Here is a 55,790-nt window from a genome sequence, read left to right on the forward strand (position 1 = left end):
AGGTGACCGAGGACGACCTGCTGGGCATGATCATCCTGGGCAAGCAACCCGAGAAGGCCGCCTGATGTATCTGGGTCTGGACCTCGGCACCTCCGGGCTGAAGGGCCTGTTGATCGACGATGACCAGAGCATCGTCGGCGAGGCCAGCGCGCCCCTCACGGTCAGCCGCCCCCACGGCGGCTGGTCGGAACAGACCCCCGCCGACTGGATCGGCGCGGCCGAGGCCGTGATGGACGCGCTCGCCGCGAAACACGACCTGTCGGCGGTGAGGGGCATCGGCCTGTCGGGGCACATGCACGGCGCGACCCTGCTCGATGCCGCCGACGACGTGCTGCGCCCGTGCATCCTGTGGAACGACACCCGCAGCCATGCCGAGGCCGCCGAGATGGACGCCGACCCGCAGTGGCGCGAGATCACCGGCAACATCGTCTTTCCCGGCTTCACCGCACCCAAGGTCGAATGGGTCCGCCGGAACGAGCCCAAGCTTTACGACAAGATCGCCAAGGTGCTTCTGCCCAAGGACTATCTGCGGCTGTGGCTGACGGGCGAGCACGTGGCCGAGATGTCGGACGCGGCCGGGACAAGCTGGCTCGACACCGGCAAGCGGGACTGGTCCGACGCGCTGCTCAAGGCCAGCGGCCTGACGCGGGACAACATGCCCCGGCTGGTCGAGGGCTCCGAGGTCTCGGGCATCCTGCGGGGCGAACTGGCGCGGCGTTGGAGGCTGTCCGACGGCGTCGTCGTCGCGGGCGGCGGCGGCGACAACGCGGCCTCGGCCATCGGCGCGGGGGCGGTGCATGACGGGCAGGCCTTCCTGTCGCTGGGCACCTCGGGCGTGCTGTTCGCCGCCAACGACGGCTACCGCCCTGACCCGGCGACCGCGGTGCACACGTTCTGCCACGCCCTGCCCGGCACCTGGCACCAGATGGGCGTGATCCTGGCGGCGACCGACACCCTGAACTGGCTGGGCCGCTTCACCGGACAACAGCCAGCCGAGTTGACGAACGCGCTCGGCAAGTTGCAGGCGCCCCGCCGCACGCTGTTCCTGCCCTATCTCGGCGGAGAGCGGACGCCCCACAACGACGCCTCGGTGCGGGGCGCCTTCGTCGCGCTCGACCACTCCACGGATACCGAGGCCGGCACGCGCGCCGTTCTGGAGGGCGTCGCCTTCGCCTTCCGCGACTGCCGCGACGCGCTGGCGGCGACCGGGACGAAGATCGACCGCGCGCTGGCGTTGGGCGGCGGTTCCCGCTCGGACTACTGGCTGGCCTGCCTGGCGACCGCGCTCGACACGCCGCTCGACGTTCCGGCCGCAGGCGACTTCGGCGCGGCCTTCGGCGCCGCCCGGCTGGGCCTGATGGCAGCCACCGGAGCGGGCGCCGAGGCGGCGACACAGCCGCCCGTGGCCCGCACGATCGAGCCCGACACCTCTCTCACGGCGGCCTTCGACGAGGGCCACGCCCGCTACCGCGCCGCCTACCAAGCACTCAAGGAATTCTGACGATGACCGACTTCTTCGAGGGGATCGCCCCCGTCCGCTTTGAGGGACCCGAAACCGAAACCGACCTGGCCTTCCGCCACTACGACCCCGACGAGGTGGTGATGGGCAAGCGGCTGGAAGATCACCTGCGCTTCTCGGTCGCCTGGTGGCACTCCTTCGCGTGGCCCGGCGGCGACCCGTTCGGCGGCCAGACCTTCCAGCGCCCCTGGTTCGGCGACACGATGGAACTGGCGAAGATGAAGGCCGACGCGGCCTTCGAACTGTTCGAGATCCTCGGCCAGCCCTTCTTCTGCTTCCACGACGTGGACATCCGCCCCGAGGGTGACAGCTTCGCCGAGAGCGAGCGGAACCTGCAGGAGGTCGTCGATTACATCGGCACCAAGATGGAGACGGCCAAGACCAGGCTGCTGTGGGGCACCGCCAACCTCTTCACCCACCGCCGCTTCATGTCCGGCGCGGCCACCAACCCCGATCCGGACGTCTTCGCCTATGCTGCCGCCACGGTGAAGTCCTGCATGGACGCCACCAAGAAGCTCGGCGGGCAGAACTATGTCCTGTGGGGCGGGCGCGAGGGCTACGAGACGCTTCTGAACACCGATCTCACCCGCGAGGCCGAGCAGATGGGCGCGTTCCTGTCCAAGGTCGTGGACTACAAGCACAAGATCGGCTTCGAAGGCGCGATCCTGATCGAGCCCAAGCCGCAGGAGCCCACCAAGCACCAGTACGACTACGACGTCGCCACGGTCTACGGCTTCCTCAAGCGCTTCGGGCTGGAAAACGAGGTGAAGGTCAACATCGAGCAGGGCCATGCCATCCTGGCCGGCCACTCGTTTGAGCACGAACTGGCCATGGCCGCGTCGCTGGGCATCCTCGGCTCCATCGACATGAACCGCAACGACTACCAGTCGGGCTGGGACACCGACCAGTTCCCCGACAACCCGCGCGAGGTCACGCTGGCCTATTACGAGGTTCTGAAGGCCGGCGGCTTCACCAGCGGCGGCACGAACTTCGACGCGAAACTGCGCCGCCAGTCGCTGGACCCGGTGGACCTGGTCGCGGCGCATGTCGGCGGCATGGACGTCTGCGCGCGGGGCCTGAAGGCGGCCGCGAAGATGCTGTCGGACGGCTTGCTGGAATCGGCCCGCGCGGCCCGCTACGCCGACTGGGACGCTTCGGACGCGCAGGAAATGCTGGCCAAACAGGGGCTGGACGCGATCCACGACACCGTCGTGAAGGCCGACCTGCGGCCCGAGCCGCGCTCCGGCCGGCAGGAGATCCTGGAAAACGTCGTGTCGCGCTACGTCTGACGGCGGGCGACATTCGGCAGGCGGGAAACGGTCGCTTCGGCGGCCGTTTTTCTTGGGCGGCGGGCGTCGGAGTGGGGGCTCTGCCCCCACTCCCCCGGGATATTTGAAGACCGAAGATGGACAGGGGCACATCCTCAGGTTGACCATATGCACAAATGTTTCGCGCGCGAAACATTAGGCGTTTTGCATGCGTGCCTTGAAGGCGCGGCCGCCGATACATATTGATTACTGCATGTTTCAAGCGGGCGCCGCCCGCCCTCCAGCCGGAGACGTTCATGCCCCGCCTTTCCCGTTACCTTCCCGTGCTCGACTGGGGCCGCCGCTATGACCGGCGCAAGCTGGGCGACGACGCCATGGCCGCGGCCATCGTCACCATCATGCTCATCCCGCAATCGCTGGCCTATGCCCTGCTGGCGGGCCTGCCGCCCGAGGCGGGGCTTTACGCCTCGATCGTGCCGATCCTGCTGTACGCGGTCTTCGGCACCTCCTCGGCGCTGGCGGTGGGGCCGGTTGCGGTGGTGTCGCTGATGACGGCGGCCACGCTGGGGCAGGTGACGGCCGAGCTGGACGTGGGCTATGGCCTGGCGGCGCTGACGCTGGCGGCGCTGTCGGGCGCGATGCTGCTGGCGATGGGGCTCTTGCGGCTTGGGTTCCTGGCCAACTTCCTGTCGCACCCGGTGATCGCGGGGTTCATCACCGCGTCGGGGCTTCTGATCGCGGCCAGCCAGCTCAAGCACGTTCTGGGGATCGAGGCCGAGGGCCACACGCTGGTCGAGCTGGTCCGTTCGCTGGGCGCACACCTGGGCGAGACCAAGCCGGTCACGCTGCTGATCGGGGCCTTCGCGCTGGCCTTCCTGTTCTGGGTCCGCTCGGGGCTCAAGCCGCTCTTGCTGCGCGTGGGGCTGCCGGAGAAGGCCGCGGGCACGCTGACCAAGGCCGGGCCGGTGGTGGCGGTGGCACTGACCACGCTGGCCGCCTGGGGCTTCGCGCTGGACGAATCGGGGCTGGCCGTGGTGGGCGAGGTGCCGCAGAGCCTGCCGCCGCTGACCCTGCCTGCCTTCGCGCCCGATCTGGTGGCGCGGCTGGCGCTGCCGGCGCTGCTGATCTCGATCATCGGGTTCGTCGAGTCGATCTCGGTCGCGCAGACGCTCGCCGCGAAGGCGCGCCAACGGGTCGAGCCGGACCAGGAGCTGATCGGCCTGGGCGCGGCGAATATCGGCGCGGCCTTCACCGGCGGCTTCCCGGTGACCGGAGGCTTCTCGCGCTCGGTCGTGAACTACGACGCGGGCGCGGCGACGCCGGCGGCGGGGGCGTTCACCGCGATCGGCCTGGCGGTCGCGGCACTGGTGCTGACGCCGCTCATCGCCTACCTGCCCAAGGCGACGCTAGCCGCCACGATCATCGTGGCCGTGCTGTCGCTGGTCGACTTCTCGATCCTCAAGCGCAGCTGGCAGTATTCGCGCGCCGACTTCGCCGCGGTCACAGCCACCATCCTCGTCACGCTGGGTTTCGGGGTCGAGGCGGGCGTGTCCACCGGCGTGCTGCTGTCGATCCTCATTCACCTCTACCGCACGGCGAAGCCGCACATGGCAGTCGTGGGACAGGTGCCGGGGACCGAGCATTACCGCAACGTGCTGCGCCACGAGGTCGTCACCGACCCCGCCGTGCTGACCGTGCGGGTGGACGAAAGCCTGTACTTCGCCAACGCGCGGTACCTCGAGGACAAGATCTTCGAGCATGTCGCGAAACGGCCCGAACTGCGCCACGTGGTGCTGATGTGCCCGGCGGTGAACGAGATCGACCTGTCGGCGCTGGAGTCGCTCGAGGCGATCAACACACGGCTGTCGGACGCGGGCGTGACGTTTCACCTGAGCGAGGTGAAGGGCCCGGTGATGGACCGGCTGAAGCGGAGCCACTTTCTGGACGAGCTGACGGGCGAGGTGTTCCTGAGCCAGCACCAGGCGGCGCAGGCGCTGCGCGACGGCCCGGTGTCAGCGGCGGCGCAATAGACCCCAGAGCGTCGTCGCCGCGAAAAGCCCGACGGCGACACAGACGATGCTGGGCCCCGCCGGCGCGTCGAGCACCCAGGCCAACCGCAGCCCGCCCAGCGCCGAGGTCATGCCTAGCGCGACGGCGATGGCCGCCATCGCCTCGGGCGTGCGGGCCAGCGGGCGGGCGGCGGCGGCGGGGATGATCAGCAGCGCCGTGATCAGAAGCGCGCCCACGACCTTGATCGCGACGGCCACCACCACGGCCAGCGCCATCGTCAGGACCAGGCTTTCGCGGTGCGGGTTCACCCCGCTCGACTGCGCGAGGTCGGGGTTGAGCGTCGCAGTCAGCAGACGCGACCAGCGCCACAGGATCAGCCCCGTCACCAGCGCCACGCCCGCCCAGATCAGCCCGAGATCGGTGCGCCCAACGGCGAGGATGTCGCCGAAGAGGTAGGTTTCGGGGTTCATGGCGCGGCCCGGCAGCAGCGAAACCGCGAGCAGGCCCACGCCGAGCGAGCCGTGCGCCATCACGCCGAGCGTGGAGTCGTAGCTGGCACCGCGGCGCGCGAGGCCGGAGACAACGAGCGCCACGACGACGGCGACGAAGAGCACCCCGGTGAAGACCGAGACCTGGGCGAAGAGCGACAGCGCCACGCCCAGCAGCGCGGCGTGGGCGGTGGCGTCGCCGAAATAGGCCATGCGGCGCCAGACGACGAAGCAGCCGAGGATGCCGGCGGCGAGCGCCACGCCGAGGCTCGCCAGGGCGGCCCGCACCAGGAAATCGTCGAGCATCAGGCGGGGTCCGGATGGCTGTGGTCGTGGGAATGGTCGTGCGTGTGGTCGTGTTCGTGGCGGTAGATCGCCATGACGTCCGCGCCCTCTCCGAACAGCGCGCGGTACTCGGGGGCGGCGCTGACGGCCTCGGGCGCGCCCTCGCAGCAGACGTGGCCGTTCAGGCAGATCACCCGGTCCGAGGCACGCATCACCACGTGCAGCTCGTGGCTGACCATGAGGACGGCGCAGCCGACTTCGTCACGGACCTCCTCGATCCGGCGGTAGAAGGCGGCCGAGCCCGGCGGGTCGAGGCCCTGCGTCGCCTCGTCGAGGATCAGGAGGTCGGGCTTCAGGAGCAGCGCGCGCGCCAGCAGCACGCGCTGGAACTGCCCGCCCGAAAGCGATGACATCTGCCGCGCGCCAAGGTCCCCCGCCCCGGCGCTGTCGAGCGCGGCCTGCGCGGCGGCGTTCCCGGCGCGCTTGGGCAGGTCGAGGAAACGGCGCACGGTCATCGGCAGGGAGTGGTCGACGTGCAGCTTCTGCGGCACGTAGCCGATTACCAGCCCCGGCGCGCGCTCGATCCGCCCCGACGTCGGCTTGACCGCGCCCAAAAGCGCCTTGAGCAGCGTCGTCTTGCCCGAGCCGTTGGGGCCGACGACGGTGACGATCTCGCCCTTATCGATCGACAGGTCCACGTCGCGCAGGACGGGGAGGCCTTCGTGCGCGACGCTCAGGTGTTTCGCGGCGATCAGGCTCATGTTGCGTGGGTCTGGCAGGCGGGGCAGAGGCCCTCGGCCTCCATCACGGTGGCGGCGATGCGGAAGCCGCCGGTATCGGCCGTGCGCTCGAACGCGCCCTCGGCCTCGGCCACGGCGCCGCAATCGGTGCAGATCAGGAAGGCCGGGTCGTGGGAGGCACCGGGGCGGGCGCAGGCGACATAGGCGTTCAGCCGCTCGATCCGGTGGGCAAAGCCATGTTCCACGAGAAACGACAGCGCGCGGTAGGCCACGGGCGGCTGCGCGCCCCGCCCTTCCTGCGCAAGCCGGTCGAGCACGTCGTAGGCGCCGAGCGCGGCGTGCGACTCGAGCAGGATTTCCAGCACGCGGCGGCGGATCGGCGTGAACTTGAGCCGGTGGTCGCGGCACGTCGCGTCGGCTGCCGCAAGGGCGGCGGCGACGCAGGCGGCGTGGTCGTGGGCGTCGAAGCCGAGAACGGGGTGGTCGTGGGCCATGGGCGGGACGTAACCGATCGGAAAGCCGCTTGCAATGTTATAACATCACGAATAAGTGGTCGCCGACCGCAACCAAAGGAGCCGCCCATGCGCCGCCTCGCCGTTCTGTTCCTCGCCCTGCCCGCCCCCGCCCTTGCCGCGCCGCCGCAGGTGGTGACGGACATTCCGCCGGTGGCGAGCCTTGCCGGCATGGTGCTGGGCGAGCTGGGCGAGCCGGTCACCCTGATCGGCGCGGGGGCCGAACCGCACGGCCACAACCTGCGCCCGTCCGAGGCGCGGGCCCTGCAGGACGCGGGGCTGGTGGTCTGGACCGGCGAGGCCCTGACCCCGTGGCTGGGCGAGGCGCTGGAGTCGCTCGCGCCGGACGCCGCACGGCTGGAGCTTCTGGACATCGCGCCGGTGGTGCACCCGGCGCGGCAGGACGGTGCGCACGGGGACGGGGATGAGGAGCATGACGGGGAGCACGATCATACGGAGGAGGCGCATGGCGCGGACGGGCATGAGCACGGGCATGAGGAGGACGCGCCCGGCGCGGACGATCGCTCCGACCATGCCCACGAGATGGGCCAGGACGCGCACGATCACGGCGACACGGACCCGCATGCCTGGCTCGACCCGGTGAATGCCGCCGCGTGGCTGGAGGCCATTGCGGAGGACCTCGCGCGGCTCGACCCCGAGAACGCCGCCACCTACCGCGCCAACGCCGAGACAGGCGCGGCGCGGCTGGAGGCGCTGACGGCCGAGCTGACGGAACGGTTGGAGCCGGTGCAGGGCCGCCCCTTCATGACCTACCACGACAGCTTCCAGTATTTCGGCCAGCGCTTCGGGCTCGACTTTGCCGGGGCCATCGCCGGCAGCGACGCCGACCAGCCGGGCCCGGCCCGCGTGGCGGCGCTCCAGGACGAGGCGACCGAACACGGCGTCGTCTGCCTGTTCACGGAGCCGCAGTTCGAACCGCGCCTGGCGCGGCTGGTGACCAAGGGGACGGACATCGCGGTGGCCGAGATCGACCCGCTGGGCACGACGCTGGAGCCGGGCCCAGGGCTCTACCCGGCGCTGCTGGAAGGCGTGGCGGACGCGATGATCGGCTGCCTGGGCGCGTGACGCGCGCCGGACCGGGGGCGCTGCCCCCGGACCCCCGGGATATTTCCGGACCGAAGATGGCACGGGCCCGGTTTCACGCGTCAGTGCGGGCGCTGGTGGTGTCGGCGGCGCCGACGACGGCCCTAAGGCGTGGTGTTAATGGTCCATGTCGCCGTGGATGGCGAACTGATCGAGGCCGGCGGCCTCGGGCTTGATGGATCGGAAGCTTTCGCGCACGCCGACGTCGCTCAGTTCGCGCTGCACCGTCAAGAGCGTGTTCGGGTCGAAGTCGCCGCAGAGTTCGGCCATGTGGTCGAGTTCGTCGCGCGCAACGCCCATCGCGGCCTCGACCGAGGGCGCGCCGTAGATGTCGACGAAGTGCTGCGCGAGATGGCGGGCGAGCGCCTCGACCTCGTGGGGCTCGATCTTGGTGATCGCGACGAAGGTCACTCGGCCGAAGGTCTCGACCCCCAGCCAGCCGTTCGAGAAGGCCTGCCGGGCCTTGCCGGTCAGGTCGGCCTCGGACCAGTTCGAGAACTCGAACCCGCCCGAGATGCACCACTCGCCCGTGCGCGCCGGGCTGTGGAAGACGTTCATGTCGCTCTCGTCGAAGTGGATCGCGCGGGCGAGGTTCATTGCGTGCCCTCCAGGAGCGTGGTCAGGGGAATGAGATGGGTGCCGGCGGCGTTCTTGAGCAGGAGGCCGAAAGCTTCGTCGGCGCCGAGCGCTTCGCCGGTGCGGCCGGCGACGGTGACGGTCTTGCCGGTGTCGTGCAGAAGGCCGGTCCACTCGGCATGGACGGGGCGGTTGCCCTCGTCGGTCCAGCGGTTGATCCAGACCAGCGTATGGCGCGCCCAGGCCTCGAGCAGGTGGACGGGGTCGAGGTCGCCGCAGCCTTCCTCGTATAGCGCGGTCTCGTCCGGCGTTTCGCCCGGGGCCTCGGCCTCGCGCGAGAAGACGAGGTCCCAGCCGACGACGAGCCAGCCGGGGATTTCGTCCGGGTCGCTCGTGTCGGCGGCCATGCGCACGCCGCCGCAGCGCGCGCCGTTGACGCGGACGGGGCCCGACCAGTCGAGGTGGACGCCCACCTCGGGCGGGGCGAGCGCGCCGAGGGCGTTCTGCAGCCCCACCGCGCAGACCGGCAGCATCGCCACCGCCTGCGCCAGCGGCACGTCGGGGGCGAAGACGATGGCGGCGCGCAGCCGCTCGGCGGTTACGTTGTGCAGGATCAGGCCGCCGTCGCAGCCCTCCGCCGCCGCCTTGCGGGCCGCGGCGAAGGGGTCGGCGCCGAGCGTGGCGCGGCCCGACATCAGCGGCGGGAACGACGGCTCGGCCAGAGCGGTGCTCACGCCTTGCCCTCCTCCACCAGCCGGCGGGCGACCTGGCGGAAGGCCTGTGCCTGCGGGCTGTCGGGCTTGGACACCACGATGGGCGCGCCCCCGTCCGAGGCCAGCCGGATGTCGAGGTGCAGCGGGATCTCGGCCAGGAGCGGCACGCCCAGCTTCTCGGCCTCGGTCGCGACGCCGCCATGGCCGAAGACGTGCTCTTCGTGACCGCACTTGGAACAGATGTGGGTGCTCATGTTCTCGATCATGCCGAGGATCGGCACCTTGAGCTGGTTGAACATGTCCACGCCCTTGCGCGCGTCGATGAGCGCCACGTCCTGCGGCGTGCTGACGATGATGGCGCCCGAGACCTCGGCCTTCTGCGACAGCGTCATCTGCACGTCGCCGGTGCCGGGCGGCAGGTCGACGAGCAGAACGTCGAGCGCGCCCCACTGCACCTGGTTCATCATCTGCTGCAGCGCGCCCATCAGCATCGGCCCGCGCCAGACCACCGCCTGGCCCTCGTTCGTCATCAGGCCGATGGACATCATGGTGACGCCGTGGTTGCGCATCGGCAGGATGGTCTTGCCGTCGGGGCTGGCCGGGCGGCCGCTGACGCCCAGCATCCGGGGCTGGGACGGGCCGTAGACGTCGGCGTCGAGCAGGCCGACGCGGCGGCCCTCGGCCGCGAGCGCGCAGGCGAGGTTGGCCGAGACGGTGGACTTGCCAACGCCGCCCTTGCCGCTGGCGATGGCGACGATGCGGTCGATGCCGGGGAGCTTCTGCGGGCCCTGCGGCTCGGCCTTGCGCTGGGGCTTGAGCTCAGGCGGGGCCTTGGCGCTGTGGGCGGTCATCACCGCCGACACGCTCGACACGCCGGGCACGGCCTTGGCCTTGGCCTCGGCTTCGGCGCGGACGGGCTCCATCCGCTCGGCGGCCTGCGGGTTGACCTCGAGCACGAAGCGCACGGCGCCGTCGTTCACCGTCAGCGCGCGGACCATGCCCGCCGAGACGATGTCGGTGCCGCTGATCGGGTCCGCCACGCCCTTGAGCGCGGCCAGGATGTCTTCACGGGTGGCGGTCACGTCAGGAGCGCCCCTCGATCATGCCCTCGACCACGTGCTCGACGTCGAGCCCCTCGACCGTCAGCACCATGCGGGCCCTGTAGGTCTTGCCGGCGGTCTCGGACTCGCCCTTTTCGCGCATGGCCTCCTCGATCTTCTGCTGCGAGGTCACGCCGACCTGCTTGAGGAACTTCCTCATGCTCATGTTGAATTCGTCGCTCATCCTCATCCCTCCTGTGGGTCGTGCCGAATTGACGCGGCGCGTGCCCCTCTCCTACCCTGCCCAAAGGCTTCGGGACAGGGAGGACCGCGCATGCTTCTTCGCGCCGCCGCGACATGCGCCGCATTGTGGCTGCCGCTGGGTGCGGCGGCCGAGTCGTTCACCCTGTCGGCGCCCGCGGCGCTCGACGACAAGGGATTCCTCCAGTATCTCCTGCCGCGCTTCACGCTCAAGACCGGCAACCGTATCGAACGGGCCGACGAGGGCGCGGAGCTTGCGCTGGTGGCCGAGCCGCCGGGCACGCGGGTGTTCCGCGACGGCGAAAGGGTCTGGCGCCTGCGCGGCGACGGCGACGCGGACGGCGCGGCGGCGGACTTCGCGGACTGGATCACCTCGGACATCGGCATCCGCACCATCGAGAGTTTCGCGCCGGACGGCACGCCCGTCTATTCCGCCACGTTCGAGGAGGAGGAGACCGAGGCGGCGGTCGAATACGCGGGCGATCCCGACGAGGGCGAGGACTTGTCGCTGGCGCTGTGCGGACGGTGCCACGTGGTGGGCGCGCGCAACCGGATGAAGGGGCTGGGCTCGACCCCGTCCTTCGGGGTCATGCGCACCTTCCCCGACTGGGAGGGGCGGTTCCTGGCGTTCTTCGCGCTCAAGCCGCACGGGGCGTTCACGGTGATCGAGGGTGTCACGCCGCCCTTCGACGACGCCCTGCCCCCGCCCATTGCGCCGGTCGAGATGACGCTGGACGAGTTGGACGCCATCGTGGCCTTCGTCGCCGGCATGGAGCCGGCCGACCTGGGCGCGCCGGTGCAGGCCCGCTGACGGCATCAGTGGTCCCGGCGGTCCGAGTAGTAATCGTCGGTCGTGCGGGGCTTGCGCCGCTCGGGGCCCGCGAACGGGTTGTTCTGCGAGTGGTACTGCGCGCGCACGCGGCAATCGTCGCACATCTGGATCATGCGCGCCGCGTCGCCGGTGGCGAACATGGCGTGCTTGCCCGCGAGCTTTTCCATGATCCGCTCGACCGTCGATTTCACGCCGAAGAGCGTGCCGCACTCGATGCAGGCGAAGGGCTCTTCCTCGTGCAGTACCTTCTGGGTCAGCGCCTCGTCCGCGAGGTTCAGGCGCGGCTCGAGCGCGATGGCGTCCTCGGGGCAGATGTTGGCGCACAGGCCGCACTGCAGGCAGGCATCCTCCTGGAACCTCAGCTGCGGCAGGTCGGGGTTGTCGCCCAGCGCACCCGACGGGCAGAGCGAGACGCAGGAGAGGCAGAGCGTGCAGGCGTCGGTGTCCACCAGCACCGCGCCATACGGGGCGCCTTCGGGCAGCGGTATGGGCTCGCGAATCTTCGTCGAAAATTCGCCGCCCGCGGCCAGCGCCTGCGCGGCGTTCCGCGCCACTTGGCGGCGGGTCCCCATGGGCAAGATCGGGGTTTCGACCGGCGCGCCGGCCTCCGCACCGTAAAGCTGGTCGCACAGCGCGTCGGGGTCGAACGGGTCGAGAAGGCGCACCCGGCCCTCGCCCGCGATGGCGGCGGCCAGCTCGGTTTCCTTGTCCAGCGCATCGCGCTCGGTCGTAGGGGCGAGCAGCACGTCCACGCGGGTGAAGCCGGTGGCCAGCGCCGCCAGCATCTCGGCATGGCCGAAGCCCGCGATCGTGTCGAGGCCCAGCGGGATGACGTCGGCGGGCAGGCCGCGGCCGTAGCGCGCGGCGAGGCGGATCATCTGGTCGCCGTGGTTCGCGTCGTGGACCATCAGCTTCGGCGCGGTGCCGCCCGCGGCACGGAAGGCTCGCGACAGCGTCTCGATCCGGCGGAACAGGTGGTCGACGGGCGGCGCGTCGTAGGCGATAGCGCCCGAGGGGCAGACCGCCGAGCATTCGCCGCAGCCCGCGCAGATCATCGGGTCGATCGACACGTGTTCGCCCGCAGGCGTGATGGCGCCGGTGGGGCAGATGTCGAGGCAGCGGGTGCAGGCGGTCTTCTCGGCGCGGGAATGGGCGCAGAGCGGCTCGGTCAGGCGGACATAGAGCGGCTTTTCGAAGGTGCCGACGCGCTGGAGGGCGTCGCGCAGGACGGCCTGCACGCCGTTGGAGTCGCGCGGGTCGGCGCGCAGATAGCCCTCGCGCTTGTGGGGCGCGGTGACCATGGGGGTGTCGCCGGTCAGGTCGATCAGGACGTCGCACTCGGATTGCGCGCCGTCGCGGGGCGGGCCGAAGGACAGATCGCCCCGGCCGCCGGGTTCAAGCTGCCGCAGCGCGTCGAGCGTGACCTCGAACCCGCCGAACGCGCCCGAGACGCGGCGGACGCGGCCGCGCACGGTGTCGAAGCGGCGGTCGAGCGGCGGCTCGGCGGCGTCGGTCAGGCAGACGGTGACCGACAGGGCGTCGGCCAACGCCTCGGCCGCGGGGACGGCGACGTCGGAGGCGCCGACGATCAGGCACAGCCCCTCGGACACCACGTCGAGGGTGCGGGTTTCGGGCCGGCGCAGCTGCGCTTCGGCCACCAGCGCGGCCATCTTCGGGGTGGCGTCGGCCGACTCGTCGGACCAGCCGGCGCGATCGCGAATGTCGACAAATTCAGGTGGGTTTAGTCCGAGTTCCTCGGCCACCTCCTCGAAGCGCGCGCGCTCCTGCTGGCAGGCGATGACGGCGTCGCCGCGCTGGATGGCCTTGGCCGCCGAACTCATCTCACGCGTGCAGAGGGCGGTGTGCGTTCGCGAACACTTCAGCCCCGTGGCGTCCCCGAGCGCGTCGGCGTCGATCGGCTGCGAACCGGAACAGTCGCACAGAATCAGTTGCTTAGGCATGAACTCGCCCCTTTTCGCGGATATTGGCCCACGCGTTCCCCGCAAGCGCAGGCCGGCGGGAAGAAAGTCACATATCGCCGCCGCGGTAAAGCCCTGCGCGGCCGGGGGCGCGGAGAATTGATCTGGACATCCCGGCACGCTAGAGGCAATTCGCGGCCCGGCAACGAACGGTAAGCTTCTGTATACTCTTCGGCAGAAAGATCTTGGCTGAGCGCGTGAGTCCCGTAATGATGGAAGACAAGAAGAAGGAGGGCCGCGTGCAGCGGCTTGGGAGGAAACTTGGCAGCTAGCCGGTCGTCATCGCTCTCGATGCCTGTCGGGGTCGTCGTTCGTCGACTGCCCGGCGTGACGCGTTGGGCGAAGTGGTCCTGGAAGGCGGTCGCCCTTCTGCCGGGCGCGGGTCCGGCGGACTGGAGCGAGTTGCGCCGTGAAGGCGACGCCGTCGAGTACCACGCCGCCACGCTTCCGCTGGTGCTGTGGCGCACCGACACCGAGGCATACCTGCACGCGCTGGGCGCGCGGGTGCCGACAGTTGCCGTCGTCATGCGCCCCACCACCGATCCGCAGCGGCCGCTGGATGTGTTCCGCGTCACCGCATCGCCCTACGAGGCGCAGGATTACCAGGACAGCGGCGAAGAGATCGTCGAGCTCGTGCCGATGACCGCCGGGCTGCGCGCCTGGGTGCAGGATTTCTGCGACCGCCACCACGAGCACGAGCCCTTCGTGAAGCGCCGCCGCGGGCCGCGGATGGAGATGCGCGAAGAGGACGGCAAGGGCGATTCGCGGGTGCGCCAGATCTCGGACGTGTATCGCGCGCCGCGCCCGAAGGAGCGGCTGCAATGAGCCGGGGCGACTTCTGGTCCCGCCGCAAGGCGCGCGTCGCGGCCGAGGAACGCGCCGCGGCCGCCGCACGCGTGGCCGAGCTGGAGGCGCGGGAAGAAGAGACGCGCGAGGCCGAGGCCCGGGAGAAGACCGACGAGGAGATCCTTGCCGAGCTGGAGCTGCCCGACCCCGACACGCTGAGCCCCGGTGACGACTTCAGCAAGTTCATGGCCCGGAAGGTGCCCGAGCGTCTGCGCCGCCGCGCGTTGCGCAAGCTGTGGACGTCGAACCCGGTGCTGGCCTGCGTGGACGGGCTGAACGATTACGACGACGACTACACGGTCGCGGCGGTGTCCGGCCCGGCGGTGCGCACGGCGTACCAGGTGGGCAAGGGCATGCTGCGCCACGTGCTCGAGACGACACCGCCCGAAACGCCGGCGGAAGAGGCCGTGCAGGTCGCCGCCGCCCCCGGCGCCGATACCGCACCGGCGGCCGCCGAAGACGTGCCTCCCGCCGAGGCCGATACAGATGCCGCCCCCGCGCCCGTCGCGGACGAGGTGCGCGACCCCGAAACGTCCCCCGCCCCGGCGCCCGAGACCGAGCCCGCCCCATTGGCGACCGGCCGCCGAATGCGCTTCACCTTCGCCGACGCAGGCGACCATCCCGCGGAGGACACATGAGCGAAGCAGCAGCCGTGACAGACATCACCGAAGAAGACCGCCTCCGCGCGCAGCTTTACGACTTCCTGGCCATGCTTCTGGCGCATCCGCCGAACGCGGACCGGCTGAAGCAGACGGCGGGGCTGAGCGGCGACGACAGCGATCTGGGCCAGGCGATGCAGGCAATGGCCCGCGTTGCCGCCGCCACGTCCGAGACCGCCGTGCGGTCGGAGTTCAACAAGCTCTTCATCGGCCTGGGCCGGGGCGAGCTTCTGCCCTATGCCAGCTATTACCTGACTGGTTTCCTGAACGAGAAACCGCTTGCCCAGCTTCGCGCCGACATGGCGCGCAACCGCATCAGCCGCGCCCCCAACGTCTATGAGCCCGAGGACAACATCGCCTCGCTCCTGGAGATGATGGCGGGACTGATCCTCGGCCGGTTCGGGGCGCCCGCGCCCCTGGACGAACAGAAGACGTTCTGGAACCGGCATATCGGCCCCTGGGCCGAACATTTCTTCACCGATCTCGAAGCTGCGAAGAACTCGGTCTTCTATGCGCCCGTCGGCACTGCCGGCCGGGTGTTCATGGGGATCGAGCGCGAAGGCTTCCGGATGCTTTCGGGCTGACACCGCCCATTCGCAACAACCCAGGTAGGACCAAGGAGACGCGAAAATGAAAGAAAAACCCGAAGGCGCCAGCCGCCGCGACTTCCTGAAACTCGCATCCGTTTCGGCGCCCGCCGCCGTCGCCGCCGCGACCTTGCCCGCCACGCAGGCGGACGCGGCTGCCGAGATCAAGGCGGACGGCCGGATGCAGGACACGGCCCACACCCGCGCGTACTACGACAGCGCCCGGTTCTGAGCGGCCCCGCGCCCCGGCGCCGCCCGATGGGGAGCGGCCCGGAGCGGCAACAGTGGAGTTAGAGAGATGCTGAAGAAGAAGACGAACGGGACGCAGCGGCGCACGAACCGCCCCGGCTTGGTCTCCTCCGTAACCGAAACGTCGGTCGACCGCCGCGCGTTCCTTCGCGGCTCGGGTCTTGCAATCGGCGGGCTGGCGGCGTTCGGCGCCACCGGCGGCACCGTCACGCAGGCCAGCGCCGCGACGGCGGTTCAGGGCGTGGTCGACACGGTGAAATCCGTGTGCACGCACTGCTCGGTCGGCTGCACGGTCGTGGCCGAGGTGAGCAACGGCGTCTGGGTCGGGCAGGAGCCCGGCTGGGACAGCCCCTTCAACCTGGGCTCGCACTGCGCCAAGGGCGCCTCGGTGCGCGAACACGCCCACGGCGAGCGCCGCCTGAAGTACCCGATGAAGAAAGAGAACGGCGAGTGGGTCCGTATCTCGTGGGAGCAGGCGATCAACGAGATCGGCGACCAGATGCTGGAGATCCGCGAGGAAAGCGGCCCCGACAGCGTCTACTGGCTGGGCTCGGCCAAGCATTCGAACGAGCAGGCGTACCTGATGCGCAAGTTCGCGGCCTACTGGGGCACGAACAACATCGACCACCAGGCGCGTATCTGCCACTCGACCACGGTTGCGGGCGTTGCGAACACATGGGGCTACGGCGCCATGACGAACTCGTACAACGACATCCACAACAGCCGTGCCATCTTCGTCATCGGCGGCAACCCCGCCGAGGCGCACCCGGTGTCGCTGCTTCACCTACTCAAGGCGAAGGAGCAGAACAACGCGCCGCTGATCGTCTGCGACCCGCGCTTCACGCGCACCGCGGCCCATGCCGACGAGTACGTGCGCTTCCGCCCGGGCTCGGACGTGGCGCTGATCTGGGGCATCCTGTGGCACATCTTCGAGAACGGGTGGGAGGACAAGGAATTCATCCGCACCCGCGTCTGGGGGATGGACGACATCAAGGCCGAGGTCGCCAAGTGGACGCCCGAGGAAGTCGAGCGCGTCACCGGCGCGCCGGGCTCGCAGCTTGAGCGCGTTGCGCGCACGCTGGTCAACAACCGTCCCGGCACCGTGATCTGGTGCATGGGCGGCACGCAGCACACCAACGGCAACAACAACACCCGCGCCTACTGCATCCTGCAGCTGGCTCTGGGCAACATGGGCACAGCCGGCGGCGGCACCAACATCTTCCGCGGCCACGACAACGTGCAGGGCGCCACGGACCTCGGCGTTCTGGCCGACACGCTGCCGGGCTACTACGGCCTGTCGGCGGGCAGCTGGGCGCACTGGGCCCGCGTCTGGGACGAGGACCTGGAGTGGCTTCAGGGCCGCTTCGACGTCATGGAAGGCGCTGAATCCGACGGCTCGGACCGGAAGATGATGGAGTTCACCGGCATCCCGGTCAGCCGCTGGATCGACGGCGTGCTCGAGGATCGCGAGAACCTCGACCAGCCCGACAACACCCGCGCCATGGTGCTGTGGGGCCACGCGCCGAACTCCCAGACCCGTCAGAAAGAAATGAAGACGGCGATGGAGAAGCTGGACCTGCTGGTGGTCATCGACCCCTACCCGACCGTGTCGGCCGTACTGCACGACCGCACCGACGGCGTCTACCTGCTGCCGGCGGCCACTCAGTTCGAGACCCGCGGCTCGGTCACGGCCTCGAACCGGTCGCTGCAGTGGCGTGAGAAGGTCGTCGACCCGCTGTTCGAGTCGAAGCCCGACCACACCATCATGAAGCTGTTCGCGGACAAGTTCGGGTTCTCGGACCGCCTGTTCCGCAACATCGCGGTCGAGGGCGACGAGCCGAACGTCGAGGACCTGACCCGCGAGTTCAACAAGGGCATGTGGACTATCGGCTATACCGGCCAGTCGCCGGAACGGCTGAAGATGCACATGGAGAACCAGCACACCTTCGACCGCACGTCGCTTCGCGCGGTGGGTGGCCCGGCCGACGGCGACTACTACGGTCTGCCGTGGCCGTCGTGGGGCACGGCCGAGATGAACCACCCCGGTTCGGCCAACCTCTACGACATCTCGCTTCCGGTGGCCGAGGGCGGCATGGGCTTCCGCGCCCGCTTCGGCGTCGAGCGTGACGGCGAGAACCTGCTGGCCGAGGGCGTCGCGCCCGTGGGCTCCGAGATCCAGGACGGCTATCCCGAGTTCACCATGCAGATGCTGATGGACCTGGGATGGGACAGCGATCTGACGCCTTACGAGCGGCGGATGATCGAGTACGTGGCCGGCTACAACGAAGCCAAGCCCGCGGTCGAGGATACCGAGGTCGGCGAGCAGTCGCAGACCGGCCCCTACTCCTCCGACTACAAGGAGAAGGTCGGGGTCGTGAACTGGAAGACCGACCTGTCGGGCGGCATCCAGCGCGTCGCGATCAAGCATGGCTGCGCCCCCTACGGCAACGCCAAGGCCCGCGCCGTGGTCTGGACCTTCCCGGATCCGGTGCCGCTGCACCGAGAGCCGCTGTACTCGAACCGGCGCGACCTGGTGGCGGACTACCCGACCTACGAGGACAAGAAGTTCTGGCGGGTGCCGACGCTGTACGCGTCGATCCAGAAGCAGGACTTCTCGAAAGACTACCCGATGATCCTCACCTCGGGCCGTCTGGTCGAGTACGAGGGCGGCGGCGACGAGACCCGGTCGAACCCCTGGCTGGCCGAGCTCCAGCAGGACATGTTCGTCGAGGTCAACCCGCGCGACGCCAACAACCTGGGCCTGCGTGACGGCAACCAGGTGTGGGTCGAGGGCCCCGAGGGCGGCAAGGTGAAGGTCATGGCCATGGTCACCGAGCGTGTGGCCCCGGGCGTGGCGTTCATGCCGTTCCACTTCGGCGGGCACCTTGAGGGTGTGGACCTGAGGGACAAGTATCCCGACGGCGCCGATCCCTACGTGCTGGGCGAGTCCAGCAACACCGCGCAGACCTACGGGTATGACAGCGTCACGCAGATGCAGGAGACGAAGGCGACTCTCTGCAAGATCACCGCAGCCTGAGGAGTGAGACAAAGAAATGGCTAGAGCGAAATTTCTCTGCGACGCCGAACGCTGCATCGAGTGCAACGCCTGCGTCACCGCCTGCAAGAACGAGCACGAGGTTCCGTGGGGCATCAACCGTCGCCGGGTCGTGACGATCCAGGACGGCAAGCCCGGCGAGCGGTCGATCTCGGTCGCGTGCATGCACTGCTCGGACGCCCCGTGCATGGCCGTGTGCCCGGTCGACTGCTTCTATCAGAACGAGGAAGGCGTGGTCCTTCACTCGAAGGACCTGTGCATCGGCTGCGGCTACTGCTTCTACGCGTGCCCCTTCGGCGCGCCGCAGTACCCGCAGGCGGGCAACTTCGGCAGCCGCGGCAAGATGGACAAGTGCACCTTCTGCGCCGGCGGCCCCGAAGAGAACAACTCGACGGTGGAGTTCCAGAAGTACGGCCGCAACCGGATCGCCGAGGGCAAGCTGCCCATCTGCGCCGAGATGTGTTCGACCAAGGCCCTGCTCGCCGGTGACGGCGACGTGGTCTCGGGCATCTACCGCGAGCGCGTCGTCGCCCGCGGCTTCGGCTCGGGCGCCTGGGGCTGGGGCACCGCGTACGATCAGAAAGGCGGCTGAGGCCGCTGGACGGGGCCGCGTGCGCGCGGCCCCGCTCTCCTCTCACCAGCGCGCCGGGTGGCGCCCTGCTGCGAGTAGAGCTTCCTTGAACCCGGAGATACACCAATGGCACTCCGCGCCGTCCTGTCGCTGATCCTGTGTCTCACCCTGTCGCTGCCGCTGGCCGCGCAGGAGCTCGACGCGCCGCAGCGCAACGACACCCTGAGCGGCAACACCGAACTGGCCCCCGCCCCCGGCGGCGACGACCCGCGCGCGGCCACCGGAGGTGCGCAGACGCTGGAGGACATCCTTGCCCGCCAGCGCGGGCAAGAGATCGACGAGACCTTCCGCAGCAGCGCCACGGGCAATCCCGACAGCGCCGCCTCGATTGCCGAACAGCTGGGCACGCTGGGCGGCGCCTCGGACCCCGAGCTGTGGCGCGCCTTGCGCTACAACAGCGCCGACGTGACCACGCAGGTCCGCAGCCCCGCCGCCACCGTTCTGGTGCAGGACGCGGGCATGGAGTGGCTGGAGTTCCGGCAGGGCCCGCTGGCCACGTATGGCGGCTACCTGCTGCTGGCGACGCTGGGCGTGCTGCTGCTGTTCTACCTGTTCCGCGGCCGCATCCGGATCGAGGGCGAGAAGACGGGCAAGACCATCCTGCGCTTCGCCTGGATCGAGCGCTTTGCGCACTGGCTTCTGGCCGGGTCCTTCATCGTGCTGGGCCTGACCGGCCTGTTCGTCCTGTTCGGGCGCATCGCGCTGATCGACTGGATCGGGAAGGAAAACTACGCCCCGCTCGCCGCCGCGTCGAAATGGGTGCACAACAACGTGTCGTGGGCGTTCATGCTGGGCCTCCTGATGGTGTTCGTCCTGTGGGTCGCCCACAACATCCCCAACCGTCACGACCTGAAGTGGATGATGAAGGCGGGTGGGCTGTTCTCGAAGCACTCGCACCCGCCGGCGCGGAAGTTCAACGCCGGGCAGAAGGGCATCTACTGGGCCGTGATCATCCTGGGCGCGTCGATCTCGGTCTCGGGCCTGTCGCTGCTGTTCCCGTTCGAGCTGCCGATGTTCGCCAAGACCTTCGCCATCCTCAACGACACCGGCATTCCGCAGGCGGTGGGCTACGGCGAACTGCCGGTCTTGCTGGCCCCGCACACCGAGATGCAGCTGGCGCAGGCCTGGCACGCGATCATCGGCTTCGTCTTCATGGCGATCATCCTGGCCCACATCTATCTGGGCTCGGTCGGAATGGAGGGCGCATTCGACGCCATGGGCAAGGGCGATGTCGAGCTTCAGTGGGCGCGCGAGCACCACGGCCTGTGGGTCGAGGAGATGGAAGAGAAGAACCGCATCCCCTCGGCTCCGCGCCAGGCGACGCCCGCCGAATGAGAGCGCCGCTCGCCGCCATGCTGACGGTCTGGCCCGTGCTGGCCGCGGGCGGCGAGTTCTTCACGCTCGATGGCCACGGCGGACCGATCATGGACGTCACCACCGCCCCCGACGGCACCATCGCCACGGCGAGCTTCGACAACGCCGTGGGCCTTTGGCCCAACCGCGCGCCGCGCTGGCTGGACGGCCATCAGGCAGCGGTGAACACGGTGATCTTCCTGCCCGACGGGCGGCTGGCCTCGGGCGGGGACGACTTCGACATCCTGCTGTGGGAGCGCGACGGCTCGGCCGAGCGTCTGACGGGGCACGAGGGCAAGGTGATGGCGCTGGCCGTTTCGCCGGACGGGGACCTTCTGGCCTCGGCCGCATGGGACGGGCGCATCGGGCTGTGGCCGCTGGCCGGCGGCGCGCCCCGGTTCCTGGAGGGGCACGACGCGGGCGTGAACGACGTGGCGTTCCTCGACGGCGGCGCGACGCTGTTCTCGGCGTCGAGCGACGGCACTTTGCGGGCCTGGTCGGTGGCGAACGGATCGGAAGAGCGCGTGCTGGTCGAGAACGGCTTCGGCATCAACGCGTTTCACGTGAAAGAAGAGGCTGGCTGGCTCGCCTATGGCACCGTCGACGGTGGCACCCGCGTCGTCGACATCGAGTCCGGGGACGAGATCGCCGACTTCTCGCTCGACCGCCGGCCGATCCTGTCGCTGACCGCGGACGACCTGGGCCGGTACATCGCCGTGGGCGACGGCGAGGGGTACATCATGGTCATCGACACGACCGACTGGTCGATCGCCCGCGACTTCCGCGCCACCGACACGGGGCCGGTCTGGGCCTTGGCCTTCTCGCCGGACGGCACGAACATCCATGCCGGGGGGCTGGACGACACGCTGTATTCCTGGCCGCTGGCGTCGCTGGACGAGGCGGCGGCGATGCAGGACGGCGCGAAGAGCTTCCTGCGCGACCCCGATGAGATGGAGAACGGCGAGCGGCAGTTCGCGCGCAAGTGCTCGATCTGTCATTCCCTGACCCCGGGCAGCGAGCGCAAGGCCGGGCCGACGCTGTACGGCCTGTTCGGCCGGCCCGCGGGCAGCGTGGCGGACTACAGCTATTCCGAGACGCTGCGGAACTCGGACATCGTCTGGAACGACGACACCATCGACGGGCTCTTCGACCTGGGGCCCGACCATTTCATCCCCGGCAGCAAGATGCCGATGCAACGTATCGCGCAGCCGCAGGACCGCGAGGACCTCGTGGCCTTCCTGCGCCGCGCGACCGATCCGGAGACACAGCAATGAAAGCCATGCTCTTCGCCTTCGTCGCCATCGCGGTCATCGCCGTGGCCGCCGATTTCGCGCTGGACTACACCGGCTATTCCATCATGGAGCGCACGGCGGGCGCGAACGTCCGCCTGGACTGACGCGCCCCCTACTGGGCGATGATCTCGAACTTCTCGACATCGACCATGCCGCGGTCGGTGATCTTGAGGCTCGGGATCACGGGCAGCGCCAGGAAGGCCAGTTGCAGGAAAGGCTCGTCGAGCGTGACGCCGAGCGAGCGGGCGGCGGCGCGCAGGTCCACCAGCGCGTCGCGCACCTCCTCGAACGGCAGAAGGCTCATCAGGCCGGCGACGGGCAGCGCCAGTTCGGCCAGCACCTCACCGTCCTTCACCACGGCGAAGCCGCCCTCCATCTCGCCCAGCCGCTGCGCGGCGAGCGCCATGTCGTCGTAATCCGCGCCCACGACGGCAAGGTTGTGGTGATCGTGGCAGACGGTCGAGGCGATGGCGCCCTCGCGGATACCGAACCCCCGCACGAAGCCGGTAGCGATGTTGCCGTTCTTGCCGTGCCTCTCGATCACCGCGATCCGGGCGAGGTCGCGCGACGGATCGGGCCGCTTGTCGCCGTCGACGATGGCGACGTCCTCGTGCAGATGCTCGGTGATGATCTTGCCGGGCAGAATGCCGATGACGTCGGTGTCGGGCCGGTTCGACGTGCTGCGGAAGCTGCGCCCGGTGAGGGCGGGAGCGCGCACGCTGCCCCGGCCGATGGGCGCCACGTCGGCACGGGCGGCGAAGGCGGCATCATCGGCCACGCGCCCACCGCAGAGCACGAGCTTCGCGTCGCACTCCTCAAGGCTGCCGAGCGCCACGATGTCGGCGCGCTTGCCCGGTGCGATCTGGCCCCGGTCCTTCAGACCGAACGCCTCGGCCGCCGACAAGCTGGCGGCGCGGTAGATGGCGACGGGGGACACGCCGCGGGCGACGGCGGTGCGGATCATGTAATCGAGGTGCCCGTGCTCGGCGATGTCGAGCGGGTTGCGGTCGTCGGTGCACAGGCACATGTAGCTCGCCGTCCGCTCGGTCAGCAGCGGCAGGAGCGCGTCGAGGTCCTTGGACACCGACCCTTCGCGGATCAGCACGCGCATCCCCTTCTGCAACTTCTCGCGCGCCTCGTCCTCGGTCGTGGCCTCGTGCTCGGTCCGGATGCCGGCGGAGATATAGGCGTTCAGGTCGCGCCCGCGCAGCATCGGCGCGTGACCGTCGATGTGCCGGCCCTCGAAGGCTTCGAGCTTCGCCATGCAGCCGGGATCGCGGTGGATCACGCCGGGATAGTTCATGAACTCGGCGAGCCCGATCACCTTGGGATGATCCATCAGCGGGGTCAGGTCCTCGGCGCCGATGGCCGCGCCCGCCGTCTCCATGTCGGTCGAGGGGACACAGGAGGACAGGTTCACGCGCAGATCCATGACCAGGTGGGGCGAGGCGTCGAGAAAGTAGCGGATGCCGTCGAGCCCGAGGACATTGGCGATCTCGTGCGGGTCGCAGATGGCGGTGGTCACGCCGCGCGGGGCCACGCAGCGGTCGAACTCGAATGGCGTGACGAGCGAACTTTCGACGTGCAGGTGCGTGTCGATGAAGCCCGGGACGAGCGTCAGGCCAGTGACGTCGATGAACTCGCGCCCCTCGTAGCTGTCGCAGGTGCCGACGATGGTATCGCCGCAGATCGCCACGTCGCCCTCGAGCAGCTCGCCCGTCACTACATCGAGAATGCGGCCGCCCCGCAATACGAGGTCGGCGGGTTCCGCTCCCCTGCCCTGATCGATCCGCTTCGCCAAGTCCGACATGCGCCCTCCGTCTCTGGTGGGGCGGATCGTAGGCGTTGCAGTCGGGAGAGGCCACCACGGGTTTAGCGGCAGGCCGCCGGGAGGGGGGAGGGATCGGCGGAGAAGGCAGCCTGCCTGAACCGTGAGCGGTGCTACAATGACTGCGAAGATAGCATGATTGTTCCCCATTTTTCTCCAAAAGAGCGGAGAAATGCCGAAAGCAGCGGCGACCCGCCGGTGCTCAGAACAATGTGATGTCGTCCTCTGGCGGCGGCCGCGGGCGGCGCGGCGCCCGTTCGACCGCCTCGACCGCTTGACGTTCGACCAGCATCTGCCGCGCTGCGCCGGTGGTGGGGACGAAGCGGATCTTGCGGGCCTGCACGCCGCCGAGGCTGCTGCCGACACACTCAATGCCTTCTTTAGCAAGGAAATCCCGTGCGAAAAGGCTGTTGGCCGCGCCGATGTCGGACAATCCGTCGACCATCCGCGCGCCTCCGAACAGCTTGCCCTTGAGGCGGTGGCGGTTCGCCCCGCGCCGCAGGAGCCCGTTGATCAGAAGCTCCATCGCGTGGGCGCCGTAGCGGACGCTTTGACGCGGATTGTCGCTGCCCGCAGGCAGCAGGAAGTGGTTCAGCCCGCCGACGCGCGCGACTGGATCGAAAAGGCATGTGGCGACGCAGGAGCCCAGCAGCGTCACCAGCACGTCGCCATCCCGGTCGGAGATGGCGAAGTCGCCCTGGATGACATTGATTACGGTCTCACTTCTGACGGCGGCCTCGCCGGAGGAACCGCCGGCGGGGCCTGGCTGGCTGGGCATTGCACCTCCTGTCGGGGCCGCCGCGACGCGACCCGGGTTGCTTCCGCCCTGCACCTTGCCCCGCCGCGCCTTACCAGAGCGTTAGCGCACCCGTATCAGACCGACATCGTCGCCTGTACCGCCTTCTGCCAGCGGGCATATCGGGCGTCGCGGGTGGCGGCGTCCATCGACGGTTCGAAACGCCGCTCAAGCCGCCAGGCGCGGGCGAACTCGTCCTGCTGCGGATAGACGCCCGCGCGCATCCCGGCCAGCCACGCCGCCCCCAGCGCCGTCGTCTCGAGCACCTCGGGCCGGTCGACCGGCGCGCCGATGATGTCCGAGAGAAACTGCATCGCCCAGTCGCTGGCGGACATGCCGCCGTCGACGCGCAGCACGCCCTCGCCGTCGGCATCGGTCCAGTCGGCGTGCATTGCCTCGATCAGGTCGCGGGTCTGGAAGCCCACGCTTTCCAGCGCCGCCTTCGCGAACTCGGCCGGGCCGGAGTTGCGGCTGAGGCCGAAGATCGCGCCCCGGCACTCGGCGTTCCAGTAGGGCGCGCCGAGGCCGGTGAAGGCGGGAACGAGGATCAGATCCTGCCCCGGATCGGCGGTTTCGGCCAGCGCCTGGCTTTCCGGCGCCTGCCGGATGATCTTGAGCCCGTCGCGCAGCCACTGGATCACCGCCCCCGCGATGAAGATCGAGCCTTCGAGCGCATAGGTGGGCTTGCCGTCGAGCTGGTAGGCCACTGTCGTCAGCAGGCGGTTGTTCGACCGTACCGGCGTGTCGCCGGTGTTGAGCAGCGCGAAGCAGCCCGTGCCATAGGTCGACTTGAGCATCCCCTTCCCGAAGCAGGCCTGCCCCAGCGTCGCGGCCTGCTGGTCGCCGGCCACGCCCAGGATCGGGATCTCGCGTCCAAACAGGTCGGGGCGGGTCATGCCGAAGTCCGAAGCGCAGTCGCGCACCTCGGGCAGCATCTCGACCGGGATGTCGAAGAGGTCGCAGACCGTTCGGCTCCAGCGGTGCTTGTGGATGTCGTAGAGCAGCGTGCGTGACGCGTTCGAGGCGTCGGTGACGTGGCTTTTGCCGCCGGTGAGCTTCCAGATCAGGAAGGTGTCCACCGTGCCGAAAAGAAGCTCGCCATTCTTCGCCCGCTCACGGGCGCCTTCGATGCGGTCGAGGATCCATTTCAGCTTCGTGCCCGAGAAATACGGGTCGATCAGCAGCCCGGTGCGGTCGGTGACCATCTGCTCGTGGCCGGCGTCGCGCAGTTCCTGGCAGATGGCGGCGGTGCGGCGGTCCTGCCAGACGATGGCGTTGTGGATCGGCCGGCCGGTGTCCTTTTCCCAGACGACGACGGTCTCACGCTGGTTGGTGATACCGATGGCCGCCACGTCCGAGGCGTCGCTGCCGGCCTTCTCGATCGCGGCGCGGCAGGTGGCGGCGGTGGTGGACCAGAGGTCCGAGGGGGCATGCTCGACCCAGCCGCTTTCGGGGTAGTGCTGGGGAAATTCCTCTTGTGCGGAGGCGGCGACCTTCATCGCCTCGTCGAACATGATCGCGCGCGTGGACGTGGTGCCCTGATCGATCGCCAGGATGTATGTCATCTGTCTCTTCCCCCGTTTCGGCCTGCGACCGGCAGTGAACGCCGTTTCCGCCCCGAATTCAAACGCTTCGCGTCATTCTGCCGCCTTGGGCGCCGCGTCCCGGCGGGCCGTCATCCAGGCGTCGAGCGTCTTCATCTGCTCGGCCGACAGGCGCAGGCCCAGTTTCGACCGGCGCCAAGCCACATCGTCGGCGGTGCGGGCGTATTCATTGTCCATCAGCCACGCGATCTCGCGCGCGGTGAGGGTTGCGCCGAATGCCTCTCCCATGTCCCCGGCCGTCTTCGCGTCGTGCAGGATAGCGTTTGCATCGGTGCCGTAGGCACGGATCAGGCGCTTTGCCCAGAAATCGTCGAGGAACGGGTAGTCGCGCTTGAGATCCGCGATCAGGCGGTCGACGCCCTCGACCGGGAAGTCGCCGCCCGGCAGCGGGACGCGGGCGGTCCAGTCCCCCTTCATCCCGTCGAAGAACGGGGCGAGCTCGGCCATCGCCCCCTCGGCCAGCTTGCGGTACGTCGTGATCTTGCCGCCGAAGACGTTGAGCAGCGGCGCACCGCCCGCGTCGTCGATCTTGAGCACGTAGTCACGGGTCGCCGCCGTCGCAGATTTCGAGCCGTCGTTGTAAAGCGGGCGGACCCCCGAATACGTCCACACAACGTCGTCCTTCGTGATGTCGCGCTTGAGGTAGCTGTTGGCGAAGCCGATCAGGTAATCCCGCTCTTCCGGCGTGCATTCCGGCTTCTGCGACGGGTCGGGATGGTCGGCGTCGGTCGTGCCGATCAGGGTGAAGTCGGTCTCGTACGGGATCGCGAAGATGATTCGCCCGTCGGTGCCCTGGAAGAAGTAGCTCTTGTCGTGGTCGAACAGCTTGCGCGTGACGATGTGGCTGCCGCGGACGAGGCGCACGCCCTCTTTCGACTGCGTGTGCACGGTGTTGCGGATGATGTCGCCGACCCAAGGGCCGCCCGCATTGACCAGCGCGCGCGCTCGGACCGTGCGCTCCTCTCCGCCGTCGCGGTTGGAGAGGCGGACTTTCCAGCCGCCCTCGTCCCGCTCGGCCGACAGGACCTTGGTCCGCGTGAGGATGGAGGCGCCGCGTTGCTCGGCGTCGCGGGCGTTGAGCACGACAAGCCGGGAATCCTCGATCCAGCAGTCGGAGTATTCATAGGCCGTCTCGAACCGGTCCTCGAGCGGCGCACCCACTGGATCCGTCTTCAGGTCTACCGTGCGGGTGCCGGGCAGGATCTCGCGCCCGCCGAGGTGGTCGTACATGAATAGCCCCAGCCGGATCAGCCAGGCGGGGCGGCGGCCCTTCATCCACGGCATGACAGTGTTCAGGAGCTTCGAGGTCGGCGTCTCGCCCTCGAACCGCATGTCGGGGTGGTAGGGCAGCACGAAGCGCATGGGCCACGAGATGTGCGGCATGGCGCGCAGCAGCGTCTCGCGCTCGATCAGCGCCTTCCGGACGAGGTTGACCTCGAAATATTCAAGATATCGGAGGCCGCCGTGAAAAAGCTTGGTTGAGGCGGACGAGGTCGCCGACGCGAGGTCGTTCATCTCGGCCAGCGTCACCGAAAGCCCCCGCCCCGCCGCGTCGCGGGCTATGCCGGTGCCGTTGATGCCGCCGCCGATCACGAAAAGGTCGACGGGCGTATCGTCGCTGGGCTCGGCCATGGGTCTCTCCTTCGTCGCGTGACGTGGCAAGGATCTATGCCGGCTGCCGCAATGTCAAAGGAGGGGCGGAAACGGAAAGGCCCGGCACCGTGAACCGGCAACCGGGCCTTCGAAACTTGGTGCGGTCGAGAAGACTCGAACTTCCACGGGTGTTACCCCACAGCGACCTCAACGCTGCGCGTCTACCAATTCCGCCACGACCGCATATCCGTGACTGCGGCGCCTTCTAGCGAATGCCGCAGAGGATGTGAAGCGCCTTTTTTCGCCCCGGGCGCATCAGCGCGCCGCGGGGCCAAGTTCCGTCGCGTCCGCCCTACTGGCTGATCGAGAAGGTCGGAAGCGACGCCTTCTGCGGAGTTTCGGGCTGAGTCAGCGCGGCGTCCGCCCCACCGCCTAGGCCGGTCACCGCGGCGCGGATCAGGTCGGCGCGCTCGGGCTGGCCGGGTGCAAACACGGCGGTCGTGCCGGTGGACAGGCCGTCGGCGTACCAGTCCATCGCCAGGTCCGTGCGCCGGGTGGCGCCGAAGCCCTGCGACAGGTGATGGCCCAGAAGCTCGCTGTAGCCACGCTCGCCCAGCGTGACGAGAATCAGGGCAGAGCCGAGCGCCACGTCCAGGTCGTCGGTGCGGTATCCAACCGAAAGGCAGACCTTCGCCGTCGCGGCGAGGTCCTGCGTCGACAGGCCCGATCCCAAGACGAAGGACGACACGTCGCGCACGACTTCGGGCCGCTCCTTCACCGAGACGGCCGAGACGTGAGGGCGCATTTGTGCCCCGTAGGCGGCGCAATGCTCGGCGATCTGCGCGTCGGTGGCGGGAAGGCCCGCCGCCAGTTCCTCACCCGCGGCGATGGCGTAGGTCCGGGCGAGGCAGAACTGTTCGTTCAGCGCCTGGTCGGGGTCGTTCATCGAGGCGAGCGTCATGAACCCGCCGTTGGAGCTGGTCAGCAGGCTGACCTTGTTGCAGTGCGACGCGAGCGAGGCTTCCGTCGTGGCGCCGCCGAAGAGGTTGGGCAGGCCGGCCGGTGCATCCTCCTCCACCTCGGGCGCGGCGGTCGAAGCCGCGGCGGCGGTGACGGTGGTGGTCGTCGTCGTGGTCGTGGCGGCCGGGGGCGCGACCGGAGCGGCCGTGACGACGGCCTGGGGCGCGGGCACCGGCGCCGCGGCCATGGTCGTCGCGGGGACGCCCGCCATCTCGGCACGCCAGGTCCTGAGAAGTCCGCGCGTGCCGTCCGGGTTCGACGCGATAAGCTGGTGGACCATGGGGCCCGCCGCCTGGGCACGGTGGTACGAATCGACCAGCAGATCCTGTTCGAACGGCGTGAGCTGACCGGTCGTCGGATAGCCCATGTACGCCTGGTAACGCGAGATCGCCGCCCGGGAGTTGCCGCCAAGCTGGCCGTCCACCGTGCCGGCGTTGAACCCGAAGTAGTTCAGCGAGGTCTGGATCTGGCGGCCTTCATGCGTCGCCGGAATGCGCGGGCGCTTGACCACGGTCCGCGTGCGCACCTGCCGCCGCGGCTGGTTCTTGGCTACGTTGTTGAAGATGGCGCCGGCGATGGCGCCCGCCACGAAGTCGCCTGCGTCGGCCGAGACGCGCGTGGCCGGCGCAAGCGCGATGGCCGCCGCGGCCGCGATGGTGAGGTAATGACTTTTTCCCATGGTCGACTCCGTCTACTGCATTCGTTACCGCGCGCAGGGTAGCACGAACTGACGTTGAGGCATTGCACTTTTTACGTGCAAAGCGACAGGAGGTGACATGGTGGAGTGGATCGTTTCGGAGGCACCCGTGCCCTACGAGCAGGCGCTGGAGCGGATGGAGGCCATCGCCAAAGGCATTCGCGCCGGCACCGCGCCCGAGACGATCTGGCTGCTCGAGCATCCGCCGCTCTATACCGCCGGGACCAGCGCTCGGCGCGAGGACCTGACTGACCCCGGCCGGTTCCCGGTGCACGAGACCCGGCGTGGCGGGCAGTACACCTATCACGGTCCGGGCCAGCGCGTGGCGTATGTCATGCTGGACGTGGCCGCGCGGGGGCGCGACGTGCGCAAGTTCGTGCACGACATGGAGCGGTGGGTGATCGCCGCGCTCGACCGCTTCAACGTGACGGGCGAGATCCGCGAGGGCCGGGTCGGCGTCTGGGTCGCGCGCCCCGACAAGCCGCCGATGCCCGACGGCAATCCGCGGGAGGACAAGATCGCCGCAATCGGCGTACGGCTCAGGCGCTGGGTCAGCTTCCACGGGCTCGCCATCAACGTCGAACCCGACCTGAGCCACTTCGACGGGATCGTGCCCTGCGGCATCCGCGAACATGGGGTGACGAGCCTGGTGGACCTCGGCCTCCCGGTGACGATGTCCGATCTCGACGTGGCGCTGCGCCAGACGTTCGACGAGATCTTCGAGGGCTGACGCCGGGCCGGGCCGGAAAAGCGGTCGGGCGCGGCATTTTTTCCACGCCTGCGGCGGTCTGCAACATTGCTCCCGGCGGGGGGCGCTTTTATGACATGGATCAAATTCCGCCCGCCGAGTCCGGCCAAGGCGGGCCAATAGCAACGGAACCAGGAGGCGACGCATGGCTGACGCAGCCGTACACGGCCATGGGGAACACGACGAGCGGGGCTTCTTCACCCGCTGGTTCATGTCCACCAACCACAAAGACATCGGTATTCTGTACCTCTTCACGGCGGGTCTCGTCGGCTTCATCTCGGTAGCCTTCACCGTCTACATGCGCCTCGAGCTCATGGACCCGGGCGTGCAGTTCATGTGCCAGGAAGGCGCGCGCCTGATCCCGGCCGCGGTCGAGGACTGCACCCCGAACGGCCACCTGTGGAACGTCCTGATCACCGCGCACGGCATCCTGATGATGTTCTTCGTGGTGATCCCGGCGCTCTTTGGCGGCTTCGGCAACTACTTCATGCCGCTGCAGATCGGTGCGCCGGACATGGCGTTCCCGCGCCTGAACAACCTGTCCTACTGGCTGTTCGTGGCGGGCAGCGCGCTTGCCGTCGCTTCGGTCTTCGCGCCGGGCGGCAACGGCCAGACCGGTTCGGGCATCGGCTGGGTGCTCTATCCGCCGCTGTCGACGTCCGAGGCCGGGTACTCCACCGACCTCGCCATCTTCGCGGTGCACGTGTCGGGTGCGTCGTCGATCCTGGGCGCGATCAACATCATCACCACGTTCCTCAACATGCGCGCGCCGGGCATGACCCTGTTCAAGGTGCCGCTGTTCGCGTGGTCGGTGTTCGTCACCGCCTGGCTGATCCTTCTGGCCCTGCCCGTGCTGGCCGGCGCGATCACCATGCTGCTGACCGACCGGAACTTCGGCACGACCTTCTTCCAGCCCGCCGGCGGCGGTGACCCGGTGCTCTATCAGCACATCCTGTGGTTCTTCGGGCACCCGGAAGTGTACATCGTGATCCTGCCGGGCTTCGGCATCATCAGCCACGTCATCGCGACGTTCTCGCGCAAGCCCATCTTCGGCTACCTGCCGATGGTCTGGGCGCTGATCGCGATCGGCGTGCTGGGCTTCGTCGTGTGGGCGCACCACATGTACACCGTAGGCATGTCGCTCACCCAGCAGTCGTACTTCATGCTGGCCACGATGGTCATCGCGGTGCCCACCGGCATCAAGATCTTCTCGTGGATCGCGACGATGTGGGGCGGGTCGGTCGAGCTCAAGACCCCGATGCTGTGGGCCTTCGGCTTCCTGTTCCTGTTCACCATCGGCGGCGTGACCGGCATCGTGCTCAGCCAGGCGGGCATCGACCGGGCCTATCACGACACCTACTACGTGGTCGCGCACTTCCACTACGTGATGTCGCTGGGCGCCGTCTTCGCCATCTTCGCGGGTATCTACTTCTACTTCCCGAAGATGACGGGGAAGATGTACCCGGAATGGGTCGGCAAGGTGCACTTCTGGACCTTCTTCATCGGGGCCAACCTGACCTTCTTCCCGCAGCACTTCCTGGGCCGCCAGGGCATGCCGCGCCGGTACATCGACTACCCGGACGCCTACGCGCTGTGGAACGAGGTTTCGTCCTGGGGGGCCTTCCTGTCCTTCGCGTCGTTCATCTTCTTCATCGTGATGATCTTCTACGCGATCTTCCGCGGCGCGCCGTCGCCGGCGGCGAACCCGTGGAACGAGCATGCGGACACGCTGGAGTGGACCCTGCCCTCGCCGCCGCCGGAGCACACGTTCGAGACGCTCCCCAAGCCGAGCGACTGGGAACGCGGCCACGCGCACTGAGGCGGCGGATGCCCCTGAACTGGATCAAGAAAACAGAAGGGGCCCCGGTAGACGCCGGGGCCTTTTCGCATGCGGCGGGCGTGCCGGTGGCGCACCTCGAGCTCTGGCCGCACCGGTCCCTTCCGCCCAAGGGCTTCGCCGGCGTCATGCTGGCCGCGTTCGCGCTGATCCTGGTGCCGCTGTTTCCGCTTCTGGGCACGCCGGTGGCCTGGGGGCTCCTGCCCTTCCTGATGGGGGCGATCTGGCTGCTGTGGGCGGGCCTGCGCCGCAGCTACCGCGATGGTGAGCTGTCCGAGGAGCTGACGCTCTGGTCCGACCGGATCGAGGTGCGGCGCACTAACCCGCGCGGCCCGGCGCAGGAATGGCACGCGAACCCGTACTGGGTGCGCGTGACGATGCATGAAAAGGGCGGCCCGGTTGAGAACTACGTGACGCTCAGCGGCGACGGTCGCGAGGTTGAGCTTGGCGCGTTCCTCAGCCCCGAGGAGCGGACGGAGCTATACGACGACCTGAGCGAGATGCTGTCCCGCGTCGCCGCCTGACCCCGCCCCAAGCATCCGGCGACCCGTGGCCGCGGCACGTGGTCAGCCCAGCCGGGCCTTCACCTTCGGGCCCACGGCGCCGAAATCCATCTGCCCGGTATAGCGGCTTTTCAACGCGCCCATCACCCGGCCCATGTCGCGGATCGAGCCCGCGCCGGTCTCGGCGATGGCGCGATCGACGGCGCGATCGACCTCCTCGTCCGAAAGCTTGCGCGGCAGGAAATCCTCGATCACCGCGATTTCCTCGCGCTCGCGGTCCGCAAGCTCCAGCCGCCCGCCCTCTTCATAGGCGCGGGCGCTTTCCTGGCGCTGCTTGACCATCTTCCCGAGGATCTGAAGCACCTCGGCATCACCGACGCCGCCTTCCTCGCCCTCGCTGCGCGAGGCGATGTCGCGATCCTTTATGGCGGCGTTGATCAGCCGCAGCGTCGAAAGCCGCTGAGCGTCCTTCTGGCGCATCGCGTCCTTCAGCGCCTGGTTAATGCGCGTCTTCATGTCCATCGCACTCTCCGCTGCGGGCATTGTTCAAGGCGAGTCACTTAGCCCAAGGTCGCCGCCGGAACAACAGACCACCGCGCGCGCCGATTCGCCCCGGCCGCGACCGGACATTCCCCGGGCAGCTATTGACCCGCCGGGGGACGCTCTTTACCTAAGCGCAGATTTGCGCCCAGAGACGGAGACGTGTCATGCCCGCCAGTTCCTCCAGCCCCCGTCCGACCGCCTGTCTCGCGCTGGCCGACGGCACGTTGTTCTACGGCACCGGCTTCGGCGCCACGGGCGAAACCCAGGCCGAACTTTGCTTCAACACCGCCATGACCGGCTATCAGGAGATCATGACCGATCCGTCCTACGCCGGCCAAATCGTGACGTTTACCTTCCCCCACGTGGGCAACGTGGGCGTGAACCCGTACGACGACGAAACCGCCGACCCGGTCGCCAACGGCATGGTGGTCAAGTGGGACCCGACCGAGCCGTCGAACTGGCGCGCGACCGAGCGTCTGGACGCGTGGCTGTCGCGCCGCGGCCGCATCGGCATCGGCGGCATCGACACGCGCCGCCTGACCCGCGCCATCCGGCAGCAGGGTGCGCCGCACGCTGCGCTGGCCCACGACCCCGAGGGCAACTTCGACCTCGAGAAGCTGGTCGCCTCGGCCCGCGCCTTCCCGGGGCTCGTCGGCCTCGACCTCGCCGGGCAGGTGACCTGTTCGCAGTCCTACCGCTGGGACGAGATGCGGTGGGCGTGGCCGCAGGGCTTCGTGAAGCGGGCCGAGCCCGGACGCCGCGTCGTCGCGATCGACTATGGCGCGAAGCGCAACATCCTGCGCAGCCTCGCCTCGGCCGGCTGCGACGTCACCGTGCTTCCCGCGACCGCCACCGCCGAGGAGGTGCTGGCCCACGAGCCGCAGGGCCTGTTCCTGTCGAACGGCCCCGGCGACCCGGCGGCCACGGGTGAATATGCCGTGCCGATGATCCGCAAGGTGCTGGATCGCTCGAACATGCCGGTCTTCGGCATCTGCCTCGGCCACCAGATGCTGGCGCTCGCACTCGGGGCCAAGACGGTGAAGATGAACCACGGCCACCACGGCGCGAACCACCCGGTGAAGGACCTGCAGACCGGGAAGGTCGAGATCACGTCGATGAACCACGGCTTCACCGTCGACACGCAGTCGCTGCCGCAGGGCGTGAGCGAGACACACGTGTCGCTCTTCGACGGCTCGAACTGCGGTATCCGGATGGCCGACCGCGACATCTTCTCGGTCCAGTACCACCCCGAGGCCAGCCCGGGCCCGCAGGACAGCTATTACCTGTTCGAGCGGTTCCGCGACGCGATCGACCGCGTCGCTTAAGCGCACTTTAACCCATGCCGGGCAGGTTCGTCGTGTAGCAGCAATGAACGGCCCGGCATGGCGCTTCCCGCACTGGCCCCATCACGACCGGCGGCTTCCCCGTCTCTCGACGCCGATGCGCGACTGATCGACCGCCTCGGCGCCGAGGCTTGCCTCCAGCACCGCGTCGTCCCGCTTCGCCGCGCAGGCGCCGTCTGCCTGGTCGGAGCCTCGGGCGTGGTGCCGGAGGGGGTGTATGCCTGCCTGGGCCCGGTGCGGACCGTCGCCATGGCCGAAGACGCCGTCGCCAGTGCGGTCACAAGTCGGCGACGGCAGGCCATGATCCGGCGGGCCGAGACGCTCGTTCCCCTCGCGCAAAGTTGCCGCCGCATGGCTCCGCGAGGCCGGCGGCTCACCTTCGCGGCCGTACTCGCGACCCTCTCTGTCACGCTCGCTGTTGCGCCGCAGGCCTCGCTGACTGCACTAACGGCGGCGGCGGTCCTTGTCCTGCTGGCGAACACCGCCCTGACCGCGCGGGTCATGCTCGCCGGCCTGGACAGAAGGCATCCTCCACACGTGGCCGTCGTGCATCCGCCTGTCGTGTCACTTCTGGTGCCTCTCTTGCGCGAAAGCGAAGTGGCCGAGACGCTGCTGGCCCGGCTTGCGCGGCTGGATTATCCGCGAAACCGGCTCGACCTGTGCCTAGTGGTCGAAGAGGACGACCTGCTCACGCAGGCCACCGTCGCCCGCGCCGGGCTGCCGCACTGGGCGCGACTGATCCGCGTGCCTCGCGGCACCGTCCGCACCAAGCCGCGCGCGCTGAACTACGCCCTGCCCTTCTGCCGTGGCAGCGTGATCGGCATCTACGACGCCGAGGACGCGCCGGAGCCGGACCAGATATGGAAGGTCGTGCGACACTTCCACGCGCGCGGCCCGGACGTGGCCTGCCTGCAGGCGGCGCTCGACACCTACAACCCGCGTCAAAGCTGGCTGACCCGCGGCTTCACGCTGGACTATGCCATTTGGTTCCGCGTCATCCTGCCCGGCCTGGCGGCGGCCGGGCTGGTCCTGCCGCTGGGCGGAACGAGCGTCTTCTTCCGCCGGACCGCGCTGGAGCGGGTCGGCGCATGGGACGCGCACAACGTGACCGAGGATGCGGATCTCGGCCTGCGGTTGGCCCGCCACGGGTTTCGCACCGAACTCGTCGACAGCACGACGCGCGAAGAGGCGGGGGCGCGCCCATGGGTCTGGGTTCGCCAGCGATCGCGCTGGATCAAGGGCTACGCGATGACCTACGTCGTCCACATGCGCGATTCCGTCCGCCTGTGGCGCGACTTGGGCGGTCGGAGGTTCGTCGGCGTGCAGATCCTGTTCCTGGGCGCGGTGCTGGGCTTCCTGCTCATGCCGACCCTGTGGGTTGCCGCGCTCTATTGCCTCGGTGCCCCGGTTCCGTGGGCGTCGGCGCTGCCGGGCCTCGATCCGTGGCTGCTGCCGACCTTGGGCGGCTGCGCACTCGTCCGCCTCGCCGCCGGGATATGTGCCATCGGGCTGCGCGGGCCGCCTGTCCGGACGACCTGGCTTCCGCTGCTGCCATTCTACTTCGCGCTCGGCTTTGCCGCCGCGGTCAAGGCGATGCACGAAACGCTCGCCGCTCCGTTCTTCTGGGACAAGACGGCGCACGGCACGCTGTCGCGGAGGAGAAGACGGTGATCTGCTTACTCCGCCGCCTCTGCCGAGGAATCGTGCTTCAGCCGCGTCTCGAACGCTTTCGAGATGTGTGCCTTGAGCGCCGCATAGGCCGCGTCGCCGTTGCCCGTCTCGATCGCCGAGACGATGCGATCGTGTTCGGCCAACGCGTCCTCGCCCCGCCCTTCGACCGCCAGCGACGTGGTCGCCAGAAGCGCCATCGAGCGATGCACGAGGTCGAGCTGCTGCACGAGGTACCGGTTGTGAGACGCGAGGTGGATCTGCTTGTGAAAGCGCCGATTGGCGCGGGCCAGCGCGCCCGGGTCGCCCAGGCGCGCCCGGTCCTCCTCGACCATGCCGCGCAGCACCCGCACCTCTTCCTCGGTGGCGTGGCGCGCCGCAAGTCGCGCCGCCAGCCCCTCAAGTTCCGTGCGCACGACATAAAGCTCGGCGAGCTGGTTGTGATCGAGCGAGGCGACGATCAGGCTGCGCCCGTCCCGCGCCAGCAGCGACTGCGTTTCGAGCCGCTGCAGCGCTTCCCGGATCGGCGTGCGCGAGACACCGAAACGTTCGGCCAGTTCGCTTTCCACCAGCCGATCGCCGGGCTTGTAGATGCCGATGTCGATGGCCTCGAGGATGAGCTGATAGGCGTCCCTCTGACCGGATCGCGTCTCGGCCATGGCCGTCCTCCGTGCTGCGCGCCCCACCCTAGTCCCGCGCCGCCGGAGGGATCAAGCACATGCAGCGCGCCGTCCCGGTCCTCAGGCCGCCGGAGCCGCCGCGGCCGTCACTTCGGCGCAGATGTCGTCGACCACCTGCGACAGGAGCGACTCGTCCTCGCACTCGGCCATGACGCGGATCAGCGGCTCGGTCCCAGACTTCCGGATCAGCAGGCGGCCGTTGCCATTCAGCCGCGTCTCGGCCTCGGCGATGGCGTCCTTGACCGGCGGCAGGTCGAGCGGCGCGGTGCCGGCGGCGTAGCGCACGTTCTTGAGAAGCTGCGGCACCCGGTCGAACTGTCGCCGCAGGGCCGACGCCGGCTTGTGGGTGCGCACCATCTCGGCCAGGAACTGCAGGCCCGCGATAAGCCCGTCGCCGGTGGTGGCGTAGTCGGTCATCACGATGTGGCCCGACTGCTCGCCGCCCAGGTTGAAGCCGTGCGTCCGCATTTCCTCGACCACGTATCGGTCGCCGACGCGTGTGCGGTGAAGCGCGATGTCGTGGGCGGCGAGGTGCCGCTCGAGCCCAAGGTTGCTCATCACCGTGGCGACCAGCGTGCGGCCGGCGAGCTTGTCTTCGGCAGCCAGCCGCGTCGCGAAGAGCGCCATGATCTGGTCGCCATCCGCGACCTCGCCATGCTCGTCGATGATCATCACCCGGTCGGCGTCCCCGTCGAGGCAGATGCCCACGTCCGCGCCATGCTTGCGCACCGCCGCCACCGCCGCATCGGTCGAGGTCGAGCCGCAGCCGTCATTGATATTGAAGCCGTCGGGGCTGACCCCGATCGGGATGATGTCGGCGCCGAGTTCCCACAGCACCTCGGGCGCGACGCGGTGCGCCGCCCCGTTGGCGCAGTCGATCACCACCTTGATGCCGTCAAGCCGGGTGCCTTGTGGCAGCGTGCCCTTCAGCCGCTCGGCGTACCGGAAGCGCCCGTCGTCGATCCGCCGCGCGCGACCGATATTCGCCGGGCGCGCCGGGTCGACGCCCGTCTCCATAAGCGCCTCGATCTCGGCCTCGGCCTCGTCCGAAAGCTTGAAGCCGTCGGGGCCGAAGAACTTGATGCCGTTGTCGTGGTGCGGGTTATGGCTCGCCGAGATCATCACCCCGACATCGGCGCGCAGAGACGGCGTCAGCAGGCCGACGGCCGGCGTGGGCACCGGCCCCAGCAGGAACACGTTCATGCCCGTCGAGGTGAAGCCGGCGGTCAGCGCGCTCTCGAACATGTAGCCCGACAAGCGCGTGTCCTTGCCGATCACCACGCGGTGCACGCGCTCGTCGTTCTGGCGAAAGTACCGTCCCGCGGCGGCGCCCAGGCGCAGGGCCAGTTCGGCGGTCATCGGATACGTGTTGGCCAGGCCCCGAACGCCATCGGTGCCGAAAAGTTTACGCGTCATGCAAATCGTCCTGTCGTCGTCGCGGTCCAAAGGGCCAAGGCCTGCCGGGTCTCGGCCACGTCGTGCACCCGGATGATATGCGCCCCGTGCATCGCGCCCGCAAGCGCAACCGCGAGTGACCCCGGGACACGTTGTTTCGCCGCATCGCCGCCGCCGATGGTCCCGATGAAGCGCTTGCGGCTTGCGCCGAGTAGAAGCGCGCAGCCCAGCCCGTGAAACAAGCTGAGACGCGCGAGCAGCGCGAGGTTGTGCTCCACCGTCTTGCCGAAGCCGATGCCGGGGTCGACGACTACACGCTCGCGCGGGATGCCCGCGGTCTCGGCCACCGCCACGCGCTCGGCCAGGAAGTCGTAGACGTCGAGCAGCACGTCGTCGTAGCTGGGCGCCTGCTGCATGGTCTTCGGGTCACCCTGCGCATGCATCAGGCAGACAGGCGCCATTCTCTCGTCGGCCAGTTCCGCCATGGCCGGATCGTAGGTGAAGGCGGCGACGTCGTTGAGCATGTCGGCGCCCGCGTCCAGCGCAGCCCGGCCCACCGCTGCCTTGCGGGTGTCGATCGAAATCGGCGTCGGCAGTCGCTCGCGCAGGGCCGAGATGACTGGGGCGGTGCGGCGCAATTCCTCGTCTTCCGGCACGGCGTCCGAACCGGGGCGGGTCGATTCGCCGCCGATGTCGAGGATATCGGCGCCGTCGGCCGCCAGCCGCTCGCCGTGGGCAATGGCCGTCTCGTGCCGTGCGAAGTCGCCGCCGTCCGAGAAGCTGTCGGGCGTCACGTTCACGATGCCCATCAGGCGCGGCACGTTCAACGTCAGGCCGGCGACGGGCGCGCGGGCCGCGGACAGGCGGCGCAGGTCGGTCGGGTCGACCTCATGCGCGGGGACGATCTGCGGCGCGGCGTCGCGCGATAGGCACTCGACCTCCGTGAACCAGGCCGTGTCGCTGCCGGCGAGCGGGTGCGCCTCGGCCGGGCGCGGCAGGCCCAGGCGCGGGATGGGGCGAAGGTAGACCGTCATCGGTCGGACAGCGTCGGGGACGCGGGGTCGGCGACGCGGGTGGCGATCGGTGCGCCTGCCGGCGGGTGCATGCCCACGAGCACCAGCTCCTCGGCATGCATCGTTGCGGCGAACCATTGCGTCAGCGCCAGTGCGTCCACTGGGCCGGGCGGCGGTGCCTCGACAGCGTCGAGCACGATCTTCGACGGCGCCCAGACGGTCAGTTGTCCGTTGCGCATGGCCCAGTCCAGCTCGGTCCGGGTCGAGACCACCATGCAGCGCGGATCACGCGCGGCGAGGACCCAGGCGTTCTGCTCGATCGCCAAGAGGTCGATGCGCCGCTGCGTGGGCGCGTGCCCCGTCTGCGGCGGCGGCACCTCGGCGGGCCCGACGCACAGGATTGCGGGCCCCTGCCCCAGCTCGTCCAGCCAAGCCGGCAAGTTGTCCGAGCCGATGGCAGCGTTCGACAGGAACACGATGCGCGGATGCGGGGCGCTGTCGCGGGCCATCTCCTCGGCCAGGCGCGGCAGGTGCGAAGCCGAGCGCACGATCTCGACCCCTAGCGCCCCGGGACCACGGTCGAGCTTCTCGATCCGGATGAAGACGCGCATGGCCAGCGGTTCGGTCAAGATACGGTCGGCAATGCGCTCGGCCAGCGTCTCGAGCAGGTTGAGACGTTCGGCGGCAAGTTCGGCGCGAATGGCCTCGGTCAGCGTGTCGTAGCTGAGGATGCGGTCCACGTCGTCGGTCAGGGCGGCGTCGTGGCGACCGACCTCGACCACCACGTTGAAGCGCACGCGCTGGGACCGCCCCCGCTCGGGCTGAAACGCGCCGATATCGACCTCGACCACGTGATCGCGCAGCGAGATGCGGTCGCGGGGGTCTTCGGCGGTAGACTTCGACCGCTCCTCGGGATGGTCGAAGGCTTCGGTAATGTCGCTCATGGGCACGTCCCCCGGCAGTTCGCGCCTGCAATAAAGCACCGCGGCGCCGGAGGACAGGCCCCCGCGCGGCACATCGCGCACCGCGCGCGACGCGCATTCAGCCGGCGCGATAGAAGTGGTGGGCGCCGATGGTGGCGGTGCGGTCGAAGACGCGGGCCCAGCGCGGGTTGACGGCTTTGGTGTGATAGTAGGTCGCACCGTCCGTCAGCGCGCGGGGCGCGCCATCGAGCATCAGCTTGGCGATCTTGCCGACCCGCGTCCACGCCTTCTTCTCGCGCACGACCTCGGCCAGCCCGTCGCAGGTATAGGTGAACTGGCACTGGTACTTCTTGCCCGTCCCCTGCTTGACCACGCCGCAGACCGAGGTCGGGAATTCCGCGCTGTCCACGCGGTTCAGGATGACCTCGGCGACGGCGAACATGCCGCGAACCGATTCGCCCCGGGCCTCGAAGTACAACGCCTCGGTCAGGCACTCCCAATCCTCGCCGCCCTCGGCGGCCGGCAGGTCCACGAGGAAGGCGCGGGAATAGTCGACCTCGTCGGGCCCGATGGTCGGGCGCGGCCCGATCATCGACTGAAGCGCGTTGGCGGCGCGCTCGGGCCGCAGATCCTGCCGCGAGCCGCCCAGAAGGCGGTCCAGGTTGCGGTCGATCTGGACGGTGGGGTCATTCGAAGTGCTCATCACGACGTCGGCGGCAGCGGGCGCAGCAAGGCCCAGTGCGGCGCAGGTGAGCGCCGCGAAGACGGTACGCAGAATGTGCATTGTCCCTCCAGGCATCGGATCGGCGACGGGCGACCTCGCAGACCTGCCCCCAGGTAAGGCTGCCCGTCGTCACCGGGGGCGTAGATGGAAGAAGCCCGCCCGGAATCGAACCTGACAACCTGTCGCAGGGTCACCGGGGCCGGCAATACGCCGCCGACACGGGAAGTTCAACCAGTCAGCTCAAAGGCTTAGCGGATGAGCGCGTGATCGCGTATGGCAAGCTGCGCCGCCGCCAGCCGCGCCAGCGGCACCCGGAAGGGCGAGCACGAGACGTAATCGAATCCCGCCGCCCGACAGAACGCGATGCTGTCGGGGTCGCCGCCGTGTTCGCCGCAGACCGAAAGCACGATGTCGGGATGGCCCCTGCGTCCCCGCTCGGCCCCCACGGTCAGCAGCTCTCCCACCCCTTCGACGTCGAGCCGCAGGAACGGGTCCTCGACGAAGACGCCCTGCGAAACGTAAGCCCCCATAAACCGCCCCGCGTCGTCGCGCGACAGGCCATAGGTCATCTGCGTCAGGTCGTTGGTGCCGAAGCTGAGGAAGGCGGAGTGCGGCGCAATCTCCTCGGCCCTGAGCGCGGCGCGGGGCGTTTCGACCATCACGCCCAGGCGATAGTCGAAATCGGCGCCGGTCTCGGCCTTCACCGCCGCGGCGACGGCGTCGATGCGGGCCTTCACCAGTTCGACCTCGCGCCGGGCCGAGACGAGAGGCAGCATCACCTCGGGCGTCACCGACTGCCCGGCCTCGACCGTCGCTTCGAAGATGGCGCGGGCCTGCATGTCGTAGATCTCGGGCACCGCGATCCCCAGCCGCACCCCGCGCATGCCGAGCATCGGGTTGAATTCGCTCAGCGCCTCGACGCGGGCGGTGACCTTCGACACCGGCAGGTCCAGCGCCTCGGCCAGATCGTGCAGGCCGTCGCGGCTTTGCGGCAGGAACTCGTGCAGCGGCGGGTCCAGCAAGCGGATGCAGACCGGCAGGCCACGCATGATCTCGAACAGCTCGCGGAAATCGGCGCGCTGCATCGGCAGCAGGCGATCCAACGCGGCGGCGCGATCCTCAGGGCTGTCGGTGAAGATCATCTCGCGCATGACCGACAGGCGGTTCTCGTCGAAGAACATGTGCTCGGTCCGGCACAGGCCGATGCCCTCGGCGTCGAAAGCGCGGGCGACCTTGGCCTCGGCGGGCGTGTCGGCGTTGGCGCGCACGCCGATGTCGCGCAGCTCGTCCGCCCAGCTCAGCAGCGTGCGGAACGCGTCGTCCAGCGCGGGCTCAAGCAGCCGCGCTGCACCCTCGCGCACAACGCCGGTCGTCCCGTCGAGCGTGACGGTGTCGCCCTCATGAAAAATGCGCCCGTCCTCGGCCGTCAACGTGCGCTTGCGCCGGTCGATGGCCAGGGACGATGCGCCGACGACGCAGGGCAGGCCCAGGCCGCGCGCGATGACGGCGGCGTGGCTCGTCACCCCGCCCTTCTCGGTCAGCACCCCGACCGAGGCGTGCATGCCGCGCACGTCGCCCGGCGTCGTTTCGCGCCGGACAAGGATGCAGGGCTCCTCTCGCGCGGCCGCCGTCTGCGCGGCGCGCGAGGAGAAGACGAGCCGTCCGGTCGCCGCGCCGGGGCTGGCGGCGATGCCGCGCGCGATGACGGCGGTGCGGCGGTCGGCGGGATCGACCTGCCGATGCAGAAGCTCGGACAGCGCGCGCGGCTCGACCCGCAGCACCGCCTCGGCCTCGGGGATGATGCCGCTGGCGGCGAGGGCGACGGCGATGCGGACCCCGGCGCGGGCGGTGCGGGCCACGCGCACGGCGTCGAGGACGTAGAGGTTCCCGGCCTCGATCGTGAACTCGATCTGCATCTCTTCCCGCAGCCGCGCGCGGGAAAGGTCGCCATAACGTTTGAGGTCCTCGAACACCTCGGGGCACAGCTCTTCCAGCGAAGGCCCGCGTCCGTCGCGGGTGAGGTAGATCGCCCCCTCCTCGGCCACCAGCGCCTCGCGCCCCTGGGACTGCGACAGGTAACGGCCGGTGATCTGCGGCAGGCCGGTGTCGCCGTCCACGAACTGGATCACGCCCGAGCCGCATTCGCCGATCCCGGAATTGCCCACGCCAATGGCCATTTCCTGCACCACCAGCCCAAGACCGGCGTCCGCCGGCGCGCCCTTGCCCTGCCGCAACAGGCGGGCCGATGGCCCCTCCCACGCGCGCGCCATCGAGCGCAGGACGTCGGCAAGCTGGCGGGCCGGGTCCTGCGGGAACGGCTCTTCCATCTCGGACTCGAAGTCGTGCAGCATCATGTCGATGGCGCTGCGGTCGCTGGTCTGCGGCAGTTCGAACATGTCCGGGTCCAGCCGGGCGACGTGGACTGCGTAGGCCTGTATGAAACGAAGATAGAGCGCGTCGGCAGCAGGCTGGCCCAACTTGTGGGCGAGCGTCTTGTGCTGCGCGTCGTTCATCCCGATGTTTAGGATCGCGCCGGGGCCGCCCCAGTCCGGGTCCTCGCTTGACGGGCGGACCGAGATCAGCGGCCCCTCTCCGAACTCGGCCAGCAGCGCGGCGGTGTCGGGGTCCTGCCCCGCGGCGATGGAGCGCACGGCCGAGAAGCTGAGCGCAACGGTCCGGGGCACCGGAAGATCAAGCCGGATCAGCCGTTGCAGGCACTTCGCCCGCCCGCCGTGTGCGCCGACCGAGATTGGCGCCGTCGGCGTGATCGGCGTAAATTCAGAGATATCAAAGTGTTTCTGCACCGCAGCACTCCTGCGCCTGCGGGAAGGATAGCGCCCGTGGCGTTTCCCGCAAGGCCGGGGCCCTGCGGGAGCGTTTCAGCCTTCGATACGGGTCAGGTCGGCGACCGACAGGCAGATGGTGCGGATGCGGCTGAGAAGGTTCAGCCGGTTGCGGCGCACGATCTGGTTGTCGGTGTTGATCTGGACGGCCTCGAAGAAGGCGTCGATGGGTTGGCGCAGGTGCGCCATCGCGGACATGGCGGCGACGAAATCCTCGTCCTTCATCGCCGGTTCGATCCGCTTCTCGGCGGCGTCGAGCGCGGCGAACAGCGCCTTTTCCTCGTGCGTCTCGGCGAACTTCACGTCGGCACCGAAGGAATACTCCACGCCGTCCTTTTCCTCGGCCTGGGCGAGGATGTTGTTGGCGCGCTTGAAGCCCTGCAACAGGTTCTCGCCGTCGTCGGTCTTGAGGAAGTCCGACAGCGCCTCGGCCCGCTTCACCAGCAGCGTCAGGTCGTCCGACTGCGGCATCGCGAGGCAGGCGTCGATCACGTCGTGCCGGATACCTTCGTCGCGCAGGTGGACCTTGAGGCGGTCGTGGAAGAAGGAGAGGAGGTCGAGAACGACCGCCTCTTTCTCATCGTATGCAAAAGAACTTTCGCCCATTTCAGTCGAGGCGAGCAGCTTCGCTTCCCCATCCGCCGACTTGGCAGCATCTGCGAGTTTATCAGCAGGCTGCGGAGCGAAAGCCTTCAGCAGAACGTGCTTCAGGTTGGGGCGGAGCTGATTTGCCAACACCAACCGGATAACCCCCAACGCCGCCCGACGCAGGGCGAACGGATCCTTCGAGCCCGTGGGCTTCTCGTCGATGGCCCAGAACCCGGTCAGCGTGTCCAGCTTGTCGGCCAGCGCCACGGCGACCGAGACGGGGGCGGAGGGCACGTCGTCCGAGGGGCCCAGCGGCGCGTAATGCTCCTGCGCCGCCGCGGCCTCGTCGGCGGTGTAGCCCGCGGCCTCTGCATAGTAGCGGCCCATGATGCCCTGGAGTTCGGGGAATTCGTAGACCATTTCAGACGCGAGGTCGGCCTTGGCGATGCGCGCCGCGCGCTCGGCGCTGTCGGGCTCGGCCCCCACGACCGGCGCGATTTCACGCGCCAGCGCCGCGATGCGATCGATGCGCTCGGCCTGCGTGCCCAGTTGCGCGTGGAAGGTCACGTTCTTCAGCGTGTCGATCCAAGGCTGCATCCGCTGGTCCTTGGCCACGCGCAGGTCGTTCTCCCAAAAGAACTTGGCGTCCGACAGGCGGGCCGACAGCACCTTCTGGTTACCGGCGAGGATCGTTGCGCCGTGGTCCGGCGTCTCGCGGTTCGCCACGGTGACGAAGCGGGTGATCTGGCCGCGCTTGGGGTCCTTCACCGAGAAGAACTTCTGGTGCTCCTTCATCGAGGTCTGAAGCACCTCGGGCGGCAGGTTCAGGAAGTCTTCGCCGATCTCGCCCATCAGCGTGACCGGCCATTCGACCAGCCCGGCCACTTCCGACAGCAGCCCCTTGTCTTCGACCAGCTCGAGGCCGCTGGCGAAGGCGGCGTTTCGCGCGTCGCTCAGGATGTGCTCGGCGCGTTCCTCGGGCGACAGGATGACGTGGCGCTTGCGCAGTTTCTCCAGGTAATCCTCGAACCCCGATACCTCGAACCGGCCCGGCGCCATGAAGCGGTGGCCTTCGGTGGTGTTGCCGGCCTCGATCCCGTCGACCGACATCGGCACGACCGACGCGCCGCCCTCGTCGCTTAGGATGCAGAGGATCGAGTGCAGCGGCCGCACCCAGCGCAGCGTGCCACTTCCCCAGCGCATGGACTTCGGCCAGGGAAAGTTCCGGATGGTGGCTTCAAGCACCTCGGCCACGATCTCGGCCGCCGGGCGGCCCGGCTTCTCGATGGTGGCGAAGAAGACCTCGCCCTTCTTCTCGGCCCGCACCTCGAGCTGGTCGCGGGTCAGGCCGGTGGCGCGCAGGAAGCCGGCGACCGCCTTCTCCGGGGCGTCGGCGCGGGGGCCCTTGCGTTCTTCCCGCACGGTCGGCGATTCAGCCAGCAGCCCCTCGACGGCCAGCGCCAGGCGGCGCGGAGTCGAGAAGGCTCCGGCCGAGGCATAGGTCAGCCCGGCCTCGACCAGCCCGTCGGTCACGCGCTTCTTGAGGTCGGCGGCGGCCTTGGCCTGCATGCGGGCCGGGATTTCCTCGGAGAAGAGTTCGATCAGAAGGTCGGGCATCACTCAAAGTCCTCTCGCGGCGGGCACTCTTCGCCGACGGGGTTGCCGGCATAGTCCGTCTCGCCGCAGTTGTTCAGCTGGTGCCAGGCATAGGCGCGGCCGTCCTCGTAGACGGCGACCACGCGGTCCACGCCGTAGGCGATGTTCTTTTCCCCCAGGAACGCCTCGGCCTCGCCGCGTTCCAGCGCGCCGGCAATGGTTTCGGCGTCGAAGCAGTCGAACCAGCCGGGGGCGGTCAGCGGCACGGGGTTGGGATAGGTCGCGTACTCCGCCCGCAGCGTCTCCAGCGGCACCGACGTCTCGAAGCAGGCGCGGAAGCGCAGGGGCGAGCTGTCGGCGTCGATGCCCACCTGCGCCGCAGCCGGGATCGCCTGCGGCGTCTCGTCGTCCACGGGCGTCAGGCGCAGCATTTCCTGCGTGAAGTCCACGTCCTCGTAATAGGCATAGACCTGCAGGTAATACATCGCCCCGCCGGCGATCAGCGCCAGCGCGGCAAGGGTGATGGCGATGATCTTGCCGGTCATGCGGCCTGCGTCCATCCCCCGGCGGAGGTCTGCACGAAGGCGTCGGCGCAGCGCTTCGCCAGCGCCCGCACCCGCCCGATATAGGCCTGCCGCTCGGTGACCGAGATCACGCCGCGCGCATCCAGAAGGTTGAACAGGTGCGATGCCTTGATGCACTGGTCATAGGCCGGGTGGGCCATGACGATCCGGCGGCCGGTCTTCGGGTCCTCGTGCTCGTGCGAGAGGATGCGCTCGCACTCGGCCTCGGCATCCTCGAAGTGGCGCAGCAGCATCTCGGTCTCGGCCACGTCGAAGTTCCAGCGCGAGTATTCCTCCTCGGTCTGCTTGAACACGTCGCCATAACTCAGCGGGATGGGCGAGGACGGGTCGTTGAACGGCATCTCCATCACGTGGTCAATGCCGAGGACGTACATCGCAAGGCGTTCCAGGCCATAGGTCAGCTCGCCCGAGACCGGCTTGCAGTCGTGGCCGCCGACCTGCTGGAAGTACGTGAACTGGCTGACCTCCATGCCGTCGCACCAGACCTCCCAGCCCAGGCCCCAGGCGCCCAGCGTCGGGCTTTCCCAGTCGTCCTCGACGAAGCGGATGTCGTGGTAGTCGAAGTCGATCCCGATCGCGGCCAGCGAGCCCAGGTAGAGCTGCTGGAAATCCGGCGGCGACGGCTTGATGAGCACCTGGTACTGGTAATAGTGCTGCAGCCGGTTCGGGTTCTCGCCATAGCGCCCGTCGGTCGGCCGCCGCGACGGCTGGACATAGGCCGCCGCCCACGGGTTCGATCCCAGCGCGCGCAGCGTCGTTGCCGGGTGGAAGGTGCCCGCACCGACCTCCATGTCGTAGGGCTGCAAGACCGCGCAGCCCTGCCCCGCCCAGTAGGTCTGGAGCCTCAGGATCACTTCCTGGAAACTCTTCGGACGCGATGCGCCGGTCTGCATCTGCGGTGCTCCCTGGCCCTTGCTGAAAGTCCCGTCCCCAATAGGCAGAAGGGCAACAAGGGTCAATCGCGGGGCACGCGGCGCTCAGGACTTCTTGACGTGCAACCGACGGCGGGGCTGATAGGTTCTTCGACCAACGGACGACATCGACACCGAGGCAGAGCATGAACGTTTTTCGCAGGATCCTGCTGGCGATCCTTTTCGCCGGCCTGTGCACCAGCGCGCAGGCGCAGCAGGAGGTCTGGCTGCAGATCGAGGCGCAGCCGACGCTGAGCGAGGCGCAGGACCGCGCAAGCACCTATGCCCGCCGTCTGGAGAACGTGGCAGGCTTCCAGCTGGGCTCGACCAGCTGGTATGCCATCGTGCTGGGCCCCTACGGCCCGCAGCAGGCCGAGGACGTGCGCGCCCGCCTGCGCCGGCAGGGCCTGATCCCCTCGGACAGCTTCACCACCGACGGACAGGGCTTTCGCGACCAGTTCTGGCCCATCGGCGGCAGCCGCGTGTCGCGCGACACCGGCGGGTCGCAGACGCAACAGTTGCAGTCGCAACAGTCTCAGCCGCAACAGTCTCGGCCGCAGGAGGCCGCGCAGCGGCAAGAGGACACCGCCCCCGACTTCGAGACCGTCGCCGAGGCCCGCCAGAGCGAGCGTGCGCTGACCAACGACGAACAGCGCGAGCTGCAGGAGGCGATGCGCTGGTCCGGTGTCTATGACGGACCCATCGACGCGCTCTTCGGGCAGGGCACGCGCTCGGCCATGGCCGAGTGGCAGCGTCGCCGGGGGTACGAGGCGACGGGCGTCCTGACCACCCGCCAGCGCGAGGAGCTTCTGTCGGACTACTACGCCGTGTTCGACGGGCTTGGCATGGAGCTCGTGCGCGACGAGGAGGCAGGCATCGCCATCGCCATGCCCACCGCGCTGGTATCGTTCGATCGCTACGTGCCGCCCTTCGCCCACTACGAGCCGCAGGATGGCGAAGAGCCGGTCAAGGTTCTGCTCATCAGCCAGCGCGGCGACCGCGATACGCTCCGCGGGCTTTTCGACATCATGCAGACGCTCGAGATCGTGCCCCCCGAGGGGCCGCGCCAGCAAAGCGGCGACAGCTTCTCGCTGACCGGCCGGGGGCAGGACATCGTCTCGCACACCGAGGCGTCGCTGCAAAACGGGCAGATCAAGGGCTTTACGCTGATCTGGCCCGCGGACGACGAGGACCGTCGTGCCCGCGTGCTCGACCGCATGCGCGAAAGCTTCCGCCGCATGCCCGGTGTGCTGCCCGACGAAATGGGTGAGCCGGGCGCCGACCAGCGCATCGACCTCGTCTCGGGCCTTCAGATCCGCCGCCCGGACCTGTCGCGCTCGGGCTTCTACGTGGACGGCGACGGTGCAGTGCTGACGACCTCGGACGTGCTGCGACAGTGCCGCCGGATCACGCTGAACGACGACATCGAGGCCGAGATCGCGGCGACCGACGACACCAGCGGGCTGGCCCTGCTGCGCCCGCGCCAGACGCTTGCGCCGCTCGCCTATGCCCGGCTTCACACCGACATCCCGCGCCTGCAAAGCCGCGTCGCCGTCTCGGGCTATTCCTACGAGGGGGTGCTGGGCGCGCCGACCCTGACCTACGGCACCGTCGCCGACCTGCGCGGCCTGTCGGGCGAGGACAGCGTCAATCGGCTGGACATCGCGCCGCAGCCCGGCGACGCGGGCGGCCCCGTCCTCAGCGAAAGCGGGTCGGTGATGGGCATGCTGCTGCCGCGCGCGTCGGAGGACGGCAAGGTGCTGCCGGACCGCGTGTCCTTCGCCGCCGATGTCGAGACGATCGCCGGCTTCCTGTCGGACCAGGGCCTGCCCGCCCGCGCGTCGGATCGTGGCGAGGGGCTGAACCCCGACCAACTGACGCGGCTCGCCGCCGACATGACGGTACTGGTGAGCTGCTGGAACTGACCGGGGCGGAGCGGCCCTGCCGCTCCGCCTCTTCAAGCCTCAGCGCCAGGGGCCGAAGAGCCGCCCCAGCGCGCCCCACTGGCTGACGACGAGCCCGGCGAGGATCAGCGCAAGCGCCGCGAAGAAGCGCCACGGCAGGTCCTCGCCCAGCGCCGCCCAGCCGATCACCATCGACCAGACCGGCACCTGGTAGTTCACCAGCGTCATGAACACCGAGCCGGCCGAGCGGATCACCATGATCCGCAGCAGCACCGCCATGGCCGTCGGAACGAGACCCAGGAACAGGATCGCCAGTCCCGGCGTCGCGCCCGACCAGCCGGGCACGCCTTCGACCAGCAGCATCACGGGGATCAGGACCGCCGCCCCGACCATCAGGGTCAGCGCGCTCAGGACGATCGGATCGACCGGCGGGCAGCGGCGCGTGAGGACCGAGGCGCAGGCATAGCTGACCGCCGCCGCCAGGCAGGCCAGGCGCCCCAGCGGCCCCAGGTCGGCGCCGCTTACCTGCAGGACGCCCGGCCCCAGCAGCACGAGCGCGCCCGCGAACCCCGTCACCACACCGGCCGCCCGGCGCAGCGACAGTGGCTCGTCCGAGAAGAAGTGCGCCATGGGCAGCACGAAGAGCGGCAGCGCCGCCATGGCCAGCCCGCCGAAGGCCGAGGGGACGAACTGCAGCCCCCAGCTCAGCAGGAAGAACGGGACGGCTGTGGACAAGGTGCCGATCGCCGCCACGTGCAGCCACAGCCGCCGCCCGCCCTCCGGCCACGGGCGCCCCATCGCCCGCATCAGGACCAGCAGCGCCGCCGCCCCCAGCGTGGTGCGCGCCGCCGCCACGGTCAGCGGGCCGTAGCCGGTCAGCGCAAGCGAGACGACCGCGAAGGTCCCGCCCCAGATCACCCCGAGCGCAAGAATCGTCAGCCAGTTGGCGAGCGTGGGCTGCGACGTCATGCAAGACTCCTTCCGACGAACGAAAAGGGGCTCCCGGACGTGCCGGGAACCCCACGGGTCCGGTGGCTCGGGGGCATGGCCCCCGCGCGCCTCAGTTCTTCGACTTGTCAACCATGCGGCCGGCCGAGATCCACGGCATCATCGCGCGCAGCTTCTCGCCCACCTGCTCGATCTGGTGCTCGTCGTTCAGGCGACGGGTCGCCTTGAACATCGGCTGGCCGACGGCGTTCTCCTGCATGAAGTCGCGCACGAACTTGCCGGTCTGGATGTCGGACAGGACCTCTTTCATGCGCTTCTTGGTCTCCTCGTAGGGCAGGATGCGCGGACCTGACACGTACTCGCCGTATTCGGCGGTGTTCGAGATCGAGTAGTTCATGTTCGCGATGCCGCCTTCGTAGATCAGGTCCACGATCAGCTTCACCTCGTGCAGGCACTCGAAGTACGCCATCTCGGGCTCGTAGCCCGCCTCGACCAGCGTCTCGAAGCCCATGCGGATCAGCTCGACGAGGCCACCGCAGAGCACGGCCTGCTCGCCGAAGAGGTCGGTCTCGCATTCCTGGCGGAAGTTCGTTTCGATGATGCCCGAGCGGCCGCCGCCGATCGCGGCGCAGTAGGACAGACCGATTTCCATCGCCTTGCCCGAGGCGTCGTTGTGCACCGCGACCAGGCAGGGCACGCCGCCGCCCTTGACGTATTCGCCGCGCACGGTGTGGCCCGGGCCCTTCGGCGCCATCATGATGACGTCGACGCCGGGCTTCGGCTCGATCAGGCCGAAGTGCACGTTCAGGCCGTGCGCGAAGGCGATGGCCGAGCCTTCCTTCAGGTGGTCGTGTACGTACTTCTTGTACGTCTCGGCCTGAAGCTCGTCGGGCATGGTGAACATGATCAGGTCGCACCAGGCGGCGGCTTCCGAGATGCCCATGACCTGCAGGCCCTCGCCCTCGGCCTTGGCGCGGCTGGGCGAGCCTTCGCGCAGCGCGACGGCCACGTTCTTGGCGCCCGAGTCGCGCAGGTTCAGCGCGTGGGCGTGCCCTTGCGAGCCGTAGCCCAGGATGGCCACCTTCTTGTCCTTGATCAGATTGATGTCGCAGTCGCGATCGTAATAGACGCGCATGGCCGTCCTCCTTGCTTGCTGTTGGCGTGACCATAGGCAGGGCGCCCCGCCAAAGCGAGTGGGTGGTTTGCGGATAACGCGCCGCACGTTGATGGTTTCCATGCGTCGGAAGCGCCGCTATTGAAGAAATCATGCTCGACGACATCGACCGCCGCCTTCTGCGCCAGCTCCAGGCCGATCCGAAGCTGACGACCTCCGCCCTCGCCGCCCGCTCGCGGGTGACCGCGCAGATGGCCGCGCGGCGGCTCGAGAAGCTGCGCGCGCAGGGAATCCTGCGGGGCATCCACGGCGTGATCGACTGGCGCGCGCTCGGTTACGAGGTCGAGGTTTCGCTAAGGATCACGCTCGACAAGACGCAGCGCACCGCGTTCGACGACTTCATCGCCGCCGCACGGCAGGTGCCCGAGGTGATCGAGATCCAGACGTTCCTCGGCCGCGTCGACGTGCGCCTGTCCATCATCGCGCGGGACATGAAGCATTATCAGGAGATCTACCGCGACCGCGTCCTCGCCCTGCCGCACATCGCCGACATCGAGGCGCTGATGGAGGTCGCGCGGATCAAGACGCCCGAGGGCCTGCCCATATGACCGAACTCGACGACATCGACCGCAGGCTCCTACGGCTGGTCGAGGGCGACGCGACGCTTTCGGCCGGGGCTTTGGGGCGTGCGCTCGGGCTGGGCCAGCCCGCCGCGTGGCGCAGGCTGAAGCGGCTGGAGGAGGCGGGCGTGCTGTCGGGGCGTCGCGTGGACCTCGACGTCGAGGCGCTGGGGTTCGGTGTCACCGTATTCCTCGGCATCAAGCTGGCCACGAAGGGGCGCGTGTCGCTGGAGGACTTCGAGCGTGCGATCACCGCGATTCCGGAGGTGCAGAGCGTAAGCCACGTGCTGGGCCTCTACGACTACCGCCTGCGGGTGGTGGCGCGCGACCTGGCCGATTTCGAGCGCATCCTGCGGCGGCGCATCATGACGCTGCCGGGGGTCGGACAGATCGAGTCGAACGTGCTGCTGAGCGAAGAGAGGCTGCCGGGGCCGCTGGGGTGAAGCGACGTGCGATTGGGCGCGACTGGCGAAGGGAAGCGCCCGCCCATGGGGGCGAACGGGCGCGGCCCGGGCGGCAAGCGGCCCGGGCGGAGCGGCAGCGAATGGATTCTGACCAAGGAATGCGCCTTACCATCGCCCCCCGCCCGTACGTGACTGCTTTCCCACCCCGTGCTAATCGCCACGCGAACAACCACAGGAGCCGCCCATGCCCGCCCTTCGTCCCGACATCGACCCCGACGGCCTGACGGAGTTCTCGGTCGTCTTCACCGATCGTTCGCTGAACCACATGAGCGCGGCGTTCCAGCAGGTGATGCGCGACATCTCCTCGCTCCTGCGCGAGGTCTATAACGCCGACGCCGTGGCCGTCGTGCCGGGCGGCGGGACCTACGCGATGGAGGCCGTGGCGCGTCAGCTGGCGACCGACGCCAAGGCGCTGGTGGTCCGCAACGGCTGGTTCTCCTATCGCTGGACGCAGATCTTCGAAGCGGGCTCCATCCCCTCGGACGAGGTGGTGATGCTGGCCCGCCGCACCGGCAACGGTCCGCAGGCGCCCTTCGCCCCGGCGCCGGTCGAGGAGGTGGTCGAGCGCATCCGTACCGAGCGCCCCGAGATCGTCTTCGCCCCGCATGTCGAGACGTCGTCCGGCATGATCCTGCCCGACGCCTACGTGCGGCAGGTGGCGGACGCGGTGCACGAGGTCGGCGGGCTGTTCGTGCTCGACTGCATCGCCTCGGGCTGTGCCTGGGTGGACATGAAGGCGGCGGGCGTGGACGTGCTGATCTCGGCCCCGCAGAAGGGCTGGTCGGCGTCGCCGTCGGCGGGCCTCGTGATGATGAGCCAGGCGGCGGTGGAGCGCGTGAAGACCCGCAAGTCCACCAGCTTCGCCGCGGACCTCGGCAAATGGCTGCAGATCATGGAGGCCTACGAGAACGGCGGCCACGCCTATCACGCGACCATGCCGACCGACGCCCTGCGCGGCTTCCGCGACGCGATGGTCGAGACCAAGGAATACGGCTTCGACAAGCTGGCCGAGGCGCAGTGGAAACAGGGCGATGCGGTGCGGGCGGCGCTGGCGAACCGCGGCATCCGCTCGGTCGCGGCCGAGGGCTTCGGCGCGCCGGGCGTCGTGGTCGCCTATACCGACCGGGCGGACGTGCAGACCGGCAAGGCCTTCGCCGCGCACGGGCTGCAGATCGCCGCGGGCGTGCCGCTGATGGTGGGCGAAGGCGACGACTACCGCAGCTTCCGCATCGGGCTTTTCGGGCTCGACAAGCTCAAGAACGTGGACGCGAGCGTCGCCCGGCTGGAAGCAGCGCTCGATCAGGTGTTCTGACGATCGCCCTCGCTGCCCAGTCCGGCGCGCATCACCGTGCGCCGGACGGGCGTCAGGCCGTGGACGGCCTTCAGCCCGGCCAGCCGCATCGCCTGCACCGCCGGAATGTCCGACCGGCAGACGCGGTTGAACAGGTCGACGACTTTGGCGCGCGCCCGTATATCGCGCGCCCGCGAGGCGGCATAGCCGTCCAGCAGCGCCTCCGCACCCGGGTCCTCGGCCTCGGCGATCCGGTGCGCCAGGTCCGCCACGTCGGCGAGCGAGGTGTTCAGCCCCTGCGCCCCGATGGGCGGCAGGACGTGCGCGGCCTCGGCCACCAGCGCGGTGCGGCGGGCCGTCAGCCGCTCGGCCGTCTGCGTCACCACCGGCCACACCCGCACTGGCGTCGCCAGACGCGAGGGGCCGAGCACGTGGCAGATGCGCATGTCAAGCTCGTCTGCCAGATCCTCGGGCACCATGTGCGACAGTTGCACCGCCCGCGGCCCGTCCTCCATCCACACGATGGCCGAGGCAGCGCGGCCGTCCTGGTCGGGCAGCGGCACCGTCGTGGTCGCGCCGCCGCGATTGTAGACCTCGGTCGAGACGTTGTCGTGCGGCAGCGCGTGCGTCACCGCGAAGGCGAGCGCCTTCTGCCCGTAGCGCGTCGTCCGCATCCCGATCCCTGCCGCATCGGCAACGGGCGAGGCGCGGCCGTCCGCCCCGATCACCAGCCGGGCCGAGACCTGCGAACGGTCGCTCAGCGTGACGATCGCCTCGCGGTCGCGAGTCAGCATCGCCCGGAACCCGGTACCGAGCCGCAGGTCGACGCCCGGCGTCTCCTCCAGCACCCGCGCCAGTTCGCGGCGGGTGAGCCAGTTCGGAAGGTTCCAGCCGAAGGTGTCGTGGCCCAGGTCGTCCGGCACGAAGGTGCGGGTGTCACGGATCACCGGCGGCCAGCCTGAGGTGTCCATCACGCGCAGCTTGTCGAGCGGCGTCGCGTGAGCGTCGAGCGCGTCCCACAGCCCCGCCTCCTCGAACAGCTTGCGCGACGGCTGGAGGAAGGCGGTCGACCGCAGGTCCGAGCCCGCGTCCCCCGCCGCCGCGACGGGCGGCATCGGGTCCACCAGCGTCACTCGCCGCCCCTGCCGCGCCAGCAGGGCGGCGGCGACCATGCCGGCGATCCCGGCGCCCGAGATCAGGATGTCCGTCGTGTTCCGCGTCATGCGGCTGAGGTAGCGCGGCCGGGCCGCCCCGCAAAGGGTGCGCAGAGCTGCGACAGGAAATGCGTCAAGTCGTCGGTGTGGTGGTGGATGTGCGGCGCCTCGTGCGGCTCGGGGCCCACAAGCACCGTACGCAGGCCCATGGCGTGCGGCTCGGCCAGGTTGCGCGGGTCGTCCTCGAACATCGCCGCCGCCGCGCAGTCGAGCCCGTCGAGCCGGAACACCGTGTCGAACGCCTCGCGCCGGGGCTTGGGCAGGAAGCCCGCGTGCTCGACGCCGTAGATCGCGTCGAAAAGGCCCGTCAGCCCGCGCGCGGCCAGCACCCGCTCGGCATACGGACGGCTGCCGTTGGTATAGACGATGCGCCGGCCCGGCAGCGTGCCCACATGCTCGACCAGCGCAGCGTCGATCTCCATGTGGTCGAGCGTGATGTCGTGCACCTCGTGGAGGTAGCCTTCGGGATCGACGCCGTGAACCTCCATCAGACCGGCAAGCGTGGTGCCGTGGGTCGCCCAGTAGAGCTTTCGCAGGCGGTCGGCCTCGGCCCGGTCCACGCCGAGCTCGCGCATCACCCAGTCGGTCATGCGCACCTCGATCTGGTCGAAAAGCGCCGCCTCGGGCGGGTAAAGGGTGTTGTCCAGGTCGAAGACCCAGGTGCGAACGTGGCTGAAGTGCGTGGCGACCATGGGCGCAGACTTAGCGGCGCCGTGGCGGCGCTGCAATCGCCGCTACGCTTCGCAATCCGTACGAAGGAACCAGGAAAGAGCCTTCGGCAAGGCTCTTGCGCTCGTTG

The 55,790-nt window shown here is 69.1% G+C and carries 51 protein-coding genes and 1 tRNA gene (1 of these 52 running past the window's edge); 24 read left to right on the forward strand and 28 right to left on the reverse strand.

Going from position 1 to position 55,790, the window contains the following annotated elements; all coding sequences use genetic code 11:
- From BM162_RS00565 to BM162_RS00580, 4 genes are all read left to right on the forward strand, one after another.
- Nucleotides 1–65, forward strand: partial view of an ATP-binding cassette domain-containing protein gene (locus tag BM162_RS00565; protein ID WP_093416307.1) — the final stretch only. Its footprint begins 706 nt before the window's first position; only the last 65 of its 771 coding nucleotides appear in the window; the start codon falls outside the window, past its left edge; it ends in the stop codon at nt 63–65.
- Nucleotides 65–1,501, forward strand: coding sequence for a xylulokinase (gene xylB / locus BM162_RS00570; RefSeq protein WP_093416310.1), 1,437 nt, complete (start codon nt 65–67; stop codon nt 1,499–1,501). Before BM162_RS00565 ends, xylB begins: the two co-directional genes overlap by 1 nt.
- A 2-nt stretch (nt 1,502–1,503) precedes the next feature.
- Nucleotides 1,504–2,808 carry a xylose isomerase gene (gene xylA / locus BM162_RS00575; protein ID WP_093416313.1) on the forward strand — a complete coding sequence of 435 codons (1,305 nt, stop codon included), beginning with the start codon at nt 1,504–1,506 and terminating at the stop codon, nt 2,806–2,808.
- A gap of 275 nt (nt 2,809–3,083) precedes the next feature.
- Nucleotides 3,084–4,817: a SulP family inorganic anion transporter gene (locus BM162_RS00580; RefSeq protein WP_093416316.1), complete on the forward strand. Its 1,734-nt coding sequence runs from the start codon at nt 3,084–3,086 to the stop codon at nt 4,815–4,817.
- Here BM162_RS00580 and BM162_RS00585 read toward each other — a convergent pair.
- Genes BM162_RS00585 through BM162_RS00595 form a run of 3 tightly spaced genes read right to left on the reverse strand, consistent with a single transcriptional unit; the run spans nt 4,800 to nt 6,804 of the window.
- Nucleotides 4,800–5,591, reverse strand: coding sequence for a metal ABC transporter permease (locus tag BM162_RS00585; protein WP_093416318.1), 792 nt, complete (start codon nt 5,589–5,591; stop codon nt 4,800–4,802). The two genes, BM162_RS00580 and BM162_RS00585, sit on opposite strands and share 18 nt — an antisense overlap.
- Nucleotides 5,591–6,331: an ATP-binding cassette domain-containing protein gene (locus tag BM162_RS00590; RefSeq protein WP_093416321.1), complete on the reverse strand. Its 741-nt coding sequence runs from the start codon at nt 6,329–6,331 to the stop codon at nt 5,591–5,593. Before BM162_RS00590 ends, BM162_RS00585 begins: the two co-directional genes overlap by 1 nt.
- Entirely contained in the window at nt 6,328–6,804 is a 477-nt protein-coding gene (locus tag BM162_RS00595; RefSeq protein WP_093416324.1) for a Fur family transcriptional regulator, read from the reverse strand. Before BM162_RS00595 ends, BM162_RS00590 begins: the two co-directional genes overlap by 4 nt.
- Nucleotides 6,805–6,891: 87 nt before the next feature.
- Between BM162_RS00595 and BM162_RS00600 the strand changes: the two genes are divergently transcribed.
- A complete protein-coding gene (locus tag BM162_RS00600; protein ID WP_093416327.1) occupies nt 6,892–7,908 on the forward strand; it encodes a zinc ABC transporter substrate-binding protein in 1,017 nt (338 codons plus the stop codon).
- A gap of 135 nt (nt 7,909–8,043) precedes the next feature.
- Here the strand turns inward: BM162_RS00600 and BM162_RS00605 are convergent, their stop codons facing one another.
- Genes BM162_RS00605 through BM162_RS00620 form a run of 4 tightly spaced genes read right to left on the reverse strand, consistent with a single transcriptional unit; the run spans nt 8,044 to nt 10,499 of the window.
- Nucleotides 8,044–8,523 (reverse strand): DUF6505 family protein, encoded by a 480-nt coding sequence (locus BM162_RS00605; protein ID WP_093416330.1) that lies wholly within the window; start codon nt 8,521–8,523, stop codon nt 8,044–8,046.
- Nucleotides 8,520–9,224: a biotin/lipoate--protein ligase family protein gene (locus BM162_RS00610; protein ID WP_177215033.1), complete on the reverse strand. Its 705-nt coding sequence runs from the start codon at nt 9,222–9,224 to the stop codon at nt 8,520–8,522. Before BM162_RS00610 ends, BM162_RS00605 begins: the two co-directional genes overlap by 4 nt.
- Nucleotides 9,225–9,232: 8 nt before the next feature.
- Entirely contained in the window at nt 9,233–10,297 is a 1,065-nt protein-coding gene (locus BM162_RS00615) for an Mrp/NBP35 family ATP-binding protein (RefSeq protein WP_093416333.1), read from the reverse strand.
- 1 nt (nt 10,298) lies between these two features.
- On the reverse strand, nt 10,299–10,499 hold the full coding sequence (locus BM162_RS00620; protein WP_093416336.1) for a DUF6494 family protein: 201 nt from the start codon (nt 10,497–10,499) through the stop codon (nt 10,299–10,301).
- A gap of 90 nt (nt 10,500–10,589) precedes the next feature.
- Between BM162_RS00620 and BM162_RS00625 the strand changes: the two genes are divergently transcribed.
- Nucleotides 10,590–11,327: a cytochrome c family protein gene (locus tag BM162_RS00625; protein WP_093416338.1), complete on the forward strand. Its 738-nt coding sequence runs from the start codon at nt 10,590–10,592 to the stop codon at nt 11,325–11,327.
- A gap of 5 nt (nt 11,328–11,332) precedes the next feature.
- On the opposite strand, the gene BM162_RS00630 is transcribed toward BM162_RS00625, so the two are convergent.
- Nucleotides 11,333–13,309 (reverse strand): 4Fe-4S binding protein, encoded by a 1,977-nt coding sequence (locus BM162_RS00630; protein WP_093416341.1) that lies wholly within the window; start codon nt 13,307–13,309, stop codon nt 11,333–11,335.
- 309 nt (nt 13,310–13,618) lie between these two features.
- On the opposite strand from BM162_RS00630, the gene BM162_RS00635 reads away from it, so the two are divergent.
- The 9 genes from BM162_RS00635 (at nt 13,619) to BM162_RS23440 (ending at nt 22,103) form a co-directional block, all read left to right on the forward strand.
- Nucleotides 13,619–14,152: a DUF3305 domain-containing protein gene (locus tag BM162_RS00635; RefSeq protein ID WP_093416343.1), complete on the forward strand. Its 534-nt coding sequence runs from the start codon at nt 13,619–13,621 to the stop codon at nt 14,150–14,152.
- The gene (locus BM162_RS00640; RefSeq protein ID WP_093416346.1) at nt 14,149–14,811 is read left to right on the forward strand and encodes a DUF3306 domain-containing protein; all 663 of its coding nucleotides are present in this window, start codon (nt 14,149–14,151) and stop codon (nt 14,809–14,811) included. The genes BM162_RS00635 and BM162_RS00640 overlap by 4 nt, the downstream gene beginning before the upstream one ends.
- Nucleotides 14,808–15,416 (forward strand): TorD/DmsD family molecular chaperone, encoded by a 609-nt coding sequence (locus BM162_RS00645; protein WP_093416348.1) that lies wholly within the window; start codon nt 14,808–14,810, stop codon nt 15,414–15,416. The genes BM162_RS00640 and BM162_RS00645 overlap by 4 nt, the downstream gene beginning before the upstream one ends.
- 46 nt (nt 15,417–15,462) lie before the next feature.
- A complete protein-coding gene (locus tag BM162_RS00650) occupies nt 15,463–15,651 on the forward strand; it encodes a twin-arginine translocation signal domain-containing protein (RefSeq protein WP_093416351.1) in 189 nt (62 codons plus the stop codon).
- Between the two features lie 66 nt (nt 15,652–15,717).
- Entirely contained in the window at nt 15,718–18,705 is a 2,988-nt protein-coding gene (locus tag BM162_RS00655) for a formate dehydrogenase subunit alpha (protein ID WP_093416354.1), read from the forward strand.
- Between the two features lie 16 nt (nt 18,706–18,721).
- Nucleotides 18,722–19,315, forward strand: coding sequence for a formate dehydrogenase FDH3 subunit beta (fdh3B, locus tag BM162_RS00660; protein WP_093416356.1), 594 nt, complete (start codon nt 18,722–18,724; stop codon nt 19,313–19,315).
- 105 nt (nt 19,316–19,420) lie between these two features.
- Nucleotides 19,421–20,689: a formate dehydrogenase subunit gamma gene (locus BM162_RS00665; RefSeq protein WP_093416359.1), complete on the forward strand. Its 1,269-nt coding sequence runs from the start codon at nt 19,421–19,423 to the stop codon at nt 20,687–20,689.
- The gene (locus BM162_RS00670; protein WP_093416361.1) at nt 20,686–21,981 is read left to right on the forward strand and encodes a c-type cytochrome; all 1,296 of its coding nucleotides are present in this window, start codon (nt 20,686–20,688) and stop codon (nt 21,979–21,981) included. Before BM162_RS00665 ends, BM162_RS00670 begins: the two co-directional genes overlap by 4 nt.
- Nucleotides 21,978–22,103, forward strand: a complete 126-nt coding sequence (locus BM162_RS23440; protein ID WP_281243752.1) for a hypothetical protein — start codon at nt 21,978–21,980, stop codon at nt 22,101–22,103. Before BM162_RS00670 ends, BM162_RS23440 begins: the two co-directional genes overlap by 4 nt.
- Before the next feature lie 8 nt (nt 22,104–22,111).
- Here the strand turns inward: BM162_RS23440 and ade are convergent, their stop codons facing one another.
- From ade to BM162_RS00700, 6 genes are all read right to left on the reverse strand, one after another.
- Nucleotides 22,112–23,809, reverse strand: coding sequence for an adenine deaminase (ade, locus tag BM162_RS00675; RefSeq protein WP_093416364.1), 1,698 nt, complete (start codon nt 23,807–23,809; stop codon nt 22,112–22,114).
- A 220-nt stretch (nt 23,810–24,029) separates the two neighbouring features.
- Complete coding sequence (locus BM162_RS00680) at nt 24,030–24,491, reverse strand: chemotaxis protein CheD (protein ID WP_245759135.1); 462 nt, start codon at nt 24,489–24,491, stop codon at nt 24,030–24,032.
- Nucleotides 24,492–24,700: 209 nt separating this feature from the next.
- Nucleotides 24,701–26,188, reverse strand: coding sequence for a glycerol kinase GlpK (gene glpK, locus BM162_RS00685; protein WP_093416369.1), 1,488 nt, complete (start codon nt 26,186–26,188; stop codon nt 24,701–24,703).
- Nucleotides 26,189–26,260: 72 nt separating this feature from the next.
- On the reverse strand, nt 26,261–27,859 hold the full coding sequence (glpD, locus tag BM162_RS00690) for a glycerol-3-phosphate dehydrogenase (RefSeq protein ID WP_093416371.1): 1,599 nt from the start codon (nt 27,857–27,859) through the stop codon (nt 26,261–26,263).
- 117 nt (nt 27,860–27,976) lie between these two features.
- Nucleotides 27,977–28,063: transfer RNA gene (locus BM162_RS00695), tRNA-Leu, on the reverse strand.
- Nucleotides 28,064–28,172: 109 nt separating this feature from the next.
- On the reverse strand, nt 28,173–29,519 hold the full coding sequence (locus BM162_RS00700; protein WP_093416374.1) for a peptidoglycan-binding domain-containing protein: 1,347 nt from the start codon (nt 29,517–29,519) through the stop codon (nt 28,173–28,175).
- 61 nt (nt 29,520–29,580) lie between these two features.
- On the opposite strand from BM162_RS00700, the gene lipB reads away from it, so the two are divergent.
- From lipB to BM162_RS00715, 3 genes are all read left to right on the forward strand, one after another.
- Nucleotides 29,581–30,267, forward strand: coding sequence for a lipoyl(octanoyl) transferase LipB (gene lipB / locus BM162_RS00705; RefSeq protein ID WP_281243765.1), 687 nt, complete (start codon nt 29,581–29,583; stop codon nt 30,265–30,267).
- 163 nt (nt 30,268–30,430) lie between these two features.
- Nucleotides 30,431–32,104 carry a cytochrome c oxidase subunit I gene (gene ctaD, locus BM162_RS00710; protein WP_093416379.1) on the forward strand — a complete coding sequence of 558 codons (1,674 nt, stop codon included), beginning with the start codon at nt 30,431–30,433 and terminating at the stop codon, nt 32,102–32,104.
- 8 nt (nt 32,105–32,112) lie between these two features.
- Nucleotides 32,113–32,646, forward strand: a complete 534-nt coding sequence (locus BM162_RS00715; protein WP_093416382.1) for a DUF2244 domain-containing protein — start codon at nt 32,113–32,115, stop codon at nt 32,644–32,646.
- Nucleotides 32,647–32,688: 42 nt separating this feature from the next.
- Here the strand turns inward: BM162_RS00715 and BM162_RS00720 are convergent, their stop codons facing one another.
- Nucleotides 32,689–33,147: a GatB/YqeY domain-containing protein gene (locus tag BM162_RS00720; RefSeq protein ID WP_093416384.1), complete on the reverse strand. Its 459-nt coding sequence runs from the start codon at nt 33,145–33,147 to the stop codon at nt 32,689–32,691.
- A 185-nt stretch (nt 33,148–33,332) separates the two neighbouring features.
- Between BM162_RS00720 and carA the strand changes: the two genes are divergently transcribed.
- Nucleotides 33,333–34,493 (forward strand): glutamine-hydrolyzing carbamoyl-phosphate synthase small subunit, encoded by a 1,161-nt coding sequence (gene carA / locus BM162_RS00725; protein ID WP_093416387.1) that lies wholly within the window; start codon nt 33,333–33,335, stop codon nt 34,491–34,493.
- Between the two features lie 57 nt (nt 34,494–34,550).
- Nucleotides 34,551–36,182, forward strand: coding sequence for a glycosyltransferase (locus BM162_RS00730; protein WP_093416389.1), 1,632 nt, complete (start codon nt 34,551–34,553; stop codon nt 36,180–36,182).
- A 5-nt stretch (nt 36,183–36,187) separates the two neighbouring features.
- Here the strand turns inward: BM162_RS00730 and BM162_RS00735 are convergent, their stop codons facing one another.
- From BM162_RS00735 to BM162_RS00775, 9 genes are all read right to left on the reverse strand, one after another.
- Nucleotides 36,188–36,838 carry a GntR family transcriptional regulator gene (locus BM162_RS00735; protein WP_093416392.1) on the reverse strand — a complete coding sequence of 217 codons (651 nt, stop codon included), beginning with the start codon at nt 36,836–36,838 and terminating at the stop codon, nt 36,188–36,190.
- 81 nt (nt 36,839–36,919) lie between these two features.
- Nucleotides 36,920–38,275 (reverse strand): phosphoglucosamine mutase, encoded by a 1,356-nt coding sequence (gene glmM / locus BM162_RS00740; RefSeq protein ID WP_093416394.1) that lies wholly within the window; start codon nt 38,273–38,275, stop codon nt 36,920–36,922.
- Entirely contained in the window at nt 38,272–39,288 is a 1,017-nt protein-coding gene (folP, locus tag BM162_RS00745) for a dihydropteroate synthase (RefSeq protein WP_093416397.1), read from the reverse strand. Before folP ends, glmM begins: the two co-directional genes overlap by 4 nt.
- Nucleotides 39,285–40,211 carry a dihydroneopterin aldolase gene (locus tag BM162_RS00750; RefSeq protein WP_093416399.1) on the reverse strand — a complete coding sequence of 309 codons (927 nt, stop codon included), beginning with the start codon at nt 40,209–40,211 and terminating at the stop codon, nt 39,285–39,287. The genes folP and BM162_RS00750 overlap by 4 nt, the downstream gene beginning before the upstream one ends.
- 97 nt (nt 40,212–40,308) lie before the next feature.
- Entirely contained in the window at nt 40,309–40,974 is a 666-nt protein-coding gene (locus tag BM162_RS00755; RefSeq protein WP_245759136.1) for a cell wall hydrolase, read from the reverse strand.
- A 188-nt stretch (nt 40,975–41,162) separates the two neighbouring features.
- Nucleotides 41,163–43,718 carry a putative PEP-binding protein gene (locus tag BM162_RS00760; protein ID WP_093416403.1) on the reverse strand — a complete coding sequence of 852 codons (2,556 nt, stop codon included), beginning with the start codon at nt 43,716–43,718 and terminating at the stop codon, nt 41,163–41,165.
- 75 nt (nt 43,719–43,793) lie between these two features.
- Entirely contained in the window at nt 43,794–45,962 is a 2,169-nt protein-coding gene (glyS, locus tag BM162_RS00765) for a glycine--tRNA ligase subunit beta (RefSeq protein ID WP_093416406.1), read from the reverse strand.
- Entirely contained in the window at nt 45,962–46,486 is a 525-nt protein-coding gene (locus BM162_RS00770; RefSeq protein WP_093416408.1) for a DUF6446 family protein, read from the reverse strand. The genes glyS and BM162_RS00770 overlap by 1 nt, the downstream gene beginning before the upstream one ends.
- Nucleotides 46,483–47,418 (reverse strand): glycine--tRNA ligase subunit alpha, encoded by a 936-nt coding sequence (locus BM162_RS00775; protein ID WP_093416410.1) that lies wholly within the window; start codon nt 47,416–47,418, stop codon nt 46,483–46,485. The genes BM162_RS00770 and BM162_RS00775 overlap by 4 nt, the downstream gene beginning before the upstream one ends.
- Nucleotides 47,419–47,582: 164 nt before the next feature.
- On the opposite strand from BM162_RS00775, the gene BM162_RS00780 reads away from it, so the two are divergent.
- Nucleotides 47,583–49,361, forward strand: a complete 1,779-nt coding sequence (locus BM162_RS00780; protein WP_093416413.1) for a serine protease — start codon at nt 47,583–47,585, stop codon at nt 49,359–49,361.
- A 39-nt stretch (nt 49,362–49,400) separates the two neighbouring features.
- On the opposite strand, the gene BM162_RS00785 is transcribed toward BM162_RS00780, so the two are convergent.
- Both BM162_RS00785 and ilvC read right to left on the reverse strand, forming a co-directional pair.
- Nucleotides 49,401–50,309, reverse strand: a complete 909-nt coding sequence (locus BM162_RS00785; RefSeq protein WP_093416415.1) for a DMT family transporter — start codon at nt 50,307–50,309, stop codon at nt 49,401–49,403.
- Between the two features lie 91 nt (nt 50,310–50,400).
- Entirely contained in the window at nt 50,401–51,423 is a 1,023-nt protein-coding gene (ilvC, locus tag BM162_RS00790; RefSeq protein ID WP_093416418.1) for a ketol-acid reductoisomerase, read from the reverse strand.
- 131 nt (nt 51,424–51,554) lie between these two features.
- Between ilvC and BM162_RS00795 the strand changes: the two genes are divergently transcribed.
- The 3 genes from BM162_RS00795 (at nt 51,555) to BM162_RS00805 (ending at nt 53,798) form a co-directional block, all read left to right on the forward strand.
- Entirely contained in the window at nt 51,555–52,010 is a 456-nt protein-coding gene (locus tag BM162_RS00795) for an Lrp/AsnC family transcriptional regulator (protein WP_093416421.1), read from the forward strand.
- Nucleotides 52,007–52,465, forward strand: coding sequence for an Lrp/AsnC family transcriptional regulator (locus BM162_RS00800; RefSeq protein WP_093416423.1), 459 nt, complete (start codon nt 52,007–52,009; stop codon nt 52,463–52,465). The genes BM162_RS00795 and BM162_RS00800 overlap by 4 nt, the downstream gene beginning before the upstream one ends.
- Nucleotides 52,466–52,670: 205 nt before the next feature.
- A complete protein-coding gene (locus BM162_RS00805) occupies nt 52,671–53,798 on the forward strand; it encodes an aminotransferase class V-fold PLP-dependent enzyme (protein WP_093416426.1) in 1,128 nt (375 codons plus the stop codon).
- Here BM162_RS00805 and BM162_RS00810 read toward each other — a convergent pair.
- Together BM162_RS00810 and BM162_RS00815 are read right to left on the reverse strand one after the other, a co-directional pair.
- Complete coding sequence (locus BM162_RS00810; RefSeq protein ID WP_093416428.1) at nt 53,786–55,000, reverse strand: FAD-dependent monooxygenase; 1,215 nt, start codon at nt 54,998–55,000, stop codon at nt 53,786–53,788. The genes BM162_RS00805 and BM162_RS00810 overlap by 13 nt on opposite strands.
- Nucleotides 54,997–55,683, reverse strand: coding sequence for a pyrimidine 5'-nucleotidase (locus tag BM162_RS00815; RefSeq protein ID WP_093416431.1), 687 nt, complete (start codon nt 55,681–55,683; stop codon nt 54,997–54,999). The genes BM162_RS00810 and BM162_RS00815 overlap by 4 nt, the downstream gene beginning before the upstream one ends.
- Nucleotides 55,684–55,790 lie beyond the last annotated feature (107 nt).

The sequence above is a fragment of the Tranquillimonas alkanivorans genome (assembly GCF_900115595.1).
Lineage (GTDB): Bacteria > Pseudomonadota > Alphaproteobacteria > Rhodobacterales > Rhodobacteraceae > Tranquillimonas > Tranquillimonas alkanivorans.

Bases quoted from the DNA above. Each gene is read 5' to 3' on its own strand.
- BM162_RS00605 (WP_093416330.1), bottom strand. From the start codon at position 8,523: ATGAACCTCGCCCGCGCGATCCACTTCGACGAGAGCGACATGAACGTC.
- BM162_RS00700 (WP_093416374.1), bottom strand. From the start codon at position 29,519: ATGGGAAAAAGTCATTACCTCACCATCGCGGCCGCGGCGGCCATCGCG.
- BM162_RS00735 (WP_093416392.1), bottom strand. From the start codon at position 36,838: ATGGCCGAGACGCGATCCGGTCAGAGGGACGCCTATCAGCTCATCCTC.
- BM162_RS00795 (WP_093416421.1), top strand. From the start codon at position 51,555: ATGCTCGACGACATCGACCGCCGCCTTCTGCGCCAGCTCCAGGCCGAT.
- folP (WP_093416397.1), bottom strand. From the start codon at position 39,288: ATGACGGTCTACCTTCGCCCCATCCCGCGCCTGGGCCTGCCGCGCCCG.
- xylB (WP_093416310.1), top strand. From the start codon at position 65: ATGTATCTGGGTCTGGACCTCGGCACCTCCGGGCTGAAGGGCCTGTTG.
- BM162_RS00595 (WP_093416324.1), bottom strand. From the start codon at position 6,804: ATGGCCCACGACCACCCCGTTCTCGGCTTCGACGCCCACGACCACGCC.
- fdh3B (WP_093416356.1), top strand. From the start codon at position 18,722: ATGGCTAGAGCGAAATTTCTCTGCGACGCCGAACGCTGCATCGAGTGC.
- BM162_RS00780 (WP_093416413.1), top strand. From the start codon at position 47,583: ATGAACGTTTTTCGCAGGATCCTGCTGGCGATCCTTTTCGCCGGCCTG.
- BM162_RS00730 (WP_093416389.1), top strand. From the start codon at position 34,551: ATGGCGCTTCCCGCACTGGCCCCATCACGACCGGCGGCTTCCCCGTCT.
- BM162_RS00805 (WP_093416426.1), top strand. From the start codon at position 52,671: ATGCCCGCCCTTCGTCCCGACATCGACCCCGACGGCCTGACGGAGTTC.
- BM162_RS00720 (WP_093416384.1), bottom strand. From the start codon at position 33,147: ATGGACATGAAGACGCGCATTAACCAGGCGCTGAAGGACGCGATGCGC.
- BM162_RS00715 (WP_093416382.1), top strand. From the start codon at position 32,113: ATGCCCCTGAACTGGATCAAGAAAACAGAAGGGGCCCCGGTAGACGCC.
- BM162_RS00755 (WP_245759136.1), bottom strand. From the start codon at position 40,974: ATGCACATTCTGCGTACCGTCTTCGCGGCGCTCACCTGCGCCGCACTG.
- glyS (WP_093416406.1), bottom strand. From the start codon at position 45,962: ATGCCCGACCTTCTGATCGAACTCTTCTCCGAGGAAATCCCGGCCCGC.
- ilvC (WP_093416418.1), bottom strand. From the start codon at position 51,423: ATGCGCGTCTATTACGATCGCGACTGCGACATCAATCTGATCAAGGAC.
- BM162_RS00665 (WP_093416359.1), top strand. From the start codon at position 19,421: ATGGCACTCCGCGCCGTCCTGTCGCTGATCCTGTGTCTCACCCTGTCG.
- glmM (WP_093416394.1), bottom strand. From the start codon at position 38,275: ATGACGCGTAAACTTTTCGGCACCGATGGCGTTCGGGGCCTGGCCAAC.
- BM162_RS00620 (WP_093416336.1), bottom strand. From the start codon at position 10,499: ATGAGCGACGAATTCAACATGAGCATGAGGAAGTTCCTCAAGCAGGTC.
- BM162_RS00630 (WP_093416341.1), bottom strand. From the start codon at position 13,309: ATGCCTAAGCAACTGATTCTGTGCGACTGTTCCGGTTCGCAGCCGATC.
- BM162_RS00650 (WP_093416351.1), top strand. From the start codon at position 15,463: ATGAAAGAAAAACCCGAAGGCGCCAGCCGCCGCGACTTCCTGAAACTC.
- BM162_RS00585 (WP_093416318.1), bottom strand. From the start codon at position 5,591: ATGCTCGACGATTTCCTGGTGCGGGCCGCCCTGGCGAGCCTCGGCGTG.
- BM162_RS00810 (WP_093416428.1), bottom strand. From the start codon at position 55,000: ATGACGCGGAACACGACGGACATCCTGATCTCGGGCGCCGGGATCGCC.
- BM162_RS00580 (WP_093416316.1), top strand. From the start codon at position 3,084: ATGCCCCGCCTTTCCCGTTACCTTCCCGTGCTCGACTGGGGCCGCCGC.
- BM162_RS00750 (WP_093416399.1), bottom strand. From the start codon at position 40,211: ATGAGCGACATTACCGAAGCCTTCGACCATCCCGAGGAGCGGTCGAAG.
- carA (WP_093416387.1), top strand. From the start codon at position 33,333: ATGCCCGCCAGTTCCTCCAGCCCCCGTCCGACCGCCTGTCTCGCGCTG.
- BM162_RS00785 (WP_093416415.1), bottom strand. From the start codon at position 50,309: ATGACGTCGCAGCCCACGCTCGCCAACTGGCTGACGATTCTTGCGCTC.
- glpK (WP_093416369.1), bottom strand. From the start codon at position 26,188: ATGACATACATCCTGGCGATCGATCAGGGCACCACGTCCACGCGCGCG.
- BM162_RS00600 (WP_093416327.1), top strand. From the start codon at position 6,892: ATGCGCCGCCTCGCCGTTCTGTTCCTCGCCCTGCCCGCCCCCGCCCTT.
- BM162_RS00655 (WP_093416354.1), top strand. From the start codon at position 15,718: ATGCTGAAGAAGAAGACGAACGGGACGCAGCGGCGCACGAACCGCCCC.
- BM162_RS00670 (WP_093416361.1), top strand. From the start codon at position 20,686: ATGAGAGCGCCGCTCGCCGCCATGCTGACGGTCTGGCCCGTGCTGGCC.
- BM162_RS00800 (WP_093416423.1), top strand. From the start codon at position 52,007: ATGACCGAACTCGACGACATCGACCGCAGGCTCCTACGGCTGGTCGAG.
- BM162_RS00815 (WP_093416431.1), bottom strand. From the start codon at position 55,683: ATGGTCGCCACGCACTTCAGCCACGTTCGCACCTGGGTCTTCGACCTG.
- glpD (WP_093416371.1), bottom strand. From the start codon at position 27,859: ATGGCCGAGCCCAGCGACGATACGCCCGTCGACCTTTTCGTGATCGGC.
- BM162_RS00590 (WP_093416321.1), bottom strand. From the start codon at position 6,331: ATGAGCCTGATCGCCGCGAAACACCTGAGCGTCGCGCACGAAGGCCTC.
- xylA (WP_093416313.1), top strand. From the start codon at position 1,504: ATGACCGACTTCTTCGAGGGGATCGCCCCCGTCCGCTTTGAGGGACCC.
- BM162_RS00645 (WP_093416348.1), top strand. From the start codon at position 14,808: ATGAGCGAAGCAGCAGCCGTGACAGACATCACCGAAGAAGACCGCCTC.
- ctaD (WP_093416379.1), top strand. From the start codon at position 30,431: ATGGCTGACGCAGCCGTACACGGCCATGGGGAACACGACGAGCGGGGC.
- BM162_RS00775 (WP_093416410.1), bottom strand. From the start codon at position 47,418: ATGCAGACCGGCGCATCGCGTCCGAAGAGTTTCCAGGAAGTGATCCTG.
- BM162_RS23440 (WP_281243752.1), top strand. From the start codon at position 21,978: ATGAAAGCCATGCTCTTCGCCTTCGTCGCCATCGCGGTCATCGCCGTG.
- BM162_RS00635 (WP_093416343.1), top strand. From the start codon at position 13,619: ATGCCTGTCGGGGTCGTCGTTCGTCGACTGCCCGGCGTGACGCGTTGG.
- BM162_RS00625 (WP_093416338.1), top strand. From the start codon at position 10,590: ATGCTTCTTCGCGCCGCCGCGACATGCGCCGCATTGTGGCTGCCGCTG.
- BM162_RS00770 (WP_093416408.1), bottom strand. From the start codon at position 46,486: ATGACCGGCAAGATCATCGCCATCACCCTTGCCGCGCTGGCGCTGATC.
- BM162_RS00640 (WP_093416346.1), top strand. From the start codon at position 14,149: ATGAGCCGGGGCGACTTCTGGTCCCGCCGCAAGGCGCGCGTCGCGGCC.
- ade (WP_093416364.1), bottom strand. From the start codon at position 23,809: ATGTCGGACTTGGCGAAGCGGATCGATCAGGGCAGGGGAGCGGAACCC.